The sequence below is a fragment of the Pseudomonas sp. FG43 genome (assembly GCF_057809175.1).
In genome coordinates, this window is sequence record NZ_JBMDJL010000029.1 from 1 (window position 1) to 57,430 (window position 57,430).

The following is a 57,430-nucleotide window of genomic DNA, read 5'->3' on the forward strand; positions in this document are numbered from 1 at the left end:
CCTGTTACCGCCGTGAAAGGGCGGTGTCCTAGGCCACTAGACGAAGGGGACACACGTGCAACATTCACTACTTATTGCGCTTCGCTGTGTGCTTTACGCTGTAAGTGGCGCGCATTCTATGGATGGTTTGGCAGGTCGTCAACCCCATTCTGAAAATTTATTTAAATCAACGACTTCGCCCCTCTTTAAGGTGAAGACCGTTGGCCGGAAAACCCTTGTCTAAAGAGAACATTTAGTTGCAATGTCCGACGGAGGCATCTATGCGCAATAGTGCTTAGCCACTACACTCGCACAATATTTACGGAAAAAATGAGGTTTGCGCAGTGACACCACTCATGATCACGCTGATGGTAGTAGCTGGTATCGCGCTGCTTATAGCGATTGGCTACCTGAACCATGTCGCTGAAAACAGCAAACTGGACAAGGCTCGCGCAAAGGTAGAACTCAGCGACCGACTGCGGCGTTGCAGTGAAATCAGCGAAACCTTCCCTGGCCAGCTAATGTCGCCAGCCCTCAAGTTGTTGCTGACCCGTCTTGAGCTCAATGTCGTGCAGCGCATGCTTGCGCTGGAAAAAAGCAACACGCAGCTCAAGACCCGCGTCACCGAACTGGAAGAACTGGTAGCCCAAGGCGACCGCATTCAGGTTACCAATCAGGTCAGCCCGATCCAGACCGAAGCCAAGGCCAAGGACATTCGCTTTCTATTGGAAGCGCTTCATGGCCAGGTCACTCGCGCCGCCCATGACGGCTTTCTGCCGACCAGCGAAGCCAAACACTGGATTCGTGAAATCCGCGTCATCCTGGTGAACCTGCATATCGAGTTCTTCAATAACCTGGGCCAGCTTGCACTCTCTCAAGAGCAGCCGGGTCAGGCTCGCCTGGCATTCGAGCGCGGCGTGCAATACCTGCGCAACCAGCCGGACCCTGTGACCTATCAACAACAATTGCAGGCCATGGAAAAACAACTGGCCCGCGCCAACTCGATGGTGCTGACCAATACTGCTCCTACCGATGACGATGACAACGCCCTGACTGAAGGCCTGAAGGCCGACGAAGTCGAATCGGAATGGAAGAAGAAGGTTATCTACGATTGATAACCGCACCGCCGTTGCGCTGCACTGCGCAACGGCGGAAAGGCTCCCGACTCAACAGTCGGTGGACGCCAGAAAGATAGCCGCCATACGCTCGATCCCCTTCTGATCCTCCTCCTTGAATCGCCCCAGCTTCGGGCTATCCAGATCCAGCACACCTATCAGGCGCCCTTCCTTTATCAACGGGATGACCAGTTCACTGTTCGAGGCACTGTCGCAAGCGATGTGCCCGGCAAATGCATGAACATCTTCAACCCGCTGGGTTTGCCGACTTTGTGCCGCAGCACCGCACACACCACGCCCGAATGGAATCCGCACGCAGGCAACCTTGCCCTGGAACGGCCCGAGCACCAGCTCTTCGTTGCGATTCAGATAAAAGCCGGCCCAGTTCAGATCCGTTATCTGGGTATGGAGAAACGCAGAAAACTGCGCGGCATTGGCAATGAAATCACGCTCATCGGCCAACAATGCCTGTAACTGTGCGGCGAGCAGGTCATAACCTTCCTGGCCTGCACCCACATCCTGCAAATCGATCATGCCTGTTGCTCCAACAATTTCAGGCCTACCCAGTAACGCGCAAACTGATAGGCACAACGACCATTACGATTACCCCGCCCTGTCGCCCAACGGACAGCAGCCTTGTCCAGCTCTTCATCACGCTGCCAGGTCAGACCGGCACTCTGTGCCAACTGGCTAATCCAGTGCTCCACCACATTCAGGAAGTGCTCCTGAGTGAACGGATAAAAAGACAGCCACAGGCCAAAGCGATCCGATAACGCGATCTTGTCCTCGACCGCCTCGCTGGGATGCAGTTCGCCATCCACATGCTTCCAGTTTTCGTTATCGCTCTCCTTCTCGGGCACCAGATGGCGGCGATTGGAGGTTGCATACAGAAGCACGTTGTCCGGCGCCTGCTCCAGCGAGCCATCGAGCACGCTCTTGAGTACGCGATAATCACCCTCGCCCGACTCGAAAGAGAGGTCATCGCAAAACAGCACGAAACGCTGCGGCAGTTTCTGCAAGTGCTCGACCAGACGCGGCAGGTCACCCAGATGATCGCGCTCGATTTCGATCAGACGCAAGCCTGCCCCGGCATACTCGGCCAGCAAGGCGCGAATCAACGAAGACTTGCCAGTGCCACGCGAACCCCACAGCAGCGCATGGTTGGCAGGCAGGCCATCGATGAACTGGCGAGTATTGCGCCCCAGTTGATCACGTTGCAGATCGACCCCGATCAGATCGGACAGGCGCATGGTCAGGCTGACTTCAAGCGGCAACAGATAACCGCTGCGCCCCTCGCGCACCCAACGCGCCGCCAGGGTCGCGGACCAGTCGACAGGCTCGCGAACGGCAGGCAACAAGGGCTCAAGACGAGCCAGCACGGCATCGGCGCGCTCCAGAAAAGCCATCAACCGAGAATCCACGAAACCTCCTTATATTTAACTGATTAACGACAATGCATGATCGGCTATGCTAGCCCCGCACCGGGTACCAGAAGCGACTGAACTCCATGGATATATCGTTCACTAACAGGCTGTCGTTCAAGCAGGCCCGGATGGCCGTATTGATCGGTTTCATTCTTGGAACCTTGCTCAGCCTGTTCCAGATTGCCCTCGATTATGCCAGCGAAGATGCCTCCATCGATCGTGAAATTGGCTCTTTGATGGAAATCAGCCACAACCCGGCTTCACGCATGGCGTACAACATCGACGCCGAACTGGCCCAGGAGCTGACTCTCGGCCTGCTGCACTCCCCGGCCGTGGTCAGCGCCCGGCTGACCGATAACAACAATATGGTGCTCTCCAGCGTCGAACGCCCCATGGCGAGCGGGCGCTACCGGATGCTCAGTGACTGGCTGTTCGGCGAAAGCCGGCATTTCGAGGAAGTCCTGCACCTGGACCATATGCCCAGCGAGGTGATCGGGACCCTGAGCCTGACCGTCGATACCTTTGCCTTCGGCAGCCACTTCCTGCAACGGGCAGAGATCACCCTGCTCAACGGCTTCGTCCGCAGCCTCGTACTGGCGGGAATTCTGACCATGCTGTTCTACGCGACCCTGACCAAGCCGCTGGTCAATCTGATCCGCGACTTGAGCCGTCACGATCCGCGCAGCCCGATCCAGAAGAAAATGGCCTGCCCGCCCAATCATGAAAACGATGAAATCGGCGTGCTGGTCAAGACATTCAACCTGCATATCGAAACCATGAGTACCGAGTTCGCCAGACGCCGAGAGGCCGAGGATCGACTCACCAATCACTTGAACGAACTGGAAAACATCGTTTCGGCACGCACCAACGAACTCAAGGCCAGCAACATTCGCCTCAGCCAGTCCAACGAAGAATTGCAGATCGCCCGCAGCACCGCACTGGACATGGCCCACGCCCGCTCGGCCTTCCTGGCGCACATGAGCCACGAGATCCGCACGCCGCTCAACGGACTGCTGGGAATGCTGGCCCTGTCACTGGATGGCCCGCTCAGCGCCGAGCAACGCCAGCAACTGATGATTGCCCACGACTCGGGCAAGGTGCTGGTCGAACTGCTCAACGATATTCTCGACATGTCCAAGTTCAACGCCGGGCACCTGGAAATCGAGCACATCCCTTTCGATCTGGGCACACTGGTCGAAGACACCGCCAACCTGCTCTCGCAGAACGCTGCGCCCAGCGTGGAACTGACCTGCCTGATCGCCCCGGACTTCCCCCCGCTGGTGATCGGCGACCCTACACGGGTCAGGCAGATCGTCAGCAACCTGCTCTCCAACGCCCTCAAGTTCACCCGTTTCGGGCGTGTGGATGTGCGTCTTTCCTGCGCACCGGACCCTGAAACTCGTGAAAACCGGGTGCGGATCGAAGTACGCGACACGGGAATTGGTATCGCCAAGGAAGCTCAGGAACGGATCTTCCAGCCTTTCACCCAGGCCGAAACCGCAATCACCCGGCAATTTGGCGGCACCGGGCTTGGGCTGGCCCTGACTTACAACTTGTGCGAGGCCATGAACGGCAAGCTGAGTATCCAGTCGCAGTCAGGCTTCGGTAGCCTGTTCTGTGCCGAGCTACCGTTGCCGGTCCACCTGACAGCCGTCATGCCGCCAGCGCTCAAGGGGCGCGTGACGGTGATCAGCATGGCGGGCAGCGGCCTGGTGGAACTGCTTGGCACCCTGCTGCCCACCTGGGGAGTCGACTTCACCCGCCGGGGCATCGACGATCAAACCTGCGAGCTGGAACTCGACCCGCATACCGATCTGGTGATTACCGATTGCCCGGAATGCCTGTTCGCGATACGTCCGGCCACACAGGTGCCCATTCTGCTGGTCACCGCCTATGGCAACTTCATGCCCGTCGAGCAGGTCAGCGCCCTGGCGCCCTTGCAGCAGCAGGCTCGACCGCTGGCCCGCAATGCGCTCTACAACACCTTGCGACGCGCCCTGCATATGGAGGAATCGGGGGTAAACGATACATCTCCCGAAGAACTGGCGACCCAGCGCCCGGCACGAATCCTGTTGGTGGAAGACAACCCGGTCAATCAACTGGTCGCCAAGGGCATGCTCAGCAAACTGGGCTGCGAAGTGATTGTCAGTGCCCATGGAGCAGAGGCCATCGAGCAACTGGAGCACAGTTACTTCGATCTGGTCCTGATGGACTGCAACATGCCAGTCATGGACGGTTACGAGGCCAGCCGCCAGATCCGCAGCAGCGGGCGCTGGCCCGACCTGCCTATTGTCGCCCTGACCGCCAACGCCATGCCCGAAGAGCGTGAACGTTGCAGGGCAGCGGGCATGAACGACTATCTGGCCAAACCGTTTCGCCGAGCGGAACTGGTCAGCATGCTGGACCAGTGGATTCCGCTCGTGCAGGACAACCGGGCTATTTGAGCAGGGCTTCGATCTCGCCGGTCAACTCTTCGGGCTTGGTCAGCGGGGCAAAGCGCCTGACCAGTTTCCCCTCCCTGTCGACCAGGAACTTGGTGAAGTTCCACTTGATACGCTCCGAACCCAGAAGGCCCGGCGCTTTCTTCTTCAACTGCACGAACAGCGGATGAGCCTGACTGCCGTTGACGTCGATCTTTTTGAACAACGGGAAGCTGACACCGTAATTCAGCTCGCAGAATTCGGAGATAGCCCCTTCATTGCCCGGTTCCTGCTTGCCAAACTGGTTGCAGGGAAAACCCAACACCACCAGCCCGCGGTCGCGATACTGCTGCCAGAGTTCCTCAAGCCCCTTGTATTGCGGGGTGAAACCACACTTGCTTGCCGTATTGACCACCAGCACCGCTTTACCCGCGAAATCGGCCAGGGTCTTCTGCTCACCCTTGATCGTGGTGCAAGGAATGCTCAACAGGTTTTCGCTCATGACGATGCCTCACAAAAATGAATGATGACGTTAGCCTGCAATCGAATGACGCGCGCATTCAATTTCCCCTGTTGATAGAGGTCGATAAGCCAGACAACGAACATGACAGGGCTACGCCCGTGGCACCAGATCCAGGCACACCGAATTGATGCAATAACGCAGGCCCGTCGGTGGCGGGCCATCGGGGAATACATGCCCCAGATGGGCATCGCATTTCGCGCACACCACCTCGGTACGAATCATCCCGTGGCTGATATCGCGTACTTCTACCACCGCACTGCCTTCTATCGGCGCATGGAAACTCGGCCAGCCACAGCCGGAATCGAACTTGGTGGCAGAATCGAACAACGCCTCGTCACAACACACACAATGGTAGACGCCCGGGGTCTTCGTGCCGTTGTACTTGCCCGTAAAAGGTCGTTCGGTCGCTTTCAGGCGACAGACGTTGTACTGCTCTGGATCGAGCATTTGCTTCCACTCTTCAAGCGTCTTGTGCAACTTGTCCACAGGTACACCTCCGAATCCGAAAAAGCCCGATCTGTGTCTTTTCCACTGATCGGGTGGCACGTATGATTGCGCCTCATCAGATGTCAGTCTGTCACCCGCGTTTGTCGCATACAAACCCATTTTCATCGGGTCATGTCCAGCGACCTTCGTTGCAAGCAAGCAACAACTCGTCCATTTTCGGGATCAATCACATGCAGTTCAGCAAATCGAACAAGCTCGCAAACGTCTGCTATGACATTCGCGGGCCAGTGCTCAAGCACGCCAAACGCCTGGAAGAGGAAGGTCATCGCATCCTCAAGCTGAATATCGGCAACCCGGCACCGTTTGGTTTCGAGGCGCCGGACGAAATCCTCCAGGACGTGATCCGCAATCTGCCGACAGCCCAGGGCTACAGTGACTCCAAGGGCCTGTTCAGCGCTCGCAAGGCCGTGATGCAGTATTACCAGCAGAAACAGGTCGACGGCATCGGCATCGAGGACATCTACCTGGGCAACGGCGTCTCCGAACTGATCGTGATGTCGATGCAGGCGCTGCTCAACAATGGCGACGAAGTCCTGATCCCGGCCCCGGATTACCCACTGTGGACCGCTGCCGTCAGCCTGGCAGGCGGCAACCCGGTGCATTACCTGTGCGATGAGCAGGCCAACTGGTGGCCTGACCTGCAAGACATCAAGGCCAAGATCACGCCGAACACCAAGGCCATGGTCATCATCAACCCGAACAACCCGACCGGCGCCGTGTATTCCAAGGAAGTACTCCTGGGGATGCTGGAGCTGGCTCGCCAGCACAATCTGGTGGTGTTCTCGGACGAGATCTACGACAAGATCCTCTACGACGAAGCTGTACACATCAGCACCGCATCGCTGGCACCGGACCTGCTGTGCCTGACCTTCAACGGCCTGTCCAAGTCTTACCGCGTTGCGGGCTTCCGTTCCGGCTGGGTCGCTATTTCCGGCCCCAAGCACAATGCCCAGAGCTACATCGAAGGCATCGACATCCTGGCCAACATGCGCCTGTGCGCCAACGTACCGAGCCAGCACGCCATTCAAACGGCACTGGGCGGCTACCAGAGCATCAACGACCTGGTTCTGCCGCAAGGACGCCTGCTGGAACAACGCAACCGCACCTGGGAGCTGCTCAACGACATTCCAGGCGTAAGCTGCGTCAAACCCATGGGCGCGCTGTACGCCTTCCCGCGTATCGACCCGAAGGTCTGCCCTATCCACAACGACGAAAAATTCGTCCTCGACCTGCTGCTGTCGGAAAAGCTGCTGGTGGTACAGGGCACCGCATTCAACTGGCCATGGCCTGACCACTTCCGCGTGGTGACGCTGCCACGTGTCGACGACCTTGAACAGGCCATCGGACGCATCGGTAACTTCGTCAAGGGCTACAAGCAGTAAGCCACCTGACCTCCTGCCCCGAACCCGATTCGGGGCAGTTCCTGCAATATCTCCCCGCCCCCGCCGCCCCTCAATCCTCCAACAAAACGCCCGCAGCATTGGCTCAGGTGCCATTCAGGTTGGGAGGATTAACATCGAATACGACAAAACGACACAGTTTGAAATAGTCCCCCTGTTGAATAGCAGCGGGCATCACCTTATATACCCGGCATCACGTTGCATTTATTCCCGAGGAGAACGTTTCGACCATGATGCGCATTTTGCTGTTTTTGGCCACTAACCTTGCGGTCGTGCTGATTGCCAGCATCACCTTGAGCCTTTTTGGCTTCAATGGGTTCATGGCGGCCAACGGGGTTGATCTCAACCTCAATCAGCTGCTGGTCTTCTGCGCCGTGTTCGGTTTCGCCGGCTCTCTGTTCTCGCTGCTCATCTCCAAATGGTCGGCAAAAATGAGCACCGGCACGCAGATCATTACCCAGCCTCGCACTCGCCATGAGCAATGGTTGCTGCAGACCGTTGAACAACTGTCCAGGGAAGCGGGCATCAAAATGCCGGAAGTCGGTATTTTCCCTGCCTACGAGGCCAATGCCTTCGCCACAGGCTGGAACAAGAACGACGCGCTGGTTGCGGTCAGCCAGGGTTTGCTGGAGCGCTTTTCGCCCGACGAAGTAAAAGCCGTGCTGGCCCACGAAATCGGTCACGTAGCCAATGGCGACATGGTGACGCTGGCGCTGGTACAGGGCGTTGTGAACACCTTCGTGATGTTCTTTGCGAGGATCATCGGCAACTTCGTCGACAAGGTGATCTTCAAGACTGAAAACGGCCAGGGTATCGCCTACTACATCACCACGATCTTTGCCGAACTGGTACTGGGCTTCCTGGCCAGCGCCATCGTGATGTGGTTCTCGCGCAAACGCGAATACCGGGCTGACGAAGCTGGTGCGCGACTGGCTGGCACCAGCGCAATGATTGGCGCTCTGCAACGCCTGCGCTCCGAACAGGGCGTACCGGTCAACATGCCTAGCACCATGAGCGCTTTCGGTATCAATGGCGGCCTGAAACACGGTCTGGCTGGCCTGTTCATGAGCCACCCGCCACTGGAAGAACGTATCGAGGCGCTGCGTCGTCGCGGTTGATCCAGAGCTGCAAAATCCAGAAAGGGCGACGCGAGTCGCCCTTTTTTGTGCCTGTCTTGCAGGCCTCTAATTGCCGCACCGCCAACACTTCAGAAATTTCGATCAGAACGCCTAAGAACTTATATTGGATTCCGATCAATGCTCTGCCCCAAGATAGGCGCATCTCAAAGACTCAGGACTTCATCATGTTCCCCAGCCTGTTTATCTCCCACGGTTCTCCCATGCTGGCGCTTGAACCCGGCGAGAGCGGTCCGGCGCTGGCTCGTCTGGCGAGCGAAATGCCCAGACCCAAGGCCATCGTGATTGTTTCCGCGCACTGGGAAAGCAACGAGCTGATCGTCAACGGCAATCCGCAACCGGAAACCTGGCATGACTTCGGTGGCTTCCCGGCCGCTCTGTTCGCTGTTCAGTACCCGGCCAAAGGTTTGCCGACACTGACCGCTGAGCTGGTCGAACTGCTGGCTGCAAGCGGTCTGCCAGCCCGTACAGACAGCCGACGTCCCTTTGACCATGGTGTATGGGTACCGCTGTCGTTGATGTATCCGCAAGCCGACATCCCGATAGTGCAGATTTCGCTGCCAAGCCGCCAAGGCCCCGCCTTGCAGACCCGTGTCGGCCAGGCGATCGCCAGCTTGCGCGAACAAGGTGTGCTGATCATAGGCTCCGGCAGCATTACCCATAACCTGCGCGAACTGGATTGGAATGCCGGACCGGAAAGCATCGAGCCCTGGGCAAAAGAGTTTCGTGACTGGATGACCGAACGACTGGAAAGCAACGACGAGCCGGCACTGCACAACTACCGCACACTCGCGCCACATGCAGTACGCAACCATCCGAGCGATGAGCACCTGTTACCGCTGTATTTCGCACGCGGGGCTGGCGGCAGATTCAGCATTGCCTATAAGGGCTTCACCATGGGAGCACTGGGTATGGATATCTACCGGTTTGACTGACTGAATCCAGGGCAAAAAAAATCCCCGAACCAGTCGGGGATTTTTTCATCTGACGATCAACTCAGGTGTCGATCAGTCTTCGCGATAGCGACGCAGCTTCAACTGCTTGCCAGCAACGCGGGTGTCCTTGAGCTTGGTCAGCAGACGCTCAAGGCCATCTTCCGGCAGCTCGACCAGGCTGAAGCTGTCACGAACCTGGATACGGCCGATCGCTTCGCGGGCCAGGCCGCCTTCGTTGAGGATTGCACCCAGCAGGTTCTTGGCAGCGATACCATCACGCGCGCCCAGCGCGGTACGGCAACGAGCACGGCCTTCGGCAAGAGGCAACGGAGCACGACGCTCGCGCTCAGGACGATCACCACGGTCGCTACGCTCACCACGATCAGCACGCGGCGCGTTGTTCGGCACCAGTGGACGCTCACGCTCGATAGCGGACAGCGTCAGAGCCTGACCGTTGGTAGCCTTGCGCAGCAGGGCAGCAGCCAGAGCACGTGGCGTGCAGCCGATGTCGGCAGTCAGGCGATCCAGCAGGTCACCGTGGCTGGCTTCTGCATCAGCCACCAACGGCGACAGGCTGTTGGTCAGTTTCTTGATGCGGGCATCCAGAACTGCCTGGGAATCCGGCAGGCGGACTTCCACGACTTTCTGGCCAGTCACACGCTCGATCACTTGCAGCATGCGGCGCTCACGTGGAGTCACCAGCAGCAGCGCACGACCTTCGCGACCGGCACGGCCGGTACGGCCGATACGGTGAACGTAGGACTCAGGATCGTAAGGCATGTCCACGTTGAACACGTGAGTGATACGCGGAACGTCGAGACCACGGGCAGCAACGTCGGTCGCCACAACGATGTCCAGACGGCCATCCTTGAGGGAATCGATAACGCGCTCACGCTGGTTCTGGGCGATGTCGCCGTTCAGCGCAGCGGCCTTGTAGCCTTTGGCTTCCAGAGCGCTGGCCAGATCCAGGGTCGCCTGCTTGGTGCGGACGAACATGATCAGGGCGTCGAAGTCCTCGACTTCCAGCAGGCTCAGTACGGCAGAGGTCTTCTGGTCAGCGTGAACCAGCAGGTGAGCCTGCTCGATCGCGGTAACGGTCTGGGTCTTGGTCTGGATCTTGACGTGCTTCGGATCGCGCAGATGGCGTTCGGCGATGGCACGGATCGACTGCGGCAGGGTAGCCGAGAACAGAACGGTCTGGCGGCTTTCCGGCATGGCCTTGAAGATGACTTCCAGGTCGTCCATGAAGCCCAGCTTCAGCATTTCGTCCGCTTCGTCGAGAACCAGATGGTTCACGGTAGCGAGGACTTTCTCGTCACGACGCAGGTGATCGCACAGGCGACCTGGAGTGGCGACAACGATCTGCGCGCCATTGCGGATAGCCTTGAGCTGCGGGCCCATTGGCGCACCGCCGTATACGGCAACAACAGTCACGCCCGGCATCTGCTTGGCGTAGGTTTCAAACGCGGTGGCGACTTGCAGTGCCAGCTCGCGGGTCGGAGCAAGGATCAGGGCTTGCGGCTCACGCTTGCTCGGATCGATACGATGCAGGATAGGCAGGGCGAACGCGGCGGTTTTACCGGTACCGGTCTGCGCCTGGCCGATCATGTCGTGGCCGGCAAGAATAATCGGGATGGATTGCTGCTGAATGGCCGAAGGCTCTTCGTAGCCGGTCGCGATGACGGCTGCAACAATACTCGGATGAAGGTCGAGAGCGGCGAAGCCGCCGATTTCCTGGGTCATGGGTCTGCCTCTGGTGCATCCGCAAAGACCCATGCTTCAAAGCTGCGCGTGCCGTGTACGACCTTGAGGTCACCCTGGCTGCTTTGTCGGCGGGGATTTGCGAAAACGTTTGATGAATGGATCGTCAAGAATAGTCCTAAACGGACAAGCTACCGAAGCAGGCTTCGGAAAACTGCAATACCTGACGAGGGCCTCTTAAGGCCGGCGCGCACTATACCGGAATTGCGTTTGAAAGTGAGGCTTTTTTTACAAAATATTGGCGGCTGGAGCGCTGCTTGCAGGCATCGCGCAACTGGACAAACAAACCGGAATCCCTTGAGAGCCCGCGATTACGGGCACAATCAATTAAACGTTTCACCCATTCATGCATATGAATGGGATTGCGCATCGCGACATGCGGCGAAATGTCTCACTCCAGCTTCTCGCCGAACCGCTTGATTCCCTGTCAGGTTGCCGAACGAATGTCCTTGATCAAGGGGAGCAACGAGTAGCCCAACTGCGGCGCAAGCACCTCGGCGCGGCGGGTCAGCGACTCGACGTTCAGGGTCTGCTCCAGATCGGTCGGCACGATGAGGATGACATTGCCCTCCTTCACCGGCAGTTCCCAGTAATGGCGGTGATAAAGCCCGCGCAGCAACGCCGCCCCCAAAGGCTTGCCGTCATCGGTAGCCCACTGGTTGATGATCAACCATCCGCCAGGATTGAGGCGCTGCTGGCAACTCTGGAGAAAATTCCACGCCAGATGCCCGGCTCCCGGGCCGACATCGGTATAGAGGTCGACAAAGATCAGGTCGGCAGTTTCCGCACTGTCGAGCAGCTCAAGTGCATCGCCAATACGGATATACAGGCGCGGATCATCATCCAGCCCCATGTACTCGATTGCCAGGCGCGGAACATCCGGGCGCAGCTCGATGACTTCCACATCGTCCAGCGGCAGAAACTTCATGCAGGCTTGAGTGAGGGTGCCGGCGCCCAGCCCGAGAAACAACGCGCTCTCGGGGGCTTCATGGCACAAGGCACCGATCAGCATGGCGCGGGTGTAGTCATACTCAAGCCAGCTAGGGTCGGCAGTGAAGGTACAACTCTGTTCAATGGCATCGCCAAATTCAAGGAAGCGATACTCATCCACCTCCAGCACGCGAATCATGCCGAAATCATCATGTACTTCGGCCAGGATTCGTTCTTCGCGCTCACGCTCTTCAGTCATCACCTCTCCCGGTTGGCAATCGCGCCGAGCGCAAAGGACGAATTGTCAGCCAAGCGAGAGCATTTGTCACAACTATCGAGCCTGCTCGTCCTGCACGCACTGGCAGCCCGACCCTGAACTGTTAACATGCCGATTCGATTGCATATCCCACAAGAGCCAATAATGAGCCAACCCTGGAGCCCCGACAGCTGGCGGGCATTACCTGTTCAGCAACAACCTCAATACCCTGACGCCGCGCACCTGTCAGAAGTCGAACAACGCCTGGCCAGCTATCCTCCTCTGGTGTTCGCCGGAGAAGCCCGAGACCTGCGCCGCCAGTTTGCCGAAGTTTCTCAGGGCCGTGCATTTCTGCTGCAAGGCGGCGATTGTGCTGAAAGCTTCATGGAGTTTTCGGCAGCGAAGATTCGCGACACGTTCAAAGTGTTGCTGCAAATGGCCGTGGTAATGACCTTTGCCGCTGGCTGCCCTGTGGTCAAGGTCGGGCGCATGGCCGGGCAATTTGCCAAGCCTCGCTCGGCCAACGACGAAACCATCGACGGCGTGACGCTCCCGGCCTATCGCGGCGACATCATCAACGCTATCGGTTTCGACGAGAAGAGCCGCGTCCCGGACCCGGAGCGCCTTCTGCAGGCGTATCACCAGTCCACGGCCACCCTGAACCTGCTGCGGGCCTTCGCTCAGGGCGGTTTTGCCGATCTGCATCAGGTCCATCAGTGGAACCTGGACTTCATTGCCAATTCGGCACTGGCGCAGAAGTACAGCCAACTGGCTGACCGCATCGACGAAACCCTGGCATTCATGCGCGCCTGCGGCCTGGACAGTTCGCCACAATTGCGCGAAACCAGTTTCTTCACCGCTCACGAAGCCTTGCTGCTGAACTACGAAGAAGCCTTCGTGCGACGCGACAGCCTGACCAACGACTTTTACGATTGCTCGGCGCACATGCTGTGGATCGGCGACCGCACCCGACAACTGGACGGTGCCCACGTGGAGTTCTTGCGCGGCGTCCATAACCCGATCGGGGTCAAGGTCGGCCCGAGCATGAACACCGACGACCTCATTCGCCTGATCGACACCCTCAACCCCGACAACGATCCGGGCCGCCTGAACCTGATCGCCCGCATGGGCGCCAACAAGGTCGGCGATCACTTGCCGCAACTGATTCGCGCCGTGGAACGTGAAGGCCGCAAGGTGCTGTGGAGTTCGGATCCGATGCATGGCAACACCATCAAGGCCAGCAGCGGCTACAAGACCCGTGACTTCGCGCAGATCCTCGGGGAAGTGAAACAGTTCTTCCAGGTGCATCAGGCCGAAGGCACTTACGCAGGCGGTATCCACATAGAAATGACCGGCCAGAACGTCACAGAATGCATCGGCGGCGCACGCCCGATTACCGAAGATGGATTGTCGGATCGTTACCACACCCATTGCGACCCACGGATGAATGCCGATCAGTCGCTGGAACTGGCGTTTTTGATTGCAGAGACATTGAAGCAAGTGAAACGCTGAAAAACCGTGGGGGCGACTTCATTCGCGAAGGCCGATATTCGCGACTGAAGTCGCTCCTGCGCAGACCGTGTGAAAACGTAGCGAGCGAAGGTCAGGCAAGGCGAAAACAGGCGAGGAACGGTCGGAGTCGCGCTCGACTTTACGTGTTGTAAATGAGCATTGCGATGGGGGCGCCCAGCCCGGACTCGCGCACGAGCCTGTTTTCAACGCAGCATGGCCGAGCGCAGTAGTTTTCACACGGTCTGTACGATTCGTATATCTGGCAGCCCCAGCCAGTCGGCCAACTGGCGCAGGTTGCGGGTCAACGCCTCTCTGCCCTCCTCGCCCAACCCGCGCGCCTCTTCATGCACGGCATACACCGCCAGACAGCCTGCCGCCCGTTCGGAACGAAGGTCGACCCGCGCGGCGATACGCTCGTTGTGCAGGAACGGCAAGACGTAATAGCCGTAAACCCGCTTGTGCTGTGGCGTGTAGATCTCCAGTCGATAGCGGAAATCGAACAGCCGCTCGGTGCGCGCACGCTCCCAGATCAGTGAGTCGAACGGCGACAGCAAGGCGCTGGCCGACACTTTTCGAGGCTCCGGGATATCCGGCAGACAGAAAGCAGGCTGTTTCCAGCCTTCGACCCGAACCCTTTGCAACTCGCCCGTTTCGACCAGCTCGGCAAGAGCCAGACGGCTGGGGAGCGGATCCTGTCGAAAATAATCCCGCAGGTCCTTTTCCGTACCGACGCCCAAGGCCTTTGCCGCATGCAGCAACAGACCACGCTGGGCCTGGGCCTCGTTGATTTCCGGCTGATCGAGGATGGTAGCCGGCAACACTCGCTCCGGCAGGTCATACAGACGCTCGAAACCTCGACGCCCGGCCACCGTGACTTCACCCGCAGCAAACAACCATTCCAGCGCAAGCTTCTCGGCACTCCAGTCCCACCAGGGGCCTGCGCGCTCCTGTCGGGAACTGAGGCTGCCAGCCCCCAGCGCACCCCGCTCATGAACAGCCTGCAAGACTCTCTCGATAACCGGCTGCTGCTCACGACCAAAGCGGGCCAGTTGCTGATAAATGCCTTCGCCCTGGCCTGCACGCTTCATCCGCCAGCGCATCAGCGGATAAAGCTCGACGGGGAGCAGCGATGCCTCGTGCCCCCAATACTCGAACAACGTGCGATGCCGCCCCTGACTCCAGGCAGCCTGATCCAGCAACGTCTGCGAATAGTTGCCCAATCGTGAATACAACGGCAGGTAGTGTGAACGAACCAGCGCATTGACCGAGTCGATCTGCACCACACCGAGTCGCCGGATCAACTGCGCGACGTGGCTGGCCTTGATGGTGGCTGGCGGCTGGCGCCCACTGAAACCCTGAGCAGCCAGTGCCAGGCGACGTGCTTGCTTGAGGGATAGCTCTACAGACATTCAAGACTCCCGACTGAGCCTGCAACGCTAGCCGATTATGCGACGCTCTGTCAGGGCTTTAAGCGTAGAAAGACCTCAGAGCTTGAACATCAGGATCACGGCACAGAACACCAGAAACAGGCAGAACAGGTACCGCAGCAGCCGCTCTGGCATCGAGTGCGCCAGCTTCACGCCCCAACTGACGCTGGCCAGGCCACCAATTGCCAAAGGAATCCCCATGGACCAATTGACATGGTCATGCAGCGCATAGGTGAACAAGGTAATCGCCGTGCTAGGCACCGCCAGCGTCAAGGCAAGCCCCTGCGCAACAACCTGAGTCGCACCGAATACGCTGGTGAGAATCGGCGTGGCAACCACCCCGCCGCCAACCCCGAACAACCCACCGGTGACGCCGGAGCCGACCCCCAGAAGCCACAGCCAGTTGACGTGACGCAACTGCGTACTGGCCTGCCCCTTGCGCGAGAACATCTGGGCAAGGTTGAAAATCGTCAACAGGATCAGGAAAACCACGAATCCGATACGCATGTGTTGCGCATCGACCCTGACCGCCAGCAGAGAGGTCAACCAGGCCAGGAAGAAACTGGGAATGACAAGCATCAACGCATTGCGTAACAGGACACGATTGCGCTGGTTATAACGCCACAAGGCCAGCAAAACGTTGGGCAACACCATCAGCAATGCCGTGCCTTGCGCCAATTGCTGATCAAGCCCGAACAATACTCCCAGCGCCGGAATTGCGACCAGTCCACCACCAATTCCGAAGAGCCCACCCAGGGTGCCCATCGCGGCCCCCATCAACACGAACATCACAACTTCAATCACACCATGCCCCCAGTCAGACCACGGGAGTGAATGCTACGCAGTCTTGGCTCACAGGCATACGATCAATGCATGAGAATCCATCAAGATATCGTGCATGGACAGGCCTCGATTCGTATCCTGTCCTCAGGGTCGTCCGGATTTATCTGGCGCATTAAAGATTGCAGCACTAAATTAGATACATTTTCACCGCTTACGAGGATTGGCCATGAATGCCGAAGACCGTCTTGACCCCGATACTTCTGCCGATTGCGACTCGTTGCTGCTCGATAACCAACTGTGTTTCGCCCTCTACTCCACTTCGCTGATGATGACCAAGGTCTACAAACCCTTGCTCCAGGCACTGGGGCTGACCTATCCGCAATATCTGGCGATGATGGTGCTGTGGGAAAAAGACGGCTTGACCGTCGGTGATGTCAGCACTCGCCTGCTGACCGATCCCGGCTCATTGACGCCACTGCTCAAGCGTCTCGAAACCGAAGGCTTCATCAGCCGCACCCGCAGCAAGGAAGACGAGCGAGTGGTCTTGCTGCATCTGACAGAACAGGGACGCGCTCTTCAGCAAAAGGCCAGAGACGTTCCCGGCTGTATCCTCTCGTCCAGCGGACTGACTCTGGATAAATTGCGCGTGCTGCAGAGCGAGCTGCTGGAGCTGCGTACCCACCTGCATGACAGCCTTTAAGCGAAGCGCAAGCCATCCCGTGCCTTGCGGCGCCATGCCGACGAACGGTACACGCAATAATAAGCCTTTGTTTTAAATGGATTTAAATCCCTGACTGGATGACATTTCCATCCTTGCGGATGCGTAGGCAGCCCTGATTTTCAAAAATTAACTTGCGCGCTAAATATTTGCGCTATAAATTTACAGCCACTTATTTAGCGCACAATATTTTTGCGAACAATCAAACCAACCTGCGAGGTAATGCCATGAACACTCTCTATACCGCTGTTGCAACTGCTACCGGTGGCCGTGACGGCCGTGCTGTTTCCAGCGACAAGATCCTCGACGTCAAACTGTCGACCCCTAAAGAACTTGGTGGCGCAGGCGGTGAAGCCACCAACCCGGAGCAACTGTTTGCTGCCGGCTATTCGGCCTGCTTCATCGGCGCCCTGAAATTCGTCGCTGGCCAGAGCAAGCGCAGCATTCCGGCAGACGCTTCGATCACTGCTCACGTTGGCATTGGTCAGATTCCAGGCGGCTTCGGTCTGGACATTGATCTGCACATCAGCCTGCCGGGCCTTGAACAAGCCGATGCCCAGCAACTGGTCGATGCCGCTCACCAGGTCTGCCCTTACTCCAACGCTACCCGCGGCAATGTCGACGTACGTTTGCATGTAACCGTCTAAACCCGCCCAGGCACAGGAGTCGAACATGAAAACCTTCAGCAAAGTCTTGACCTGTACTCTTCTGACCCTGTCCGTTGGCAGCGCCTTTGCAGCCGGCAGCACAGACATCGAGCACAACACTCAGGCCTTTCTGGATGCCTTGAACTCAGGTACCGGAAAGCCCATCGAGCAGTTGTCGCCCAAGGATGCCCGTGCGGTATTGGTCGGCGCTCAAGCCGGGGTCAAGCTGACGCTGCCCAAGGCCGAGGTCAGCGAGAAAACCATCAAGGTGGACGGTCAATCCATCAGCCTGAACATCGTGCGACCTGCCGGTGTGAAGGGGACCTTGCCGGTATTCATGTTCTTCCACGGCGGCGGCTGGGTTCTGGGGGACTTCCCGACTCACGAACGTCTGGTTCGTGATCTGGTGGAGGGTTCCGGGGCAGTGGCGGTCTTCGTCAACTACACGCCATCACCGGAGGCGCATTACCCGACGGCAATCAACCAGGCCTATGCCGCGACCAAGTGGGTCGCCGAGCATGGCAAGGAAATCAATGTCGATGGCAAGCGTCTGGCCGTAGCGGGTAACAGTGTCGGCGGCAACATGGCGGCAGTGGTCGCCCTGATGGCCAAGGACAAGGGCACTCCGGCGCTCAGATACCAGGTGCTGCTATGGCCTGTCACGGATGCCAACTTCAATACCGGTTCATATGACCAGTATGCCGAAGGGCACTTCCTGACTCGCAACATGATGAAGTGGTTCTGGGACAACTACACCACTGACGCGGCGCAACGTAACGAGATCTATGCCTCGCCACTGCGCGCCTCCATCGATCAGTTGAAAGGTCTGCCACCTGCGCTGGTGCAGACAGCCAGTGCAGACGTCCTTCGCGACGAGGGTGAAGCCTATGCCCGCAAGCTGGATCAGGCTGGAGTGGCTGTCACGGCCGTACGCTACAACGGCATGATCCACGACTACGGCTTGCTCAACGTGGTCAGTCAGGTGCCCGCTGTTCGTTCCGCGATGCTGCAAGCTTCGCAAGAGCTGAAAGTACATCTGAAGTAAAACCGGCAGAAACAAAAAACCCGCATCGCTGCGGGTTTTTTGCGTATCGGGGTTACAAGACCATGCTTATTTGGCACGGCCTTTGTAGGAACCGCCGTCACGGGTGTCGATCTCGATCATGTCGCCGATTTCGATGAAGTCAGCAACGCTCAGCTCGGTACCGTTTTTCAGTTTGGCAGGCTTCATGACCTTGCCCGAAGTGTCGCCACGAGCGGAACCTTCGGTGTAGTCGATCTGACGCACGATGGTGGTCGGCAGCTCTACGGAAACCAGACGCTCTTCGAAGAACACAGCTTCGCAAACGTCGGTCATGCCTTCTTCGACGAATGGCAGAACGGCTTCGATGTCTTCAGCGTTCAGCTCGTACATGGTGTAGTCAGTGGTGTCCATGAACGTGTATGAGTCACCGCTGATGAAAGACAGGGTGGCTTCTTTACGATCCAGGATCACGTCGTCCAGCTTGTCGTCAGCGCTGTATACGGTTTCAGTCTTGTAACCGGTCAGCAGGTTCTTCAGCTTGGTCTTCATGATCGCGCTGTTACGACCGGACTTGGTGAACTCGGCCTTCTGGACCAGCCAAGGATCGTTGTCGATACGAATCACGGTGCCGGGTTTCAGCTCTTTACCAGTTTTCATTGCATATATCCGAATTTGGATTGAAATAGCCAAAGGCTCTGTACGAGAAATAGCCTGCGCAGGCACTTTTCGTACAGAGCCTGATATCAAGGCCGCGTATCATAGCGAATTTCGACAAAACTGCGCCACTGCCGTGACTCCAGTAAACACTAAGGATTCTCAGGGCATGACCGATACCACAAGGGCTCCATTGTCACAACGGGCGTCACAACGGCTGTTACAAACCGTTTTGGCTAAGCCTTGGCTCTACACACGCAATGGACGCTACTACCTGCGCCTACGGCCTCGCAGGGCCACCACAGACCACTTCACGCTATCCTTACGCACCAATGATCGGATTACTGCAATGCTGACCACGCAAGACATCATGAAGGCCCTCCCCAGAGCGCCTAAAGTCGATGTCTATCACCTCCGAGCAATTTGAGGGAATGAAAGACCTCATCAAGGCTTACGTGAAGAAACAGCCGGATGGGGCCTACAGACTCACCGACAAGGCAGCGTTTCAGCGTGACCCTCGGACGATGGACCTGTGGCGTATGGGTGACAAGGTTGCGGATGAAACCATTCTGCGCCCTCACAAGTTTTCTTCGGCTGACACCGTGGCTACGGGGCAGGTATCAAGGTCGCTATGCAGTTCAAGAACTTCACGATGCGTTCAGTCAACTCCCGTCTCATCCGTGGCTTCCATGATTCCACAAAGAACGGTAGGGCTATCGACCAGACTATGCAGGCAGTCCTTTCTACAGGACTGGCCGTCAGTGCTTACATGGCAATGAAATACAGCCAAGCCTCTTCGATGCCAAAAGACCAGCGGGAGAAGTTCCTACAGCAATCACTTGATCCGAAGATGCTGACTTATGCAGCCCTATCACGAAGCTCGCATATTGGGGCTCCTCTTGGTCTGGCGAACATCGTAGCAGCACCTCTGGGATTCGATCAGGCCGCAATGGTCCGCTCCTCGATTCTCCCAAGAGGCCCTAAGGATCAACAGGAGCCCGGCGCAATGAAGTACAGCGCCACGAAGGACGACAGAATCACCAGTTCCCTTGGGCGTATTGCCGAACAGGTTCCGGCCTATGGGGTTCTCGCAAGCGCCGGACAGGTTGGTTACAACGCCTTCGGTGCCGCTGGGACTGACTCTCGCCGTGCCGATCAGGAATACATGACTGGTGTATTTATGGTCTTCGCGGGCTCGTTCCGAACGACCCTGTAAGTCAGAAGCTCTTGCTCATGATTATGGAGTCGCAGGGCGTAGAGATTCGATAGAACCCAATTATAAGTGGAGGTAATCGCAGTCAGGGTTTTAAATTAAACAGACTGAATGAAATACGCGATGTGCATAAAACTAAATGGGGATCAGATGGGCCTGTGCGTGTGAAGGGCGAGCCCAATCTGATCCCCATTTGAGTTTAGATGGCCAATTTTGAGCGACCCAGCGATAGTCGCTCAGTTACCAAGTAAGGTCGCAGTTTTCTGAGCCGTCGGTAGTACGCAAGCAAAGCTCTGAGCTGATGTAGAGGTCCGACTTGAAGGACGCTAAACTGTTCACGATAGTCTTCCCACAGCATTAGCCGGAAAAAGAAATTAACGAGCTCGTTCAAGCGCTCAGTAATTTCAGGGGCAAGATCAACGGTGCTCCCCTCACTTTCATCATCAAAACCAGAGATCTTGTTCTCTTTGAAATATCTGTAGGTAGTTGTGTAGAACTCTTCCAAGGCATGGAAGGATGTATCGTTTTTTATTTGCCCGCCAGATATTTCTATTTTTTTAGCAAGCTGCGGCAATAGATCCAACTTTATGTGGCCGGGAGAGTTGTAGCGCATCTCAGTAACCTGCGCTCGATGAATTGATGGTGTCACATGATTTAGACCAGTAAAGAGATGTACGGCGCTAAAGCCCCCAGTCCAATTGTTGGCGAGGCGATCTAAGGTTGCCTTTACAGCTGGCCTGTAGAGATGTTCGAGCCCGTAGTGAAACGAGTATAGCTGCTGATAAATCTTTGGTATCGCGGCGATATCGTCAATATACATATCTCCATCAAGCCCCAGTGGGTACTCTTCACAAGCCTCCGTCGCAAGACGTCGAGCAGCCTCTGTTGATATTTCTGGAACTAAATATGAATCCTCATCGGGTAAGTATTCGAGTAGATTTCTCCATGTAGTGCGCAGCGGCGAATTTCTGCGATTGGAACTGGAGCCCGTATGAAATATAGCAATCCATGGAGATTCTTTAAATACGGTTTGGAGTGTGACCGAGCTATCCAGATACTCACGGAGATTGTTGCGCGAAACAGGCACTACTCCCCACCGATTTTTCGTCGCGTTACAGTCCAACCAAATGTACAGAAGATCTTCGTCATACTCTCCCTTGTACAAACTCAATAATGGGCCATCAAAATCTATCAGGTCAGCATTCCACGAATGCTTTGCAAAAAACTTCGGCTCTATTTTCTCTCCGACGATTAAAGGAAGGCTCATGGAATTGGGCTCATTACTAAGATGGTTTGATGAACCACACTGGTAGAGTATTGGTGCAGATCGAAGTGTCCAGACCCATCCGGCGTTGTGCACACTCCATCAGTCTGCGTGATCATGACATGAGCTACGTGATCACCTAACGCTTTTCGAGCGTTCTTTATGTTTTTCTCCAAAGCTTTGAAGGCTTTAATACTTTGGGATTGGCTCGTGTACATCGAAAGCGCCCAAGACGAACACGCCTTCTGGGGATCCTTGAGCAGCCTGTTGGGATTCCTGACGGCGGGCGGCTCAAAACACTGACTGGTAAGTGGGTTGGCGACCCATCTCCATGCAGGTAGATTTTTTGGAGTTGCTCCATATGGGGGACACTGCATACCGTGGTTCTGAAACGACGATAACTGCGTGATGAATTTGTAAGGTACTGATGACATAGAATCCCTTCGTCACGGGGCCTTTTGGCCTATCCAATATTTTTTCATGATGGCACGAAGGTGGCATCGCATGGAAGATTGGGGCGACGAGCGCGCATCATTGCGTACAGCTTTGATGTGGAGCGACCGCCTTGAGGATCTGGCAATCGGCGTGCAGTTCCTCACTGAGGCGCTGGAAAGGGGACTTAGAGATTCTGGGGGGGAACTCTTAATGGACCAGATGGAGTACCCATTGGTGGGCTTTGACGATCACCGTCAGATGCTCATGGGCGACGTGATGCTTAGCTTTGAGGCTGACGGCACGACGACCAACTATATGGGCTGGTGAAAGCATGACTGAACAAGGGCGTTCGGTCATTTCCAGCACCCAGTTAAAACCACTCACTATAAGCAGAGGGGGACTTAAGGTTACTCATGCCCCCTCTTAAAGACCCCTCTCAGGCGATGAATATCAATGACCACAAATAACCAACTCACATAAAGGAGGCTTAGCGATGACTACTCGGTGGAAGACCGTTGTGGCAGTAACGCGCACTCTGGCCACCCACCGGGTCACCTACCGATTTCTTGGTTTACTCCTTGTCACTCTTGGAGTTAGCCAAGGTGGTCCTCTGGTCGAAGCCTTTGGGGATGTCGTCTGCGTTCTACTTGGTGGCTGTGTCGAGTGATCTTGCAATTATCCTGACAGAGCCTTAGGGCCTAAAAGGGTCTCCTTGCCCCTCGCACCGTTGCAACCGGGCAATAACGTCAGGGTCTGTTTTAGCGGTGTCGACCCTACCGTTTCCATCAAGGTAAATATCCAGCGTGCCCCACCGTTTGGGCGTGATGTTGATGCATCGAGGTGTCGTGTTATCGGCCCACCAATCAAACATCATAAAGAAATCATCATCAGGGAAAATATGACCGACGTCACCGGTTGTCTCACCGGGCAGTAAGTCCCGTCGATAGATTGAATGCTGGGTATTGAATACGTAATGGAGACCTTTTGAGCCGTCGTTTGAGTAGTAAATGGCGACTCTTGGTAAAGCTAAATACCAGATTGCAATCAGGACAGAAACGAAGCCTGTAACCCATCGTCCTAAGTAGAGCTTTTTCTCACGGACAGACATGTGGTCGGACCCCTGTTGCCCAGTCGCTTATAGGCACTGCCAGCACTTTATCCATAATGACCTTCCCAGTAAGGCCACCATTTGGATATTCCTTATACAGGTTCATTCCGATAATGATCGAAACCCTGTCGGGGATATCGTCCCACGCACGCATACCTTCAACTCCCTCAGTCCTTCGCGGGCCATCAAATCTCTTAGGGTCTTTGATGAAACGCCAAGTGTCTGACCCAATCTGCTCAACCCCCGCACCGTCCAGTAGGACGCTCTCAGAAAGCCCACCGGCCACGCCCACATATCCGTAGTGGACGTTCGACCAGATATCATAGAAATAGTCGTACTCTCCTTGCTTGTGCCATATTCCCCCGAAGCGCTTCGACAATATCGGCTTATGGTCCCAAGGTCTGTTCTGACCAACGCGCTCAGTCCAAATAGCGAACGCTTTGGCCTGTTTCCCCAATGCCATACTGTAAAAGTCTGGCCCTTTACCGAGGCGCAGGTAAAACGGGAGCGCATTGTATTTACGGGTTTCCTCATCAGGATCAAAGCTGTTTAGTTCTTTCATCTGCCGCACAGAAGAGCTATTGATGTTGGTGTTCATCTCACCAGCAATGTAAGCCGCCAGCTCCTCCATCCTGTCAGGATCTTTGCATACGACAGATTCCGCTTTTGGTTCCGGCTCCTTACCGTCTGCCTTAGGATCTACCAAAGCCTTTGCAGCGGTAGCCTTCTCGACCAACCTCGGGTCGGCCAGTAAGGTCGCCATCTTCTCGTCGTCTATAGAGCCATCCGGGCGGAATACTCCCAGCACTGCAAAATTAATGATTGCAGCATCTGGAGCCGCGCCCATGACGAAGCCGCCAAAGGTATCACTTGAGCCCGTGATGATTGTCCCCCCGTGACTGGTAGGACTCCCTAAGTGAGCCATGGGACGGTGATTAACCAGAATAGAAGGGAACCCAGTAGTGATAACAGCACCACACCCACAAACGTCCCCAACACGGGCTGCACCGGCGAAGCTGATATTCACATCAGCCGATGCACTGGCGATAGGAGTAGTACCGTGACCGGGCAGTGGACATACGTGCTTATCACCCAGTCGAGCAGAAGCAAGCATTGAACATCATCCTTGTGTGTCGTCCATGGACATAAAGCCAGTCTCATTCCAGCGCTCGGGAGGCTACCGGAAACTCAAGAGCGGGTCTGTAGGAAAAAACAGACAACGCCAAGCGGCTTAAAGATCCTTGAGACTCTGACAGAAAAATCTGAATGACCACCTCACTACGGGTCCGTGCGCGCATCCCCCCATGGGTGCCCTCGCGTGGTCCTTAACGCGCCTGCGTGGGTCATTATCGTGCGCCTGTGCGCCTCTGGATGAGGGCCTTGCAGTTGTCACAACGACTGTCACATATGCTGTGATGGCCATCGCAAAGCCCTTCTACACTGGTGTCTCACGGCTGCACTTCCCAATTTCGACAAAACTGTACTAGCGCCGCAGCAAGATCGGTTTGCGAGGCCTGTTCCAGACACCAGCGCTCGGCATGCTTTTCGAGTTCGGCCCAGTGAACGCCCAGCGCCAGCCAGCTTGCCCCAAGATCCCGGCCGGCACTCCAGGCCTGCCACAACTCATTCAGCGCTTGCCCGGCAGCAGGCGAAAGCCCGGCGAGGTAAAGCTCCAGAAAGGCATCGAGCTTGGGCAAATGGGCATCGCCTTCCTGCTGATAGATATGCCATAGCATCGGACGCCCCGCCCATTGGGCACGCACGAAAGAGTCCTCGCCCCGCACGACATTGAAATCACAGCACCAGAGAAGCCGGTCATAGTCTTGCTGCCGGACAAATGGCAACACCTGAATGCCGAGAGCGCCACGTTGCTTGAAAGCTCCGGCCTGCAAGGCATCGGTCCCCAGCCAGCGCTGCACATCACCCAGCACACGGCCTTCGGGCACCAGTAAATGGGTGGGACGTTCATCATTGGCCAGCAGATCCAGCCAACTGCCAATGCCGGGGTTTTCGTAGGCAAACACGGAAATCAGGCGAGCACCGGCACACGGCTCGACGCCCAACTGCTGAAGGAAATCTTGCTGTGCCGACGTGTCATGCTGAAAAGCCTGACGCTGCGCAATGAGCCCCTGCTCACGCAACAGACCGCCGGTCGTCTCGCGAAAGCCGGGAAAGAAAAAGAACTTCTTCAAGCCACTCGACTGCAACGAAGGCAGGCCATGGCATCCGGTGACCCATTCTTCAGCGCTCAGATAATCCAGGTTCAGCCACAAGGGCCTGGGCGAACGCTGCAACATCGAGTCGGTGTACACGGGTGGCAGGCGGCAGGCAAAAGCCTCGATCACGACATCCGGCACCTGCGTATCCACCCAGGACTCGGGCCAGTGACAGACGCTCACGCCCTCCTGCCACTGCTGAGCCGCCTCGGCACTGGCCTGAGGATACAGGCGCACAAACGCCGACAGATCGTCGATCCACAGGCGTACGCCTATCCCATGCTCGGCCACCAACTGGCGGGCCAGACGCCAGGTCACGCCGACGTCGCCATAGTTATCGACGACGCTGCAAAAAATGTCCCAAGAGGCTTTCATCCCGGCTCCCTGAGGCTGGATTGAGAAAAACGCTGATTGTCCTTCAGAACAACAGGTTTCCACCAGCGTAAGGCATGGCACAATTGCCACTGTCGCCCACGTCTGGAGTCCAGCCATGCCGTCCTACCCAAACCGTCGCGAACTGTATGTCTCCCTGAAGCTGATCCTCTGTATAGCACTAGGCATCTGGCTGGGAGCAATGGCGGTCGCGCTGACGGGCATGCTGTATTACAAGAATCTGCCACCGGCCCAGATACAGGCGCTGGAAAAAGCCGCCGCTCAACTGCGGGCACCTGCTGCGCCGCCGGTCGAGCCGGAAAACACCATGTTCCAGAAATACGAGCAGAGCCTTCGGGAAAGCGAAGCCCGTCAGGCGCGTGAGCAGGCCCAGGAGCAACAGCAGAAAAACTTCAGTCGCTCGAAATGCGACTTCTGGATGCAGCAGGACCGCACGGCCCCCAGCGATAAAAGCCGGGCGGGTATCAATCAATACTGCGGATAGACCATGAACAAGGCAGACGTTCTACAACAGATTATCGACAGGCTGAAAATCGATCTGGATATCGCTCTGCGTGCAGCGCAGACCGCTTATGAAACCGCGACCCACGAAGAAAACATCGCCGAGAACAAATATGACACGCTAGGGCTGGAAGCTTCCTACCTGGCAGCGGGTCAAGCTCGTCGTGTAGAAGAAATTCGTCAGTCGCTGGCGCTTTACCAGGGCTGGACCCTCAAGCCATTCGATGACGCGCGCGGCATTCAGACAGGTGATCTGGTCGCCCTTGAGGCCAGCAGCGATCAACCGCAATACCTGTTCATTGGCCCGGATGCGGCCGGGCTGAAGATCAATTCAGACAATCAGCCGATTACTGTCATCACCGCACGCGCCCCTCTGGGCCAGAATCTGCTGGGCAAATCTGAAGGCGATACTGTAGAAATCACCATCAATGGCAACCGCCAATCCTTTGAAGTCACTCAAGCTCTGTGACACGCCCGTCATTTTCAGGGTTCCCGCACAGAGTTTTTGTGGGTAATGTAAACCGCTGTTAAACAGGGGCTACACCGCAGCAAGCAAGGACTCAATCAAGGAGATATTTCATGACGAACGTCATCGCCTTTCCTGACGCCCATGAACGTGATCGCCTGAAGTCCAGCGAAGAACCGGCGTTAAGATACTTGAACAAGAAAGAGCGGCTGCTGATCGATCAACTGCGTTCGACCAGCCATGCAGGACGCCAGTATGTGTATGACTATGCGAGCATCATGCACCTGTCAAAACCTCTGTACCCGGAGCCGGTGGATTAAAACACTAGCTCATCCATAGCACTGCCTGACTGAACGGGCAGTACGGCAATCCGCAACTTGGGGCATTCACGCCCCAATGATGCATTCCTGTACCCGCGCTTTATAAACAGCCCTCCTCCCTCGCCACTGCCTTCGCGTACCTGCTGCGCTCGAACGGCGGCACGCCATCCTTTTTTGCGCTTTACATTGCTGCAACAATCAAATAAATATTATGAGCATAATTTTTCTGACAATCCCTGTTCCGCTCAGGAGTAAGGCGCCATGCAAAACCTTTCGCGCGATGAAAAACTTGCTTTATGGCATGAGGAAGAAAGATACATGCGGGCGCGTCTGGGGCCGGTGGGTACTACCAGCCTTGCTGAAGTGGCCGCACTGGAACCTGTCGATTTTCTGGAAGGCATCGGCCGGGGTGAATTCCCCTCCCCTCCGATTGGCGATCTGATGGACTTCATCCCGTTGCAGTGGCTGCCTGGCCTGTTCATTTTCCAAGGCACACCCGACAAGCGTCACTACAACCCGCTTGGAAGCGTGCATGGTGGATATGCCGCAACATTGCTGGACTCATGCATGGGATGCGCTATCCATACCCAACTCAAGAAAGGCCAGGGCTACACAACCCTCGATCTGCGGATCAGCTATGTTCGAGCACTGAGCGACAAGGTCGGACCGGTAAGGGCCGAAGGCAAAGTCATTCATCTTGGACGTTCGACGGCGCTGGCCGAAGGCCGTCTGTATGACGTGGATGATCGTTTGTACGCCACCGCCAGCACGACCTGCATGATTCTGGACATGAACCGGTAAGTTGGGCGTAGCGCAAGGATCTGGCAGGAAGGGAATCTGAAACCAGGTAAACCTTCCACAGAGTCAGAGCAGACTCTGTGGAAGATCAATGGCTTACTGCAACAGCGAATAAACCAGCGCGGTAATCGCCACGATGCCAGCCGTTACCACGAAGATGTTGGAGAGCTTGCCAGCGTATTGACGCATGGCAGGAACCTTGTGGATGGCATACATCGGCATCAGGAACAGCAACGCCGAGATAATCGGACCACCCAGGGTTTCAATCATGCCCAGGATGCTCGGATTGAGTGTCGCGACCAGCCAGCACACCAGCAGCATGAAACCGGCAGTCACTCGGTCCAGGGTACGAGGCGCAGGACGACGACCGGTTTTCACGATCAGACCTTTCAAGCCTTCGCTGGCACCGATGTAGTGACCCAGGAAGGACTTGGCGATGGCCACGAACGCAATCAGCGGTGCGACAAAAGCGATGGTCGGGTTGCTGAAGTGGTTGGCCAGATACGAGAGGATCGAAATGTTCTGCGCCTTGGCTTCAGCCAGTTGTGCGGGCGACAGGGTCAGCACGCAACTGAACACGAAGAACAGCACCATCACCACCATCAAACCGTGGGCGCGGGCCAGAATCTGCGAACTGCGCACATCTGCGTTCTTGCCGTACAGGCGCTTCTGATCCACGGCAAAGGCTGAAATGATCGGCGTGTGGTTGAAGGAGAACACCATCACCGGAATCGCCAGCCACAGCGCCGGCAGGAACGCCGATGGCTCAGGCAAGGTGGTCGCGGTGCTCAGGATGCCGCCGGTCCAGTGCGGAATCAGGTACACCGACAGAAACACAAGCGCCACGATGAACGGATACACCATCAGGCTCATGGCCTTGACGATCAGTCTCTCGCCACAACGCACGACAGACAGCAGGCCAAGAATCAGCAGAAAGGCAAGCAACGCCCGCGGCGGAGCCTGTACGTGCAACTGGTGTTCGAGAAAACTGGTGACCGTGTTGGTCAGCGCCACGCTATAGATCAGCAGGATCGGGAAGATCGCAAAGAAGTACAGCAGCGTGATCATTGCACCGGCGCTCTTGCCGAAATGTTGCTCGACCACTTCGGTGATGTCGGCCCCGTCACGTCCGGAAAGAACGAAGCGAGTCAGACCGCGGTGTGCATAAAACGTCATGGGAAAAGCCAGCAACGCCAGCGCCAGCAACGGCCAGAAACCACCGATACCTGCGTTGATCGGCAGAAACAGGGTGCCGGCACCGATAGCGGTACCGAACAGTCCCAGCATCCAGGTTGTATCGTGACGACTCCACGCGGCTATGCTCGCGGGTTCTGCATCCAGGCGTTCTACGACGCCATTGGCCTGATCATTCATCCGGTCTAGTCTCCGTGGCCGGTTATTCAAATCGGGTGGGACATATCGAAACTTGGCAGTCAAAGGTCCCACCCAAAACAGGGGGCCGCGATTGTCAGGGATCACGGACAGAAATCAAAGAGTTATCAGACCGAAAGCCCGATCGTGAGGAGGAAATGAACGGGGATGTGCGAAGGCGTCCTGGCTTGTCCCGGATATCTGTTACAGGCCGGGTAAAGACAGAACATTCCCTACCCGACCTGACGATTGCGGATTACATCCAGCCAAGCCACTTCCAGTACGTCATGCCGAATACCAGCATCAGTACATAACCAATGATGGTCATGGGAATACCGACCCTGGCGAACTGACGGGCATTGAAGGTTTCCGTCCCCAGGCAGACCATATTCTGCGGCGCATTGATCGGCAGGATAAAACCGTAGCTGACCGCAAACCCCAGCAACATGGTCATACCCAGCCGGTTGAAATCCCCTGGCAAGGTTTGCAGCACTGCAATCAGGATCGGCAATAACGCCGAGGTCAAGGCCGTGGCGCTGGCAAACCCCAGATGAATCAAGATCAGAAACGCGCCCAGAATGGCGAAGATCCCCAGCGGCCCGACCTGATCGAGCCCGGTTCTGCCGACCACCTGGCCTCCCAGCCATTGACCGGCCTGGGTCGTCAGCAAAGCCGTCCCCAGACTGATACCGACACCGAACACGATCACTGTGCCCCAGGGAATACGTGACTGCACATCCTTCCAGGTCATGACACCCCAGCGCGGCAGAAGCAGAATCACCAAGCCTGCATAAGTCGTGGAGGTCGTATCGAAACTGTGCAACTTGCCCTCGGTCGACCAGAACAGCAGCAACAGTACAGAGACACTCAATAAGCGCTTCTGCGCGCCGGTCATCGGGCCGATGTCAGCCAGCGATTGCGCAACCGCTTCCTTGCCGCCGGGAATGCTGTCGCTTTCCGGCGGCAAGAGCTTGAGGACCAGCAGAATCAGTACACCCGACATGATCAAGGCCCAGGGTGCGCCGGCGATCAGCCAGTCGATCCAGGAAACCCGATGCCCGAGCATCTTGTCCATGAAACCTGCCGTCAGCAGGTTCTGCGCGGCTGCCGTCTGGATACCGATGTTCCAGACGCTGGTGCCCTGGGCCACGATAATCATGATCGCCACCGCGATATTCGAGCGTTTGTCGACACCAAATGCCGCAATCACCCCCATCATGATGGGCACGACACAGGCACTGCGCGCCGTTGCGCTGGGCACCACAAGACTGAGCAGGATCGTCACGGCAATCGCGCCGATCATGATCCTGCGGGTGCTGGTGCCGATTCGCGACAAGGTCACCAGCGCGATACGCCGATCCAGCCCGGTATGGGTCATGGCGGCGGCAAGAAAGAGCGCACCTGTCACCAGCGCCAGTGCCGAATTGGAAAATCCGCTCAGGGCCATGGTGATCGCTGCGGACGATCCATAAACCACTGACGGGTCTTGCAAGGTAGGAGCCGAGCCGACCAGGAACGCCATGAGCGAGGTGATCATGATTGCGCTGGCTTCGTAGGAAACGGCCTCGGTAATCCATACCACTACGGCAAAAGCCAGAATCGCCAGCATCCGCTGACCGGCAACTGGCAAGCCTGCGGGCATGGGCAAGAACAACACCCCGATCATGGCCAGTACACCGATCACCAGACCGACCGGAATCCTTACCTTGTCCGGCGGTGCTTCAGGCGTATCTACAGAGGCGTTCATGCTGATTCCTGTATCCCATTCCATCGAAATTCACGCCCGCAAAAACGGGCACTACGGTCCCGGCCATTCTGGGCCCGTGTCGGCTTCATGCCTTTGATATCAGTCAAGCCAGGATCAGATGCCCCATCCGTGAGGAAAGAGCCCCGGATATCTGAAATTAGTTACTAACTACAATTGACAATGATTATCATCCACACTAATTTGTTGCGCGATATGTCGGGGCCTCCCTGCAAACCTCTGCTGCCATTGCTGTCAGGTGATTTCCATGCCGGAACGACTAACCACAAGTACGTGTGATACTCCTCTGCTACAGGCTTTCGTCGAAAACCGTACGATCCTGGTCAAGGTCGCAACCCGTATCACCGGCTGCACGTCCCGTGGAGAAGATGTCGTGCAAGATGCTTTCTTCCGTCTGCAATCGGCCCCTGAAATCACCTCGTCGATCAAGGCCCAGCTCAGCTACCTGTTTCAGATCGTGCGCAATCTGGCCATTGACCACTATCGCAAGCAGGCGCTTGAGCAGAAGTACTCCGGCAGCGAAGAAGAGGGGCTGAACGTGGTCGTGCATGGTGCATCCCCCGAAACCTCACACATCAACTTTGCAACGCTGGAGCACATTGCCGACGCATTGGCTGAGTTGCCCAGCCGCACTCGATACGCCTTCGAGATGTACCGCCTGCATGGTGTGCCGCAAAAAGAGATCGCCCGGGAACTGGGGGTGTCACCGACGCTGGTCAACTTCATGATTCGCGATGCGCTGGTCCATTGCCGCAAGGTTTCGCGCCAGGATGCGTCGACCCCGTCACCCTGATCCCCCTCTGACGAGCGGTATCATCCTTTCGTAGTATGCCGATCGGCAGGTTCTGCCTTGCGTAAAAACACGTAACATGAGCCCATCTTGAACTTGCATTGCCAAATGTGTCTAACACCCGGATGCTGTAAATGCGATTTAAGAAATCATCGCTGCATCGATTAACCTATCCATGTGAAAATACGCAGTAACAATTTAAGAGCCATAGTCGGGAGGCTCATCACATGCGTTATGCCCTGGATCACAAAGCTCAAACCCATGAGCGCATCATCAAGGAAGCGTCGGCACGCTTTCGCCGTGACGGTATTGGTGCCACAGGCCTGCAGCCGTTGATGAAAGCGCTGGGTCTGACCCATGGCGGCTTTTATGCCCACTTCAAATCCAAGGATGACCTGGTAGAGCAGGCCCTGCGTAGCGCCGCGAAAGAAGCGGAGGAAACCATCGGCAAGTTCTTCGCCATGGAAGACCCGCTGTCTGGCCTCATCGACCTGTACCTCTCGACCGAGCACCGCGACTCTCCCGAATCAGGCTGTCCGCTGCCAAACATTTGTGCAGAACTGGGGCAGACAGGCAAACCCAGCATAACCACCGATGAAATCATCCTTCATCTGCAATCGTCATTTGCCAAGGTATTGCCAGGGGAAAACATCGAGGAAAGAAGCATCAGCATCCTGTCGACACTGGTTGGAGCCCTGGTACTGTCGCGCAGTACTCAGGACGCCAAACTGTCGGAGCAGATTCTGAACAACACACGCGACAGGCTCAAACAGGAAATAAAAGAGGTTCGTTGAGCGTCCAACCCGCGAGGCTGGAGCTGCACGAGCGTCATTCCCGTGCAGAGGATGAAAGCTCGGCGATTGACCGGACTTTCAAGGCGCTATCATTCAACCGCCAACTTGTCGCGATTCTTGTCCAGAAGAGCCTTGCCAATGCCCTTTACTTCAATCAGTTCTTCGACGGATGCAAACTCACCGTTGGCTTCCCGATAAGCAACTATCGCACTGGCTTTATTTTTACCGATACCCACAAGTTCCTTTTGAAGTGTGTCGGCATCGGCCTTATTGATATTGACAGTTCCGGTTTGCTGTTGCTGGGCAACAGAATGAGGGGCAACGGTATCAGTCATCATCTGGCCAGCAGGTGCCGCCGTAACGGCAACCGAGAAGCTGGCAAGCAAGGCAAATAACAACGAGGACAAAAAATCAGTTCGCATAGATAACGCTCCATAGGATTCAAAGGCAGCACTCCAAATGCCGCCCTCATAATCTAGACCACTCGTTATCAGTATCAAAGGAACGGAAAGTGTCTACTTGTTTCCGCGCTCAATTTAAAACAGCGAAACATTTTAATTATTCTAATATATATTCAAGATATTAATGCGCACCCGATTACTTCAAGTCAGTCCCCCGGCGACGCTCCTGATATATCCAGTCAACAATTTCCCCTTCAGGGCTGTAGCCACTGACCGTTTCGCGCAGCAATTGGCGAACACTGTTGTAATCATCTTGATCAACGGCTTCAAGTAATGCCGTCAGTTGCCCTTTCAACACATCCCATTGCAGATGATCTTCGTTGGCGCTCATGATCATCGGATGCTCGGTGGCCACGACGTTTTCACCAATGAGCAATTCCTCGTAAAGCTTTTCCCCGGGGCGCAAACCTGTGAACTCGATGGAAATATCGCCTTGGGGGTTCTTCTCCGAGCGAATGCTCAGGCCTGACAGATGAATCATCTTTTCGGCCAGTTCGGTGATCCTGACGGGCTCGCCCATGTCCAGAACAAAGACATCACCTCCCTGCCCCATCGAGCCCGCCTGAATGACCAGTTGCGCCGCTTCGGGAATGGTCATGAAGTAACGGGTGATCTTCGGATGAGTGACTGTTACCGGCCCGCCAGACTGGATCTGCTTGTGGAACAGCGGAATCACCGACCCCGAAGAACCCAGCACATTGCCAAAGCGAACCATGATGAAACGGGTCTTGTTGACCTGATGGACATTGGCCACGTCACCAAAGATCACCGGTGCGGTTTCACGGCTCAATGCCTGCAGGATCAGTTCGGCAAGCCGTTTGGTACTGCCCATGATGTTGGTAGGCCTGACAGCCTTGTCGGTAGAGATCAGGACGAAGTTGGAAACTCCGGCCTGCAAAGCCGCCTGAGCCGTATGAAGGGTGCCCATGACGTTATTGGCAACCCCTTCTGCAATGTTGTGCTCGACCATTGGCACATGCTTGTAGGCGGCAGCGTGATAGACCGTATCGACCTTCCAGGTCTTCATGATGTCCAGCAGCTTTGGAGGGTTGCGTACAGACGCCAGAATAGGCAGCAACTTGACCCGCAAGGATTCACGCGCCACACGCTGCTCAAGCTCGGACAAGATGGAGTAAAGATTGAACTCGCCATGATCCAGCAACAGCAGCTTCGTAGGCCCCAGTTCCAGTATCTGCCGGCATAACTCCGAACCAATCGAACCACCCGCCCCTGTCACCAGAACCGTCTGCCCCTTGATGCAATGCTCAAGCAGGTTTTCCCTGGCGGGCACGGGGTCGCGCCCCAGAAGGTCAGCGATGTCGACCTCTTGAAGGTCATCGACCTTGACGCGCCCCGAAGCCAGATCCATGAACCCCGGAACACTTCGCACGTGCAGAGGAAACCCCTCCAGAAACCCGAGAATCTCTCGACGGCGCCCACGTGATGAAGACGGAATCGCCAACAGAATTTCCTGCGCACCCGTGACTTCGATCATGCGCTGGATATGTTTGGGCCTGTAAACGTGCAACCCGGAAATAACGCGATTGGAGATCGACCTGTCATCATCGATGAAAGCAACGGGGCGCATGAGCCTGCCCATTCGCAGGGCTGCTACCAGTTGATTGCCTGCGGCACCAGCGCCATAGATAGCGACCTTTGGCAGGCCATCGTCGCGATTGGCAAAAGGCATGTGTTGTGCGGCCACGAACCAGTCGCCGAGAAAATACTGCCGCATGGCCAGGCGCAGGCCGCCGATCATGATCATGCTCAGCCACCAGTAGTTGAACATGATCGAACGGGGAACCACATGCTGGTGGTTGCTGTACAGATAGACCACGCACCCAAGGACGAGCGCAGACAGCGTTACGGCCTTGATAATCGCTATCAGAGCATCGTTACCGAAATAACGCATGACCGCGCGATACATCCCGAACCGGATAAACAGCGGGATGGCAATGATCGGCGCACTGACGAAAAGCCAGGTATGTTTTTCAAGAGGGTTGATCAGGTCCTCAACGCCCAGACGAACGACAAATGCCATCCACAGAGCAAACCAGACCAGAAAGAGGTCAGCAACGACTTGAACTATTCGCTTTCTCCGCCGCGGCAAGGCCAGCAGCAAAGCTCGTAATCTGTTCATGCCTCCACGACCTCTCGATCCTCTACAAAACGTTACACCCGATATCCGAAGCAAATGCAGACATGCAATGTCTCAATTTAGATGAAAAAGCGCTAATACTTAAACTCAATTGGATTCCAGGCGGCCCGCATCGAATTTAAGGGCCAATATGACGAGCGGCACATAGGCAATCAGCAAGCCCGTCAAACCGTCGCCATCGAATAGCGAAACCCACAACGCCACAGGCAGAAGCCAGAAGACATTGATAAAGCCGACAGCCAGGGTCACCGGAAGGTGCCTGCCATAACGACGCGAGGCGAACTGATACGCATGGCTTCGATGGGCTTCGTATACCTTGTCTCCACGCAACAGACGGCGGGCAAGCGTCACAGTGGCATCGACGATAAATACCCCCAGCAAAATCAGCCAGGCCCAGAACAACTGAGGTGAAGCCCATGCAGCCTGCAGGGAAAGCACGCCCAGCGCGATGCCCAGAAACCCGCTGCCTGCATCGCCCATGAATATCCGTGCAGGAGGAAAATTCCAGTAGAGAAACCCCATCACCGCAGCAGCCAGCAGTACAGGCCCCCACAGCAACTCGCCAAAGCCGCCCAGTACATAAATGAGGCTGACACCGCCACAGACCGTTACCGCCTCGATGCTCGCGATGCCGTCGATGCCGTCCATGAAGTTATAGAGGTTCAGCATCCAGACCAGGTAAAAAGCGGCAAGAACATGGCCGACAATCCCGAGGTCGAGGGTGAAACCAAAGAAATCGAGTGGCGCCAATCCTCCCAGCCAGGCAAGCGCCCATGCCGCCGCACTGAAATGCCCCAGCAAACGCCAGCGTGCGGCGATGTGCCCATGATCGTCCATGAAACCGATCACGGCGACCAGTCCGCCCGCACCAAGGATGGCCATCAGAGCCGAAAACGGAATCCGGTCTCCAAGCCCCAACAGCAGAATGGCAAGCAAAAAGGCTACAACAATGGAAACCCCGCCGCCTCGCGGTGTGGGAATCTTGTGTGAGCTACGAGCATTTGGGATATCCATCAGGCTTCTGGACAGGGCGTACCTGCGAAGCACTGCCGTCAACCCTAAAGATAAAACCGCTACAGCGACTACCGAAAACCACTCAACCATTTTTTGCGTTCCAGAAAAGACCGTACTGTTTCTTCCATCGTGTCATTCACCCCCAGCAGTGATGCCCACTTGAACATCGTACAGGTTTTGGAAATATCGACCTGCAAAGAATCACAAAGCTTTTGTGAAAAACATGCCTTGCCCTGTATTACGCGCCCTGAAAACCAGAATGACTTTCAGCGTACGGGCTCAAGGTATGACCAACTCCAGACGCCGGTTTGCCAGTGAGTACTTTCGATTTAAAACATTGCCCAGCGCCTTCTTGGCACTCGCCTCGCCATGTACCAGCCTTATCTGCACTGGCCACTCGGCCATGTCCGTTACAAATCTGACCAGTTCTTCCTGATCCGCATGCGCGGAATAGCCCGCCACGGTAGAGATACCGGCACGAATCTCGAAGCGTTCTCGATCAAGCTCGACATACCCGCCCACAGGGCCATGCTTCTGAATCGCAGCCCCTGGCGTGCCCTTGGCCTGATAACCGACAAAAACCACGTTATGCCGCCTGTCTCCCAGCATGGCTTTCAGATAGTTCACGATCCGCCCGCCGGCACACATGCCATTGCCTGCGATAACAATAGCGGGTCGTGCAGTACTGGCCAGATAGTTGACCGTCTGCAAATGCCGGGCATGGCTATCGATGGTAATCAATTGAGAAAACCCCAAAGGCCGTCTTCCGCTCTTCAAGCGCTCTTGAGCATCCTCATCCCAATAGTCCTGAAATGCCTGATAGACCCCGGTGAAGCGGCTGGCCAGAGGGGAGTCGAGAATGATCGGGAGCTGCGGCCAGTCCATCGGCAAGACAGACGTGTCAGCAGGCCCGACATCCTGATCGGACAGCCTGCCCGGCAGTGTCTTGCGACGCAGGATATCTTCCAGCTCGTACAGCAACTCCTGAGTGCGACCAATGCTGAATGCGGGAATCAAGACCGTGCCATGATCCTCCAGAGCCTGGTCAATCACCTGCTCAAGACGCAATTGCCGCGTGCTGCGGTCTGCATGAAGGCGATCGCCATAAGTGCTCTCCAGCACCAGGATGTCAGCCCGCTCGGGTGACTTCGGGGAGGGAAGCATCGGTGCATGAGCCGCGCCCAGATCGCCCGAAAACACGACACGTTCCGTACGCCCTTCCAACGGATAGTGCAGATCGCACTCGATATACGCAGAGCCCAGAATATGCCCGGCACGTTGCAAACGAACCTTGCAGATCAGCGAATCAGTGTTGGCCAGAACAAACCAGTGATCGAAGGGCAAGGCAATCACGCGCTTTTCAATCAGCGCCAGATAGCGGTCAATCTGCTTGCGGTCATGGTGAAACTCAATCTTGAGGAGATCTTCCATTACCAGAGGCAGCAAATGCGCAGAAGGCTCGCTGCACAGAATAGGACCTTGATAACCCGCAGCCAGTAACCCGGGAATTCGTCCTACATGGTCGGCGTGTACATGAGTGACAATGAAAGCCTTGATGTCAGTTGGCGAAAAACCGAACTTGCCTGTGTCCGGCACCACTCTTTCATGTTGAATCGCCCCACAGTCGATCAGCAGGCTACTGGCAGACTCCATGAACAACTGGTGACAAGAACCCGTGACATTATTAGTTGAGCCGTGATGAATGATTTCAGGGAAAGACATGCAGCCACCTGTTCTATAAGCCAGCCCCTGTGAATAACGTCAGGGCGTGACATCGAATGATTGAAAGATGGACTATTCTGCGCTGCAAAGACTTATCTTCAAGTCTTGACAGGCGGGCACAAGAACAACAGAAAAAAGCGCCTGACATGGATAAACGACACTAAACACCCCGTAAATCGGGGCAAACTAAAAACAGTCTAAAAAAGACTACTATCAAGAATTAACTTTCTCTAAGAACAATAAGAAAATTCCCACAAATGAAATCAGCACATAACTTATCAGGCAAAAGACGGGCCTGGCAGCCCCGTCAAGTAAAACTCAAGGAATGCGCAGAATCGGGACAGAAGACAAAAACTGCCAGGCTCTCATAAGCTTTTCGCACGGCAGCAGGCTCCGGGATGCCTGCTTTAAATTGAACGAGCCGAGCGCGTACGCTTTTTACGCAGACTTACCAGCCAGGCAAGTACAGGCCCGACCAGCATACCCAGCAGGAGCGCCAGAACGACAGGGATGGCCTGGGAAAGCCGAGGGGCAGACCAGCCGAAAAAAACCAACGTGACAGGCTGCTGATTCTCAAGCATGAATACCGTCGTTGCCAGAACGACAAGCAACACAACGACGATCAAGATGATTCGTTTGAAGATGTGCATCCGCTGGTCCTTTGGTTATCGGCCTCAGAGGCCCTCTTCTTCATCCTCGTTGACTCGATCCCGCAACTCCTTGCCTGGCTTGAAGTGAGGAACGAATTTTCCGTCAAGACTGACAGACTGGCCCGTTTTAGGATTGCGCCCTACCCGCGGTGCGCGGTAATGCAGGGAAAAGCTGCCAAACCCGCGTATTTCGATGCGGTCGCCTGTTGCCAGGCACTGAGACATTTGTTCAAGCATGGTCTTGATGGCCAACTCGACATCCTTTGATGAGAGCAGCCCTTGATGGGTGACAATTCGTTCGATCAACTCCGACTTCGTCATATTTTTCCCTTCTTTTTCAAGCAGCTAGATCAGCGCTCCGAAGGTTTTAGCATGACCGGATGATTTTGAACAGCCCATGTATTGACTTATGTGAACTCATATCAACCAGGCATGAATCCATGACAGGAGCATGACTGCAAAGGCGGGAATGGAGGACAGGGACAGTGACGCGAGGCAGGATGCGGCCTGCAAGGCATCTGGAGGCGTTTAAAACGTTTAAAGCACCCAGACAGCGGCTACAGAAACCCAGCGTTATAACCCCCAAATAGCGCCCACAAAAAAGGGCGACCGAAGTCGCCCTTTTTCATGGTCAAGCAGAACTTAGTTCTGTTTTTCCATTTGCGCGCGCAGCAGGTCACCAATAGTGGTTGGACCAGTGCTTTCAGCAGCTTCAGGCTTGCTACGCAGGCTCTGGATAGCTTCTTTCTCGTCTTCAACGTCTTTCGACTTGATGGACAGGCTGATTACGCGGCTCTTGCGGTCAACGCTGATGATCTTGGCTTCGATCTCTTCGCCTTCTTTCAGAACGTTACGCGCGTCTTCAACGCGGTCACGGCTGATTTCGGAGGCTTTGAGGGTAGCTTCGATGTCGTCGGCCAGAGTGATGATGGCGCCTTTGGCGTCAACTTCTTTAACGGTACCGCGAACGATAGCGCCTTTGTCATTGACAGTGACGTACTCGGAGAACGGATCGCTTTCCAGTTGCTTGATACCCAGGGAGATACGCTCACGCTCTGGATCAACAGACAGGATTACGGTGTCGAGCTCGTCGCCCTTCTTGAAGCGACGTACGGCTTCTTCGCCCACTTCGTTCCAGGAGATGTCGGACAGGTGAACCAGGCCGTCGATGCCGCCGTCCAGACCAATGAAGATACCGAAATCGGTGATCGACTTGATGGTGCCGGAGATTTTATCGCCCTTGTTGAACTGGCCAGAGAAATCTTCCCACGGGTTCGATTTGCACTGCTTGATGCCCAGGGAGATACGACGACGCTCTTCGTCGATGTCCAGAACCATGACTTCCACTTCGTCGCCAACCTGAACGACTTTGGACGGGTGGATGTTCTTGTTGGTCCAGTCCATTTCGGAAACGTGTACCAGGCCTTCCACGCCTTCTTCCAGCTCTGCGAAGCAGCCGTAGTCGGTCAGGTTGGTTACACGCGCGGTAACGCGGGTGCTTTCCGGGTAACGAGCCTTGATAGCAACCCATGGGTCTTCGCCCAGTTGCTTCAGACCCAGGGAAACACGATTGCGCTCGCGATCGTACTTCAGGACTTTTACATCGATCTCATCGCCAACATTGACGATTTCCGATGGATGCTTGATACGCTTCCAGGCCATGTCGGTGATGTGCAGCAGGCCATCGACGCCACCCAGATCGACGAATGCGCCGTAATCGGTGAGGTTCTTGACGATACCTTTGACTTGCTGACCTTCCTGCAAGGACTCGAGCAGTGCTTCGCGCTCTGCACTGTTCTCGGCTTCCAGGACGCTGCGACGGGAAACGACAACGTTGTTGCGCTTCTGGTCCAGCTTGATGACCTTGAACTCGAGCTCTTTGCCTTCCAGGTGCGTGGTGTCGCGCACTGGACGGACGTCAACCAGAGAACCTGGCAGGAACGCACGGATGCCGTTAACGTCGACAGTGAAGCCGCCTTTAACCTTACCGTTGATAACGCCCTTGACCACTTCTTCAGCTGCGAAAGCCGCTTCCAGAACAATCCAGCACTCGGCGCGCTTGGCTTTTTCGCGGGACAGCTTGGTTTCGCCAAAGCCGTCTTCTACCGCGTCCAGCGCAACGTGAACTTCGTCACCGACCTTGATGGTCAGCTCGCCAGCGTCGTTGTAGAACTGCTCGAGCGGGATGACGCCTTCGGACTTCAGACCAGCGTGTACAGTTACCCAGTCGCCGTCGATGTCGACAACGATACCGGTAATGATTGCGCCCGGCTGAAGGTTCAGGGTTTTTAGGCTTTCTTCAAAAAGTTCTGCAAAGCTTTCGCTCATTTTAATTCCTGTTGATCAAGGGCGAAGAATACGCCCATCTGCCACGTCCCAGACAACGTGGGTTTCGTTCATGTAAAAGGAAGCTGGCAGGACTAAATCTGGTCGCCTGTGCAGCTCCTTGATCACCCGGCGATATCGCGTAGCGCGACCTCACTCAGAATGCGTTCCAGCACCTGCTCGATGGATAACTCGGTGGAATCCAGCTGTATGGCGTCATGCGCCGGCTTTAGCGGAGCTACCGCTCGCTGGGTGTCGCGCTCATCGCGCGCACATATCTCATCTAGCAGACTCGACAGACTAACATCATCACCCTTGGCCTTCAACTGCAAGTAACGACGACGTGCACGCTCCTCGGCACTGGCAGTGAGAAAAATCTTCAGGGGCGCGTCGGGAAACACCACCGTCCCCATGTCGCGGCCATCGGCAACGAGCCCCGGCTCTTCCTGAAACGCACGCTGGCGCTGCAACAACGCATCACGCACTGCGGGCAAGGAAGCCACCTGGGAAGCGCCGCTGCCGATCTGCTCGTTACGGATGGCATGGGTAACATCCTCACCCTCAAGGATGATGCGCTGCCCCTGACCACCGGAAGTCGTCTCGAACTGCACATCAAGATGTGCCGCCAGCAGCTTCAGCGCCTCTTCATTGGTCAGATCGACACCGTGGTTGCGTGCCGCAAAGGCCAGCAAACGGTAAAGAGCGCCGGAATCGAGCAGACACCAGCCCAGATGCTTGGCAAGCAAACCGGCAACAGTGCCCTTCCCCGAGCCGCTAGGGCCGTCGATGGTTATAACGGGTGCTTTGATTTTCACTTTTGATCCTCTTGCGCGACACGCATACCGACTTGAGCGCACAGCGCCAGAAAATTGGGAAACGATGTGGCGACGTTCGCACAATCGTGGATACGGATCGGTGCCGATGCCCGCAATGATGCAACACTGAATGCCATTGCAATGCGGTGATCGCCATGAGCATCGATCTCGGCACCGCCCATGGAACCGCCTTCAATAATAATGCCATCCGGCGTCGGCTCAACCTTGATACCCAACGCCAGCAGACCGTCGGCCATGGCCTGAATCCGGTCAGACTCCTTGACTCGCAACTCCTGGGCACCGCGCAGGACAGTGCGCCCCTGGGCACAGGCCGCTGCAATGAACAGCACCGGAAACTCGTCGATGGCCAACGGCACCAGCGCTTCCGGGATATCTACACCTTTCAGGGAAGCAGAGCGCACGCGCAGGTCCGCAACAGGCTCACCTCCCACTTCACGCGGGTTTTCCAGGGTGATATCACCGCCCATCAGGCGAAGAATATCAATAACACCTGAACGTGTCGGATTGACGCCCACATGTTCAAGCAGCAGCTCGGAACCCTCGGTAATCGAGGCCGCCACCATGAAAAACGCTGCCGATGAAATATCCGCCGGCACTTCTATACGGGTCGCGACCAGTTTATGCCCGGACTCGACCGAAACCTTGTTGCCCTCGACCGACAGCGGATAGCCGAAGCCACGCAGCATGCGCTCGGTATGATCGCGTGTGAGTGCCTGCTCGCTGACCACTGTCTCGCCGTGTGCATACAAACCGGCCAGCAACAGGCAGGATTTGACCTGCGCACTGGCCATTGGCGTAGTGTAGGCTCGACCCGAGAGTTTTCCTGCACCATGAATGGTCAGTGGCGGACGGCCATCGGCAGCCGTTTCGATGACAGCACCCATTTCACGCAAAGGATCGACCACACGACTCATGGGGCGCCTGGAGAGCGAGGCATCGCCCGTCAGGGTACTGTCGAAATCCTGCGCGGCCAGCAGCCCCGACAGCAGACGCATGGAGGTTCCGGAATTCCCCAGATAGATCGGGCCGGGCGCAGCTTTCAGGCCGCGCATGCCGACACCATGGATCGTCACGCGACCATGATGCGGGCCTTCGATCACCACGCCCATGTCACGGAAGGCCTGCAAGGTCGCCAGCGCATCCTCGCCTTCAAGAAAACCTTCGACCTCGGTGGTGCCTTCAGCCAGAGAACCCAGCATGATCGAGCGGTGGGAGATGGATTTGTCACCCGGCACTCGAACATTGCCGCTGACACGGCCTCCGGGGCTGGCAACAAAGACCAGATCATCCGTGCTGGTAGGCTCTACATAGGCGCGACGGGCGAGAATCTTGCCGAAGTGCTCCCGGGCAACACGGGCACGGGTAAACACGCCCAGCAACTGATGCCCATCGCCTGTATCCACAGCTTCACGCAAGGCATCGAGGTCGCTGCGGAATGTATCCAGCGTTCGCAGCACCGCCTCGCGGTTGGCCAGAAAGATATCGTGCCACATCACCGGATCACTGCCTGCGATGCGGGTGAAATCACGAAAGCCGCCTGCTGCGTACCTGAATATCTCCAGATTCTCGTTACGCTTGGCCAGAGAATCCACCAGACCGAATGCCAGCAAATGCGGCAAGTGACTGGTCGCAGCCAGCACCTCATCGTGACGCTCGACCTGCATGTGCTCGACATCGGCACCCAGTACCGACCAGAGGCGATCAACCAGCGCCACGGCATCGGGATCGGTCTCGGCCAACGGCGTCAGGATCACCTTATGCCGCCGGAACAGCTCGGAATTCGACGCCTCGACACCACTCTGCTCGGAACCCGCAATCGGGTGCCCCGGCACGAAACGGGTCGGCATATGGCCGAACGCAAGCCGCGCAGCCCTGACCACATTGCCCTTGGCACTGCCGACATCCGTCAGGATGGCATTGCCAAGATCAAGGGGAGCCAGCAGCGCAAGCAGCTTTTCCATCGCCAGGATAGGAACTGCAAGCTGAATGACATCAGCGCCACGACAAGCGGCAGCCAGATCATCCTCGCAACGATCCACAACCCCCAACTCAACGGCCAGCTTGCGTGAGCGCGGGTCAAGATCGACCCCCACCACCTCACGGCACAGACCGCTTTCGCGAACACCTTTGGCAAAGGAGCCGCCGATCAAACCCAGACCGACGACCACAAGCCGACCAATAACAGGTCGAACGGACTGCACCGACGTGAAATCAACCACGCGCAGAAACCTTGTGACTGACACCCGCGCAAGGCGAACGTGTTTGCACACCCGGCAACGCCGGAGTGAAGAAATCGCTGCTCATGTATCGTCTCTTCAAAGAACCGCTTTCGGGTAGGAACCCAGCACCTTCAGTGCAACGGCTTCATGACTGATCTTCTCCAGCACCGCCTTGACCAGCGGATCCTGGTGGTGCCCCACGAAATCGATGAAGAACACATAAGTCCACTTGCCACTGCGCGAAGGACGAGTTTCGATGCGGGTCAGGTCCAGCCCGTTCTCATGGAACGGCACCAGCAGCTCATGCAAGGCACCCGGCTTGTTGCTCATCGACACAATGATCGAGGTCTTGTCGTCACCGGTCGGCGGCACTTCCTGATTACCGATGATCAGGAACCGCGTGGAGTTGTCGGGACGATCTTCGATCTTCTCGGCCAGACGTGTCAGACCATACAGGCTGGCTGCCATGTCTCCGGCAATGGCGGCGGAATTCCACTCGCTCTTGACCCGCTTGGCCGCTTCGGCGTTGCTGGCAACAGCGACACGCTCGACATTCGGGTAATGGGCATCCAGCCACTTGCGGCATTGCGCCAGCGACTGGGCATGGGAATAGATGCGGGTAATGCTTTGAGTCTTGGTGCTCTCACCGACCAGCAAATGGTGGTGAATACGCAACTCGACCTCGCCACAGATGACCATGTCGTGTTCGAGGAAGCTGTCGAGGGTGTGATTGACCGCGCCCTCGGTGGAGTTTTCCACCGGCACTACGCCGAAATTCACTGCACCGGCAACCACTTCGCGGAACACTTCATCAATAGCTGCCATGGGCAGGCTGATGACGGCATGCCCGAAATGCTTCATGGCCGCGGCCTGGGTAAACGTCCCTTCAGGCCCCAGATAAGCGACCTTCAGCGGCTGCTCCAGCGCCAGGCAGGAAGACATGATTTCGCGGAACAGACGCGCCATCTCTTCGTTACTCAGCGGACCACGGTTGCGATCCATGACACGCTTGAGAACCTGAGCCTCACGCTCCGGGCGATAGAACACAGGCACTTCGCCTTCCGCCAGCGAGGACATTTTCACCCGCGCCACTTCCTGCGCGCAGCGAGCGCGCTCGCTGATCAACTCCAGAACCTTTTCGTCCAGGCTGTCGATGCGGACTCGCAGCGCCTTGAGTTCTTGCTCGGACATCAGCCGTGTTCCTTCTCGAAGTCTTTCATGTAGGTCACCAGCGCATTGACTGCATTGATGTCGACAGCATTGTAGATGGAAGCACGCATGCCGCCGACCGAGCGATGGCCCTTGAGGTTGAGCAGGCCATTGGCATCGGCACCCGCCAGGAACGGCTTGTCCAGGCGATCATCGGCCAGACGGAACGGCACGTTCATCCAGGAGCGATCGGGCTTGTTGATAGGGTTGCTGTACAGCTCGCTGGCATCGATGAAGTCATACAGGGTGCGCTTCTTGACTTCATTGAGCTTGCCGATGGCTTCGACACCACCCTGCTCCTTGAGCCACTCAAAGACCAGACCCGACAGATACCAGGCCAGGGTCGGCGGCGTGTTGTACATCGAACCGTTATCGGCTGCGACCTTGTAGTCGAGCATGGTCGGGCAGAGCGCACGGGCACGACCGAGCAAGTCTTCACGAATGATGACGACGACGATGCCGCTCGGGCCGATGTTCTTCTGGGCGCCGGCGTAGATCATGCCGAAGCGCGAAACGTCCACCGGACGGGAAAGAATGTCGGAGGACATGTCCGCGACCAGCGGAACGTCGCCGGTTTCCGGAATCCAGTCGAACTCCAGGCCACCGATGGTTTCGTTCGGCGCGTAATGAACGTAGGCAGCGTCCCTGGACAGCTTCCACTCGTTCTGGCCAGGAATGGCAAAGTAGTCGTAGGGCTTGGCGCTGGCGGCGACATTGACCGTACCGTAGCGCGAAGCCTCTTCAATTGCCTTCTGCGACCAGATGCCGGTATCGATGTAGTCCGCCTTGCCGTTTTCCGGCAACAGGTTCAGGGCGATCTGGGCAAACTGCTGGCTGGCACCGCCTTGCAGGAACAGCACCTTGTAGTTCGAGGGGATGGTCAGCAGGTCGCGAAGATCCTGCTCGGCCTTGGTGGCGATGGAGACGAACTCATCGCTGCGATGGCTCATCTCCATCACGGACAGGCCCTTGCCGTGCCAGTCCAGAAGCTCCGCCTGGGCACGCAACAGAACCGCTTCAGGAAGCGCAGCAGGGCCTGCGCAAAAGTTAAAGGCTCGCTTGCTCATATCCACTCTCGTCAAATGCGTTGGGTCTTACGCGCTTCTTTGTCGAAGCAGGCCGGACAGCTGTTGGCCACTTCTGCAGGAATACGTATTCGGCCACACGACCGAATGTCGCAAGGGCTGAGTCACCTGTAATGCACATGCATTCACAGACGAGCCAGCCCTTACCGGATTTACGTTACAACTCAGCCTTGAGATTCGTCATCGTCAGTCGCTGCATCGACTTGCAGGTCGTCAGCATCATCCGGCTCGACAACGGTGCCATCCACGATTTCACCGTCAATCTCTTCGCCTTCGACTTCCGATGGCTCCTGGACACGCTCCAGACCCACCAGGGTTTCGTCGCTGGCAAGCTTGATCAAGGTGACGCCCTGAGTGTTGCGATCCAGTCGGGACACTTCGTCGACACGGGTACGAACCAGCGTGCCCTGGTCGGAAATCAGCATGATTTCCTCGCCTTCCTGAACCTGCACAGCGCCGATCAGCTTCCCGTTACGACCCTTGGTGACCATGGCGATAACGCCCTGACCGCCACGACCGCGACGCGGGAACTTGCTCAGCAAGGTCCGCTTGCCGAAACCACGCTCGGAGGCCGTGAGAATCTGTGCGCCCGACTCGGGGATCAGCATGGAAATCAGTCGGCCCTTGCCGATCTTCATCCCGCGCACACCGCGAGCACCACGACCCATCTGACGAACATCGCTCTCGGCGAAGCGGATAACCTTGCCCGCGTCGGAGAACAGCATGACTTCCTTGGCGCCGTCGGTGATCGCAACAGCGATCAGGGTGTCGCCTTCCTTCAGTTTCAGGGCGATCAGGCCGCTGGAACGAGGACGGGAGAACTGTGCCAGAGGCGTCTTCTTGACCGTACCGAAGGCTGTAGCCATGAAGATATAGGCGCCAGTCGGCTCGGCAACCAGCTCAGGAGTGTCACCGTCTTCTTCGTCGACTTCCTCGGCCTCGACAACTTCACCTTCGATCACCGCATCTTCGGCATCTTCCAGCTCGTCATCGGCACCCGAACTCTGTTGCAGCGCCTCAAGATCGATCGGCAGCATGGCGGTGATGTACTCACCTTCGTCCAGCGGCAGCAGGTTGACCAAAGGACGTCCGCGAGCAGCACGGGATGCTTCCGGAATTTCGTAAGTCTTGAGCCAGTAGACCTTGCCCTTGCTGGAGAACATCAGCAGCGTGGTATGGCTGTTGGCGACCAGCAGGTGAGCGATGTAGTCCTCATCCTTGACGCCGGTAGCCGACTTGCCTTTACCGCCACGGCGCTGAGCCTGATAGACCGCCAATGGCTGGGTCTTGGCATAGCCGCCGTGGGAGATGGTGACAACCCGCTCTTCTTCGGTGATCAGGTCACCCAGAGTCAGGTCCAGACGCGCATCGAGAATCTCGGTGCGGCGCACATCGCCATATTCGGAACGAATCAGCTCCAGCTCTTCGCGGATCACTTCCATCAGGCGCGTGGCGCTGCCGAGGATGCGGATCAGCTCGCCGATCTGGCCGAGGATTTCCTGATACTCGGTGAGCAGTTTTTCATGTTCCAGGCCGGTCAGACGGTGCAGACGCAACTCAAGAATCGCCTGTGCCTGTTCTGGCGACAGGAAATACTTGCCATCACGCAGACCGTACTGCGGATCGAGGTTCTCCGGACGGCAGGAATCAGCACCGGCACGCTCGACCATTTCAACCACTGCGCTGGATTCCCAGGGAGTGCTGACCAGTGCTTCCTTGGCTTCAGCCGAAGACGGCGAGGCCTTGATAAGGGCGATGACCGGGTCGATGTTCGACAAGGCAACGGCCTGACCTTCGAGAATGTGCCCGCGCTCACGCGCCTTGCGCAGCTCGAAGACGGTACGGCGGGTAACCACTTCACGACGGTGACGAACGAACGCTTCCAGCAGATCCTTGAGGTTGAGGATTCGCGGGCGGCCGTCGATCAACGCAACGATGTTGATACCGAACACGCTTTGCAACTGGGTCTGGGCGTAGAGGTTGTTGAGGATGACCTCAGGAACCTCGCCACGGCGCAGCTCGATGACCACGCGCATACCGTCCTTGTCGGACTCGTCGCGCAGCTCGGTGATACCTTCGAGTTTCTTCTCTTTTACCAGCTCGGCGATCTTCTCGATCAGGCGGGCCTTGTTCAACTGGTACGGCAGCTCGGTGATGACGATCTGCTGGCGACCGCCCACCTTGTCGATATCCTCGACGATCGAACGGGCACGCATGTAGATGCGGCCACGACCGGTGCGATAGGCCTCGATGATGCCGGCACGGCCGTTGATGATCCCCGCTGTCGGGAAATCCGGGCCGGGAATGTACTGCATCAACTCATCGACAGTGACTTCGGGGTTGTCGATCAGGGCCAGACAGCCATCGATGACTTCACCGAGGTTGTGCGGCGGGATGTTGGTCGCCATGCCCACGGCAATACCGCTGGAACCGTTGACCAGCAGGTTGGGAATACGGGTCGGCATGACCGCCGGGATCTGCTCGGTGCCGTCATAGTTCGGCACCCAGTCCACGGTTTCCTTGTGCAGGTCGGCCAGCAGCTCGTGAGCCAGCTTGGTCATGCGCACTTCGGTGTATCGCATCGCCGCGGCGTTGTCGCCGTCGACCGAACCGAAGTTGCCCTGACCGTCTACCAGCAGGTAGCGAAGCGAAAATGGCTGCGCCATACGAACGATGGTGTCGTAGACAGCGGTATCGCCATGCGGGTGGTACTTACCGATTACGTCACCAACCACACGAGCGGATTTCTTGTACGGTTTGTTCCAGTCGTTACCCAGCTCGCTCATTGCGTACAGCACACGCCGGTGCACGGGCTTCAAGCCATCGCGCGCATCCGGCAGTGCTCGCCCGACGATCACGCTCATCGCGTAGTCGAGGTAGGACTGTTTCAGCTCGTCTTCGATATTGACCGGGAGGATTTCTTTGGCCAGTTCGCCCATGAGAAGCCTGATTCCTTTTTCTGGTGAAACCTCGTACATCCATACGGGATAGACGAAGCTCGCCGCCGCCGGCATTTGCCAGGCAACGACTTACGACAAATCAACGAGTTATGCCATGGATCTGCGCAGTAAGGGCGACTACTGATAGCGCCGTTGGAAACCGCCGGATATTACCACAATCGCTGTCACGCTCCTATCCTTTGAAAGCGCTGAAAACAAGCCGCCCCGAACGAGGGAGCGGCCAGACTGCGAAACGATCAATGCAAGTGCTTGCGGCTCATGAGCTGGGCCATCTTGGCGGTATCAGGACGCTCGACGATGCCCTTTTCGGTCACGATGGCGTCGATCAGATCGGCCGGCGTCACATCGAACACCGGATTGAAGGCCTCGACATCAGCCCCCACGCGATGACCACCCACTTCGAGCAGTTCACGCCCGTCACGCTCTTCAATGACAATGTCTTCGCCGCTGGGCATATCCATATCAATCGTAGAGCTTGGCGCCACGACCATGAAACGCACGCCGTGGTGCATGGCCGCAACGGCCAGCTGATAAGTGCCGATCTTGTTGGCCACATCGCCATTGGCGGTAATGCGGTCGGCACCGACGATGACCCAGGTAATGCCCTTGGTACGCATCAGATGCGCGGCTGCGGAGTCGGCATTGAGGGTGACCGGAATCCCCTCGTTCGCCAATTCCCAGGCCGTCAGACGCGAACCTTGCAGCCAGGGCCGGGTTTCGTCGGCATAAACATGCTCGATCATGCCTTCAAGATGCGCGGCACGGATCACGCCCAGCGCAGTACCAAAGCCACCCGTCGCCAGGGCGCCCGTATTGCAATGGGTCAGGACTGCCTGCAGGTTGCCCTGATGCTTGCGAATGAGATCCGCCCCCAACTGCGCCATGGTCAGATTGGCTTCACGGTCGCTCAGATGGATCGCCACGGCTTCGGCTTCCAGAACAGCCAGAGGGTCATCCCCTTCCTTGAGCCGTTGCAGGCGGTCGCGCATCCGGTTCAGCGCCCAGAAAAGATTGACGGCCGTGGGGCGCGAATCCGCGAGCAGCGAGAAGTCTTCCTCCAGCGCCGCCTGCCAGTCACCACCCGCCGCGAACCTCGCACGCGCACCCAGCACAACGCCATAGGCTGCCGCGATACCGATTGCAGGCGCGCCGCGCACTACCATCGAGCGAATCGCTTCGGCCACTGCCGCAGCACCGTTATAAGCGTGCCAGGTTTCCTCGAACGGCAGCACACGCTGATCCAGGAGATACAGAGTGTCATCTCGCCAATCGATGGCCTTTACCTTCTCCGCAGCCAATAGCCGATCGCGCATTACCACCCACTCCATCTCGAAAATCCAAAGCCCGGAATCAAAAGGGGACGATTATAGCGAGCCGACCGCGAAGGTGCTCGGGTATACTTCGCCATTATTGCAATAAGCTCTGGAAGCCCTGACATGCCGAACGCGACAGCACCGCTCGACCTCCTGCTCCTGCCCAGCTGGCTGGTGCCGGTCGAACCTGCAGGCGTGGTACTCAAGGATCATGGACTCGGCATCCGTGATGGCTGCATCGTTTATATAGGCCCCAGAGCCGAGGCATTGAAACACAACGCCCTGCACGTGCAGGAGTTGCCCGGCATGCTGCTCACGCCAGGGCTGATCAATGCCCACGGCCACGCGGCAATGACCCTTTTCCGCGGTCTGGCCGATGATATGCCGCTGATGACCTGGCTGCAGGACCATATCTGGCCTGCCGAAGGCAAATGGGTCACCGAAGATTTTGTACGCGATGGCACGGACCTGGCCATTGCCGAACAGATCAAGGGCGGCATCACCTGCTTCTCGGACATGTACTTCTACCCCAAGGTTGCCGCAGACCGGGCCCATAGCAGCGGTATCCGCGCCCAGATCACCGTGCCGGTGCTGGACTTCCCGATTCCGGGAGCCAGGACCACCGACGAATCCCTGCACATCGGGGTCGAGCTGTTCAACGACCTGATCCATCACCCGCGCATCAAGATTGCCTTCGGCCCACATGCGCCCTACACCGTCAGCGACGAAAATCTGGAAAAGGTCCGGGTCATCGCCGACGAACTCGACGCCATGATTCAGATGCATGTGCATGAAACAGCCTTCGAGGTCGAGCAATCCCTCGAACAACGCCAGGAACGCCCACTGGCGCGACTGAACCGCCTCGGCATGCTCGGGCCGCGCTTCCAGGCCGTACACATGACGCAAATCAGCGACGACGACCTGGCTTTACTGGTAGAAAGCAACTCCAGCGTACTGCATTGCCCGGAATCCAACCTGAAACTGGCCAGTGGCTTCTGCCCGGTGGAGCGCCTGTGGCAAGCCGGCGTCAACGTTGCGGTGGGAACCGATGGCGCAGCCAGTAACAATGACCTGGACCTGCTCGGCGAAACACGCACTGCGGCCTTGCTGGCCAAGGCTGTCGCGGGCTCGGCAACAGCGCTGGATGCGCATCGGGCATTGCGCATGGCGACCCTGAACGGCGCACGCGCCCTGGGCATCCAGGCCGAGACGGGCTCGCTGGAAATCGGCAAGGCGGCCGATATCGTCGCGTTCGATCTTTCCAGGCTGGAGCAGCAACCGATCTATGATCCAGTGTCACAGCTTATATACGCCACCGGCCGCGACTGCGTGAGCCATGTCTGGGTGGCCGGCAAGCAATTGCTCGACAATCGCCGCCTGACACGAATGGACGAATCGGCGCTACGCGAGACCGCGATTGCCTGGGGCAAACGCATTGGCGGCGCAAACTGAATACATGAAGGCCTGGCCTGTCTGATCGCCGGGCCTCTGAAAACGAATTTCAAGTTCAAGAGGTAACCCCCATGAGCAACGTCGACCGCGCAGAAATCGCCAAATTCGAGGCACTGGCACATCGTTGGTGGGATCGTGAAAGCGAATTCAAGCCGCTGCACGATATCAATCCGCTTCGGGTCAACTGGATCGACGAACGGGTCAATCTGGCGGGCAAGAAAGTGCTCGACGTCGGTTGTGGCGGCGGCATTCTCAGCGAGGCCATGGCCCAGCGCGGTGCTACCGTGACCGGCATCGACATGGGCGAAGCCCCATTGGCCGTGGCCCAGTTGCATCAGCTCGAATCCGGCGTGAACGTCGAGTACCGCCAGATCACCGCCGAAGACCTGGCCGAAGAAATGCCCGAGCAGTTCGATGTGGTGACCTGCCTGGAAATGCTGGAGCACGTACCGGACCCTTCTTCCGTGATTCGCGCCTGCTATCGCATGGTCAAGCCCGGCGGCCAGGTGTTCTTCTCCACCATCAACCGCAACCCCAAGGCTTACCTGTTCGCGATTGTCGGCGCCGAATACATCATGGGCCTGCTGCCACGCGGCACACACGACTTCAAGAAATTCATCCGCCCGTCGGAGCTGGGTGCCTGGAGCCGCGATGCCGGCCTGCAGGTCAAGGACATCATCGGCCTGACCTACAACCCGCTGACCAAGCACTACAAGCTGGCCTCGGATGTAGACGTCAACTACATGATCCAGACACTGCGGGAGGCATAAGGCATGCGCTTGAGAGCGGTTCTATTCGACATGGACGGCACATTGCTCGACACCGCACCGGACTTCATCGCCATTTCCCAGGCGATGCTGGCCGATCGTGGCCTGCCAGCAGTCCCGGACAAGCTGATTCGCGATGAAATCTCGGGCAGCGCCAAGGCCATGGTCGCGGCAACCTTTGCCATGTCCCCGCAGGATCCGGCCTTCGAGGCCCTGCGCCTTGAGTTTCTGGAGCGCTACCAACGTGATTGCGCGGTCCACAGCCGACTCTTCGACGGCATGGCAGAACTGCTGGCCGACATTGAAAAGGCCGGCCTGATCTGGGGTGTTGTAACCAACAAGCCCGTGCGTTTCGCCCAACCGATCATGGAACAGCTCGACCTGGCCCAACGCTCGGCGCTGCTGATCTGCCCCGACCATGTGACCTACAGCAAACCTCACCCGGAGCCACTGATCCTGGCTTGCAGCCAGCTTGATCTGGACCCGGCCAGCGTGCTGTTCGTGGGCGATGATCTGCGCGACATCGAGTCCGGTCGCGATGCCGGTACCCGGACTGCCGCTGTGCGTTACGGCTATATCCACCCCAACGACAACCCCGATCACTGGGGCGCCGATGTGGTTGTGGATCATCCACTGGACCTGCGCAAGGTTCTGGATAACGCGCTGTGCAGTTGCTGACAGCGGCTTGAGCCTTATTTACAGCTACAGAGGTTTCTCATGTTCGATTACTCCGCTCGCCCTGAACTGCTTAAGGACCGGGTAATTCTGGTCACCGGCGCAGGTCGCGGCATTGGCGCAGCGGCAGCAAAGACCTATGCAGCCCATGGCGCTACGGTTTTACTGCTGGGCAAGACCGAAGCCAACCTGACTCAGGTGTATGACGAGATAGAAGCAGCAGGCCATCCTCAGCCTGTGGTCATTCCGTTCAATCTGGAAACCGCCCTGCCCCATCAATACGATGAACTGGCGGCGATGATCGAAACCGAATTCGGCCATCTCGACGGCCTGCTGCACAATGCCTCGATCATCGGCCCGCGCACGCCCGTGGAGCAGTTGTCAGGCGAAAACTTCATGCGCGTCATGCACATCAACGTCAATGCGATGTTCATGCTCACCAGCACCTTGCTGCCACTGCTCAAACTGTCCGCCGATGCTTCAGTGGTATTCACCTCCAGCAGCGTCGGTCGCAAGGGACGCGCCTATTGGGGTGCCTATGGTGTGTCGAAGTTCGCCACCGAAGGGCTGATGCAGACGCTGGCCGACGAACTGGATACCGTCGCGCCGGTCCGCGCCAACAGCATCAACCCCGGAGCAACCCGCACCAGCATGCGTGCGCAGGCCTATCCTGGGGAAAACCCCATGGACAACCCGACACCCGAGGAAATCATGCCGGTCTATCTGTACCTGATGGGTCCAGACAGCACGGGCATCAACGGCCAGGCATTCAACGCGCAATAAAGCCCGGCGCCAAAGAAGCCTGCCTTGGCGGAAATCCGTCACGGCAGGCTTTTTCATGAAGGCGCCAAGTCAAAAAATCGTCAATTCTTTTTCAGAACCTCTTCAAGCTCTTAAATAAACAATAAAATTCAACACGTTATAAACATACCAACAACATGGCACGACTTTCGCTCTAGCCCTCACAAGCCAGCAACGATGTGATAGGAGTGAAGCCATGAGTTCTCCGACCGGCCCCCAGGCAATTGATTTCGATACTGCAAAATTGCAAAGGCAGGGCTTTCGCAATCGACCAGCGGCTTCTCTTCCTCCTGTAGACCTGCCCAGACTCACCCAGCAACTGAGCCTGCAATTACAAAGCAGCCTGGAAGCGGAAAAAATTTTCGGCATGTTCTTCCGCGGGGTTCAGCGTCTTGTGCCGCTATCCGCACTGATCTATGAACACCCCCGCAGCGACCTGCATATGCAACTGGGTGAAGACGCAGAGCACAAGGCTCATTACACGCTGCGTCACAAGAACGAATGCCTGGGCTATCTGGTGTTCCAGCGCTCCAACGCCTTCAGCGAACAGGAACTGAGCGAACTTGAATCACTCATGACCTGCCTGCTCTACCCCATGAAAAATGCCCTGCTTTATCGTATCGCCATGCAAAGCGCGCTACGCGACCCATTGACCAACACCGGCAACCGGATCGCGATGGACCAGAACCTGCTGCGGGAAACCGAAGTGTCGCATCGCAACAAGCAGCCGCTTTCACTGCTGATGCTGGATATCGACCACTTCAAGAACGTCAACGATAACTACGGCCACAAGACCGGCGACGAAGTGCTGCGCATCATCGCCCATACGCTCAAGGCTCAGTTGCGCAACATAGACCGGGTGTTCAGGTATGGCGGAGAGGAATTTGTGATCGTGCTTGCCAACACCGATCGCGATTGTGCGGCAATGGTCGGTGAGCGTCTGCGCCAGGCCGTGCTGGAACTGGAGTTCCACGAGTGCAATACCGCACTCAACATCACCATAAGCCTGGGCTGCTCGACCTTGCTGCCCGCAGAGTCCGCCGACAGCCTGCTGCGCCGCGCCGACAACGCCCTGTATGTCGCCAAGCGCGAAGGCCGTAATCGCCTGACAATGGCAGGCTGATTGCCGATGCATGAGCGCCCCCTCGAAACGAAGGGGGCACAAGGGCAAGTGCAACAGGTTATGCACTCAAACGTGAGATTACGTCATCAAGGCCTGCTGAAAGACCGCGCAAGTCATGACTGGCACTTTGAGTACGTTTGACGTTGTCCTGATTGGTTACGGCGATAGCGGTAATTTCAGTCAGGTTACGCGAGATATCTTCTGCCACTGACGTCTGCTCCTCGGCAGCAGTGGCGATCTGGCGGTTCATGTCACGGATGTTTTCCACTGCCACAGTGATGCGCTGCAAGGTTGCACCGGCATGAGTGACCTGCTCGACACTCTCCTCACTACGGGCCTGACCGCCCTGAATGGCCAGCACCGCATCGGTAGCGCCGGTCTGCACCGAACTGATGATCTGATTGATCTCGGCCGTGGACACAGCGGTACGTTGCGCCAGGGTACGCACTTCGTCGGCCACCACCGCAAAACCACGTCCGGCATCTCCGGCACGCGCGGCTTCGATGGCCGCATTGAGCGCCAGCAGGTTGGTCTGCTCGGCGATGCCACGAATCACTTCCAGCACCTTGCCGATTCGACCGCTGTCTGTTTCCAAGCGCTGAATGACATTGGCGGTGGAGGAAATTTCATTGCGCATGCGGGTTATGGTGGCAATGGTCGACTGCATGACCTTCTCGCCATCCTGCGCGCTGTGATCGGCGTCATCCGCCGCACGCGCCGCGTCCGCAGCATGCCGGGCGACTTCCTGAGCCGTTGCCGACATTTCAGTCATGGCTGTGGCAACCTGATCGGTACGCTCAAATTGCTCATGAGTGCCTTGAGCCATCAGCGCAGCAATGGCATTCAATTCCCCGCCAGCAGCGTCCAGTTCAGTGGTGCTGCGCTTCAGGCGATTGAAGGTGTCGGCCAGAAAATCGCGCAAGGTATTGGCGGCCACAGCCAAACGACCCAGTTCGTCCTGGCGCACCACCTCGACACGCGCACCAAACTTGCCTTCGCTCAACTGAGCCACATACTCGATCAGCATGCGAATCGGCGCGACCAGGTTGCGATTGACCATCCACAGCGCCAGCAATCCGACCAGCAGAGCAGAGGCCAGCATTACCGTAGCACCAACCAATATGGTCTGGTCAGCCTCTTTGCTGATCGCAACCGACTGGGCATCACTGGATTTGTGCAGTTGATCCACCAGACTGGCCATCTGCTCGCTGGTCGGGCGATCCACGCCCTTGACCGCGGCATCGCCGACCGAAGCATCACCACCAGCAGCCACGAATGCATCACGACCCGTGCGATAGGAAGCGCCCAGGGTTCGATGCTCCTGCTGTAGCCTCTGAACCTGATTTTTCAGCGCAGCGTCCGTACCTTTCATATCAACGAGCTGGCCCAGCGTGCCCTGCACCTTGCGCTCCTGCTCTTCAAACTGAGCCCAGAACTTGTCTCGCTCCGCAGGAGTCTTGCCACGCAACAGTACGTTTTTCCACTCCTGAACCTGGACCTTGAACTGAAGGTTGGCTTCGTCGACCAGTTGTGAAGCACGGATCGGGCCTTCAAGCAGGCTGCGATAGGACTGCACGTTATCGGAAAGGAAATTGAAACAAGCCAGCGCGATGACCAGCACCAGCGCAAGGCTGCCGCCGAGCAAGCCAAGAATTTGGAGCCTCAGGGATTTGGACATGATGACGATCTCTGGAGAACACGGATCTGCGAAGGTGTGCAGATAGATGGCAGGCCACATCCCTGTACAACCGTTTTCAATCCGGTGTGTATGCCCTATGAGATCGCCATCGGCGTGCGCCGGTCTTTCTTTAAAAAGAACGACGATTGGAAGGGAGCGCTGAAAAACGTCAAAAATCAACCGCTAAAAAGCCGCCGATTTGAATTGTCGCGGCCAAGGCCCCTCCCGCAAGTGACTGCCAATCAGTCAAAAATCATAAATCACTTTGTGGGAGGCAGCTTGCTGGCGACTTCATGTACAGACGCAGAATATCTGCCGGTTTTCAAGGTCTTTTCGCCAGCAAGCTGCCTCCCACAAGTTTTGTTTGGGCCTTAACTGATCGGCATTACTCCTGCCG

52 protein-coding genes are annotated in these 57,430 nt (G+C 56.9%); 23 read left to right on the forward strand and 29 right to left on the reverse strand.

What is annotated here, in order from left to right; translation table 11 throughout:
• The first annotated feature begins 335 nt into the window (after positions 1-335).
• Positions 336-1,094, forward strand: a complete 759-nt coding sequence (locus ACODS3_RS24990; RefSeq protein ID WP_200999899.1) for a hypothetical protein — start codon at positions 336-338, stop codon at positions 1,092-1,094.
• A gap of 51 nt (positions 1,095-1,145) precedes the next feature.
• Here the strand turns inward: ACODS3_RS24990 and ACODS3_RS24995 are convergent, their stop codons facing one another.
• Together ACODS3_RS24995 and ACODS3_RS25000 are read right to left on the reverse strand one after the other, a co-directional pair.
• Entirely contained in the window at positions 1,146-1,628 is a 483-nt protein-coding gene (locus ACODS3_RS24995; protein WP_200999900.1) for a GAF domain-containing protein, read from the reverse strand.
• Positions 1,625-2,515 carry an ATP-binding protein gene (locus tag ACODS3_RS25000; protein WP_200999901.1) on the reverse strand — a complete coding sequence of 297 codons (891 nt, stop codon included), beginning with the start codon at positions 2,513-2,515 and terminating at the stop codon, positions 1,625-1,627. The genes ACODS3_RS24995 and ACODS3_RS25000 overlap by 4 nt, the downstream gene beginning before the upstream one ends.
• Before the next feature lie 86 nt (positions 2,516-2,601).
• Between ACODS3_RS25000 and ACODS3_RS25005 the strand changes: the two genes are divergently transcribed.
• On the forward strand, positions 2,602-4,962 hold the full coding sequence (locus ACODS3_RS25005; RefSeq protein WP_201019374.1) for a hybrid sensor histidine kinase/response regulator: 2,361 nt from the start codon (positions 2,602-2,604) through the stop codon (positions 4,960-4,962).
• Here ACODS3_RS25005 and ACODS3_RS25010 read toward each other — a convergent pair.
• The gene (locus ACODS3_RS25010) at positions 4,955-5,440 is read right to left on the reverse strand and encodes a glutathione peroxidase (RefSeq protein WP_489036734.1); all 486 of its coding nucleotides are present in this window, start codon (positions 5,438-5,440) and stop codon (positions 4,955-4,957) included. The genes ACODS3_RS25005 and ACODS3_RS25010 overlap by 8 nt on opposite strands.
• A 111-nt stretch (positions 5,441-5,551) precedes the next feature.
• Entirely contained in the window at positions 5,552-5,947 is a 396-nt protein-coding gene (msrB, locus tag ACODS3_RS25015; protein ID WP_236123884.1) for a peptide-methionine (R)-S-oxide reductase MsrB, read from the reverse strand.
• Positions 5,948-6,138: 191 nt separating this feature from the next.
• Between msrB and ACODS3_RS25020 the strand changes: the two genes are divergently transcribed.
• From ACODS3_RS25020 to ACODS3_RS25030, 3 genes are all read left to right on the forward strand, one after another.
• A complete protein-coding gene (locus tag ACODS3_RS25020) occupies positions 6,139-7,350 on the forward strand; it encodes a pyridoxal phosphate-dependent aminotransferase (protein WP_025261262.1) in 1,212 nt (403 codons plus the stop codon).
• A gap of 248 nt (positions 7,351-7,598) precedes the next feature.
• Complete coding sequence (htpX, locus tag ACODS3_RS25025) at positions 7,599-8,486, forward strand: protease HtpX (protein ID WP_025261263.1); 888 nt, start codon at positions 7,599-7,601, stop codon at positions 8,484-8,486.
• Between the two features lie 185 nt (positions 8,487-8,671).
• Positions 8,672-9,439, forward strand: coding sequence for a DODA-type extradiol aromatic ring-opening family dioxygenase (locus ACODS3_RS25030; protein WP_489036737.1), 768 nt, complete (start codon positions 8,672-8,674; stop codon positions 9,437-9,439).
• Positions 9,440-9,511: 72 nt separating this feature from the next.
• Here the strand turns inward: ACODS3_RS25030 and ACODS3_RS25035 are convergent, their stop codons facing one another.
• Positions 9,512-11,182 carry a DEAD/DEAH box helicase gene (locus tag ACODS3_RS25035; protein ID WP_489036739.1) on the reverse strand — a complete coding sequence of 557 codons (1,671 nt, stop codon included), beginning with the start codon at positions 11,180-11,182 and terminating at the stop codon, positions 9,512-9,514.
• 445 nt (positions 11,183-11,627) lie between these two features.
• A complete protein-coding gene (locus ACODS3_RS25040) occupies positions 11,628-12,389 on the reverse strand; it encodes a spermidine synthase (protein ID WP_489036741.1) in 762 nt (253 codons plus the stop codon).
• 162 nt (positions 12,390-12,551) lie between these two features.
• Between ACODS3_RS25040 and ACODS3_RS25045 the strand changes: the two genes are divergently transcribed.
• Positions 12,552-13,898 (forward strand): class II 3-deoxy-7-phosphoheptulonate synthase, encoded by a 1,347-nt coding sequence (locus ACODS3_RS25045; protein ID WP_200999908.1) that lies wholly within the window; start codon positions 12,552-12,554, stop codon positions 13,896-13,898.
• Between the two features lie 233 nt (positions 13,899-14,131).
• Here the strand turns inward: ACODS3_RS25045 and ACODS3_RS25050 are convergent, their stop codons facing one another.
• The gene (locus ACODS3_RS25050; protein WP_489036743.1) at positions 14,132-15,307 is read right to left on the reverse strand and encodes a winged helix-turn-helix domain-containing protein; all 1,176 of its coding nucleotides are present in this window, start codon (positions 15,305-15,307) and stop codon (positions 14,132-14,134) included.
• 75 nt (positions 15,308-15,382) lie between these two features.
• Entirely contained in the window at positions 15,383-16,129 is a 747-nt protein-coding gene (locus ACODS3_RS25055; RefSeq protein ID WP_200999910.1) for a sulfite exporter TauE/SafE family protein, read from the reverse strand.
• Positions 16,130-16,334: 205 nt separating this feature from the next.
• Between ACODS3_RS25055 and ACODS3_RS25060 the strand changes: the two genes are divergently transcribed.
• From ACODS3_RS25060 to ACODS3_RS25070, 3 genes are all read left to right on the forward strand, one after another.
• Positions 16,335-16,808 carry a MarR family winged helix-turn-helix transcriptional regulator gene (locus tag ACODS3_RS25060; protein WP_201019378.1) on the forward strand — a complete coding sequence of 158 codons (474 nt, stop codon included), beginning with the start codon at positions 16,335-16,337 and terminating at the stop codon, positions 16,806-16,808.
• Between the two features lie 245 nt (positions 16,809-17,053).
• Positions 17,054-17,473 carry an organic hydroperoxide resistance protein gene (locus tag ACODS3_RS25065; protein ID WP_201019379.1) on the forward strand — a complete coding sequence of 140 codons (420 nt, stop codon included), beginning with the start codon at positions 17,054-17,056 and terminating at the stop codon, positions 17,471-17,473.
• Between the two features lie 25 nt (positions 17,474-17,498).
• The gene (locus ACODS3_RS25070; RefSeq protein WP_489036746.1) at positions 17,499-18,518 is read left to right on the forward strand and encodes an alpha/beta hydrolase; all 1,020 of its coding nucleotides are present in this window, start codon (positions 17,499-17,501) and stop codon (positions 18,516-18,518) included.
• Between the two features lie 66 nt (positions 18,519-18,584).
• Here the strand turns inward: ACODS3_RS25070 and ACODS3_RS25075 are convergent, their stop codons facing one another.
• The gene (locus ACODS3_RS25075; RefSeq protein WP_025261272.1) at positions 18,585-19,154 is read right to left on the reverse strand and encodes an elongation factor P; all 570 of its coding nucleotides are present in this window, start codon (positions 19,152-19,154) and stop codon (positions 18,585-18,587) included.
• Between the two features lie 628 nt (positions 19,155-19,782).
• Between ACODS3_RS25075 and ACODS3_RS25080 the strand changes: the two genes are divergently transcribed.
• Complete coding sequence (locus ACODS3_RS25080) at positions 19,783-20,367, forward strand: hypothetical protein (protein WP_489036748.1); 585 nt, start codon at positions 19,783-19,785, stop codon at positions 20,365-20,367.
• 196 nt (positions 20,368-20,563) lie between these two features.
• Here the strand turns inward: ACODS3_RS25080 and ACODS3_RS25085 are convergent, their stop codons facing one another.
• A complete protein-coding gene (locus ACODS3_RS25085; RefSeq protein WP_489036750.1) occupies positions 20,564-21,631 on the reverse strand; it encodes a hypothetical protein in 1,068 nt (355 codons plus the stop codon).
• Positions 21,632-22,132: 501 nt separating this feature from the next.
• Here ACODS3_RS25085 and ACODS3_RS25090 point away from each other — a divergent pair.
• A complete protein-coding gene (locus tag ACODS3_RS25090; protein ID WP_489036752.1) occupies positions 22,133-22,390 on the forward strand; it encodes a hypothetical protein in 258 nt (85 codons plus the stop codon).
• Positions 22,391-22,556: 166 nt separating this feature from the next.
• Positions 22,557-22,730, forward strand: coding sequence for a gp19.5 family protein (locus ACODS3_RS25095; protein ID WP_221560658.1), 174 nt, complete (start codon positions 22,557-22,559; stop codon positions 22,728-22,730).
• Positions 22,731-22,754: 24 nt separating this feature from the next.
• Here the strand turns inward: ACODS3_RS25095 and ACODS3_RS25100 are convergent, their stop codons facing one another.
• From ACODS3_RS25100 to earP, 3 genes are all read right to left on the reverse strand, one after another.
• Positions 22,755-23,171 (reverse strand): hypothetical protein, encoded by a 417-nt coding sequence (locus ACODS3_RS25100; protein ID WP_489036753.1) that lies wholly within the window; start codon positions 23,169-23,171, stop codon positions 22,755-22,757.
• Positions 23,158-24,285 (reverse strand): polymorphic toxin type 44 domain-containing protein, encoded by a 1,128-nt coding sequence (locus ACODS3_RS25105; protein ID WP_489036755.1) that lies wholly within the window; start codon positions 24,283-24,285, stop codon positions 23,158-23,160. The genes ACODS3_RS25100 and ACODS3_RS25105 overlap by 14 nt, the downstream gene beginning before the upstream one ends.
• 334 nt (positions 24,286-24,619) lie before the next feature.
• Entirely contained in the window at positions 24,620-25,762 is a 1,143-nt protein-coding gene (earP, locus tag ACODS3_RS25110; RefSeq protein WP_489036757.1) for an elongation factor P maturation arginine rhamnosyltransferase EarP, read from the reverse strand.
• 115 nt (positions 25,763-25,877) lie between these two features.
• Between earP and ACODS3_RS25115 the strand changes: the two genes are divergently transcribed.
• The 4 genes from ACODS3_RS25115 to ACODS3_RS25130 all read left to right on the forward strand — a co-directional run bounded on the left by ACODS3_RS25115 (position 25,878) and on the right by ACODS3_RS25130 (position 27,868).
• On the forward strand, positions 25,878-26,264 hold the full coding sequence (locus ACODS3_RS25115; RefSeq protein ID WP_201019382.1) for a hypothetical protein: 387 nt from the start codon (positions 25,878-25,880) through the stop codon (positions 26,262-26,264).
• A gap of 3 nt (positions 26,265-26,267) precedes the next feature.
• Positions 26,268-26,750: a GreA/GreB family elongation factor gene (locus ACODS3_RS25120; protein WP_304574424.1), complete on the forward strand. Its 483-nt coding sequence runs from the start codon at positions 26,268-26,270 to the stop codon at positions 26,748-26,750.
• A gap of 110 nt (positions 26,751-26,860) precedes the next feature.
• Positions 26,861-27,067 carry a hypothetical protein gene (locus tag ACODS3_RS25125; protein WP_200999917.1) on the forward strand — a complete coding sequence of 69 codons (207 nt, stop codon included), beginning with the start codon at positions 26,861-26,863 and terminating at the stop codon, positions 27,065-27,067.
• 261 nt (positions 27,068-27,328) lie between these two features.
• Entirely contained in the window at positions 27,329-27,868 is a 540-nt protein-coding gene (locus ACODS3_RS25130) for a PaaI family thioesterase (protein WP_201019384.1), read from the forward strand.
• A 93-nt stretch (positions 27,869-27,961) separates the two neighbouring features.
• On the opposite strand, the gene ACODS3_RS25135 is transcribed toward ACODS3_RS25130, so the two are convergent.
• Together ACODS3_RS25135 and ACODS3_RS25140 are read right to left on the reverse strand one after the other, a co-directional pair.
• Complete coding sequence (locus ACODS3_RS25135) at positions 27,962-29,239, reverse strand: HAAAP family serine/threonine permease (protein ID WP_200999919.1); 1,278 nt, start codon at positions 29,237-29,239, stop codon at positions 27,962-27,964.
• Between the two features lie 253 nt (positions 29,240-29,492).
• On the reverse strand, positions 29,493-30,983 hold the full coding sequence (locus ACODS3_RS25140) for a DASS family sodium-coupled anion symporter (protein ID WP_489036761.1): 1,491 nt from the start codon (positions 30,981-30,983) through the stop codon (positions 29,493-29,495).
• Between the two features lie 265 nt (positions 30,984-31,248).
• Here ACODS3_RS25140 and ACODS3_RS25145 point away from each other — a divergent pair, with 265 nt between their 5' ends.
• Both ACODS3_RS25145 and ACODS3_RS25150 read left to right on the forward strand, forming a co-directional pair.
• Complete coding sequence (locus ACODS3_RS25145) at positions 31,249-31,794, forward strand: RNA polymerase factor sigma-70 (RefSeq protein WP_489036763.1); 546 nt, start codon at positions 31,249-31,251, stop codon at positions 31,792-31,794.
• 224 nt (positions 31,795-32,018) lie between these two features.
• On the forward strand, positions 32,019-32,585 hold the full coding sequence (locus tag ACODS3_RS25150) for a TetR/AcrR family transcriptional regulator (RefSeq protein ID WP_201019387.1): 567 nt from the start codon (positions 32,019-32,021) through the stop codon (positions 32,583-32,585).
• An 89-nt stretch (positions 32,586-32,674) separates the two neighbouring features.
• Here ACODS3_RS25150 and ACODS3_RS25155 read toward each other — a convergent pair whose 3' ends face one another.
• The 13 genes from ACODS3_RS25155 to mtnA all read right to left on the reverse strand — a co-directional run bounded on the left by ACODS3_RS25155 (position 32,675) and on the right by mtnA (position 50,537).
• Positions 32,675-33,007, reverse strand: a complete 333-nt coding sequence (locus tag ACODS3_RS25155; protein WP_201019388.1) for a ComEA family DNA-binding protein — start codon at positions 33,005-33,007, stop codon at positions 32,675-32,677.
• Positions 33,008-33,182: 175 nt separating this feature from the next.
• The gene (locus ACODS3_RS25160) at positions 33,183-35,186 is read right to left on the reverse strand and encodes a polysaccharide biosynthesis protein (RefSeq protein WP_489036765.1); all 2,004 of its coding nucleotides are present in this window, start codon (positions 35,184-35,186) and stop codon (positions 33,183-33,185) included.
• A gap of 105 nt (positions 35,187-35,291) precedes the next feature.
• The gene (locus tag ACODS3_RS25165; protein WP_201019390.1) at positions 35,292-36,308 is read right to left on the reverse strand and encodes an MraY family glycosyltransferase; all 1,017 of its coding nucleotides are present in this window, start codon (positions 36,306-36,308) and stop codon (positions 35,292-35,294) included.
• Positions 36,309-36,497: 189 nt separating this feature from the next.
• On the reverse strand, positions 36,498-37,940 hold the full coding sequence (locus ACODS3_RS25170; protein ID WP_201019391.1) for an MBL fold metallo-hydrolase RNA specificity domain-containing protein: 1,443 nt from the start codon (positions 37,938-37,940) through the stop codon (positions 36,498-36,500).
• 407 nt (positions 37,941-38,347) lie between these two features.
• The gene (locus ACODS3_RS25175; RefSeq protein ID WP_200999927.1) at positions 38,348-38,590 is read right to left on the reverse strand and encodes a lipopolysaccharide assembly protein LapA domain-containing protein; all 243 of its coding nucleotides are present in this window, start codon (positions 38,588-38,590) and stop codon (positions 38,348-38,350) included.
• 24 nt (positions 38,591-38,614) lie between these two features.
• On the reverse strand, positions 38,615-38,911 hold the full coding sequence (gene ihfB, locus ACODS3_RS25180) for an integration host factor subunit beta (protein ID WP_003369729.1): 297 nt from the start codon (positions 38,909-38,911) through the stop codon (positions 38,615-38,617).
• A 321-nt stretch (positions 38,912-39,232) separates the two neighbouring features.
• Positions 39,233-40,918 carry a 30S ribosomal protein S1 gene (rpsA, locus tag ACODS3_RS25185; protein ID WP_025261287.1) on the reverse strand — a complete coding sequence of 562 codons (1,686 nt, stop codon included), beginning with the start codon at positions 40,916-40,918 and terminating at the stop codon, positions 39,233-39,235.
• Positions 40,919-41,040: 122 nt separating this feature from the next.
• Complete coding sequence (gene cmk, locus ACODS3_RS25190; RefSeq protein WP_200999928.1) at positions 41,041-41,730, reverse strand: (d)CMP kinase; 690 nt, start codon at positions 41,728-41,730, stop codon at positions 41,041-41,043.
• Positions 41,727-43,970 carry a bifunctional prephenate dehydrogenase/3-phosphoshikimate 1-carboxyvinyltransferase gene (locus ACODS3_RS25195; RefSeq protein WP_489036769.1) on the reverse strand — a complete coding sequence of 748 codons (2,244 nt, stop codon included), beginning with the start codon at positions 43,968-43,970 and terminating at the stop codon, positions 41,727-41,729. The genes cmk and ACODS3_RS25195 overlap by 4 nt, the downstream gene beginning before the upstream one ends.
• Before the next feature lie 96 nt (positions 43,971-44,066).
• On the reverse strand, positions 44,067-45,161 hold the full coding sequence (pheA, locus tag ACODS3_RS25200; RefSeq protein WP_200999930.1) for a prephenate dehydratase: 1,095 nt from the start codon (positions 45,159-45,161) through the stop codon (positions 44,067-44,069).
• Positions 45,161-46,246, reverse strand: coding sequence for a 3-phosphoserine/phosphohydroxythreonine transaminase (serC, locus tag ACODS3_RS25205; protein WP_221577502.1), 1,086 nt, complete (start codon positions 46,244-46,246; stop codon positions 45,161-45,163). The genes pheA and serC overlap by 1 nt, the downstream gene beginning before the upstream one ends.
• 182 nt (positions 46,247-46,428) lie before the next feature.
• Positions 46,429-49,203, reverse strand: a complete 2,775-nt coding sequence (gene gyrA, locus ACODS3_RS25210) for a DNA gyrase subunit A (protein ID WP_200999932.1) — start codon at positions 49,201-49,203, stop codon at positions 46,429-46,431.
• Positions 49,204-49,460: 257 nt separating this feature from the next.
• Positions 49,461-50,537: an S-methyl-5-thioribose-1-phosphate isomerase gene (gene mtnA / locus ACODS3_RS25215; protein ID WP_201017227.1), complete on the reverse strand. Its 1,077-nt coding sequence runs from the start codon at positions 50,535-50,537 to the stop codon at positions 49,461-49,463.
• 123 nt (positions 50,538-50,660) lie between these two features.
• On the opposite strand from mtnA, the gene ACODS3_RS25220 reads away from it, so the two are divergent.
• The 5 genes from ACODS3_RS25220 to ACODS3_RS25240 all read left to right on the forward strand — a co-directional run bounded on the left by ACODS3_RS25220 (position 50,661) and on the right by ACODS3_RS25240 (position 55,355).
• A complete protein-coding gene (locus tag ACODS3_RS25220) occupies positions 50,661-51,989 on the forward strand; it encodes a TRZ/ATZ family hydrolase (RefSeq protein WP_489036772.1) in 1,329 nt (442 codons plus the stop codon).
• 71 nt (positions 51,990-52,060) lie between these two features.
• Positions 52,061-52,759, forward strand: coding sequence for a bifunctional 2-polyprenyl-6-hydroxyphenol methylase/3-demethylubiquinol 3-O-methyltransferase UbiG (gene ubiG, locus ACODS3_RS25225; protein ID WP_200999935.1), 699 nt, complete (start codon positions 52,061-52,063; stop codon positions 52,757-52,759).
• A gap of 3 nt (positions 52,760-52,762) precedes the next feature.
• Positions 52,763-53,434, forward strand: coding sequence for an N-acetylmuramic acid 6-phosphate phosphatase MupP (gene mupP / locus ACODS3_RS25230; protein ID WP_489036774.1), 672 nt, complete (start codon positions 52,763-52,765; stop codon positions 53,432-53,434).
• Positions 53,435-53,473: 39 nt separating this feature from the next.
• Positions 53,474-54,214, forward strand: coding sequence for a YciK family oxidoreductase (locus ACODS3_RS25235; RefSeq protein WP_201017228.1), 741 nt, complete (start codon positions 53,474-53,476; stop codon positions 54,212-54,214).
• A 214-nt stretch (positions 54,215-54,428) separates the two neighbouring features.
• Positions 54,429-55,355: a GGDEF domain-containing protein gene (locus ACODS3_RS25240; protein ID WP_200999938.1), complete on the forward strand. Its 927-nt coding sequence runs from the start codon at positions 54,429-54,431 to the stop codon at positions 55,353-55,355.
• A gap of 58 nt (positions 55,356-55,413) precedes the next feature.
• On the opposite strand, the gene ACODS3_RS25245 is transcribed toward ACODS3_RS25240, so the two are convergent.
• Entirely contained in the window at positions 55,414-57,033 is a 1,620-nt protein-coding gene (locus tag ACODS3_RS25245) for a methyl-accepting chemotaxis protein (protein ID WP_201017229.1), read from the reverse strand.
• Positions 57,034-57,430 lie beyond the last annotated feature (397 nt).

Excerpts from the sequence above, each read along its gene's own strand:
- ACODS3_RS25035 (WP_489036739.1), bottom strand. The coding sequence starts at position 11,182 with ATGACCCAGGAAATCGGCGGCTTCGCCGCTCTCGACCTTCATCCGAGT.
- mupP (WP_489036774.1), top strand. The coding sequence starts at position 52,763 with ATGCGCTTGAGAGCGGTTCTATTCGACATGGACGGCACATTGCTCGAC.
- ACODS3_RS25090 (WP_489036752.1), top strand. The coding sequence starts at position 22,133 with ATGGAAGATTGGGGCGACGAGCGCGCATCATTGCGTACAGCTTTGATG.
- ACODS3_RS25175 (WP_200999927.1), bottom strand. The coding sequence starts at position 38,590 with ATGCACATCTTCAAACGAATCATCTTGATCGTCGTTGTGTTGCTTGTC.
- ACODS3_RS25165 (WP_201019390.1), bottom strand. The coding sequence starts at position 36,308 with ATGGTTGAGTGGTTTTCGGTAGTCGCTGTAGCGGTTTTATCTTTAGGG.
- ACODS3_RS25170 (WP_201019391.1), bottom strand. The coding sequence starts at position 37,940 with ATGTCTTTCCCTGAAATCATTCATCACGGCTCAACTAATAATGTCACG.
- ACODS3_RS25050 (WP_489036743.1), bottom strand. The coding sequence starts at position 15,307 with ATGTCTGTAGAGCTATCCCTCAAGCAAGCACGTCGCCTGGCACTGGCT.
- ACODS3_RS25105 (WP_489036755.1), bottom strand. The coding sequence starts at position 24,285 with ATGCTTGCTTCTGCTCGACTGGGTGATAAGCACGTATGTCCACTGCCC.
- serC (WP_221577502.1), bottom strand. The coding sequence starts at position 46,246 with ATGAGCAAGCGAGCCTTTAACTTTTGCGCAGGCCCTGCTGCGCTTCCT.
- ACODS3_RS25240 (WP_200999938.1), top strand. The coding sequence starts at position 54,429 with ATGAGTTCTCCGACCGGCCCCCAGGCAATTGATTTCGATACTGCAAAA.
- ACODS3_RS25005 (WP_201019374.1), top strand. The coding sequence starts at position 2,602 with ATGGATATATCGTTCACTAACAGGCTGTCGTTCAAGCAGGCCCGGATG.
- ACODS3_RS25060 (WP_201019378.1), top strand. The coding sequence starts at position 16,335 with ATGAATGCCGAAGACCGTCTTGACCCCGATACTTCTGCCGATTGCGAC.
- ACODS3_RS25030 (WP_489036737.1), top strand. The coding sequence starts at position 8,672 with ATGTTCCCCAGCCTGTTTATCTCCCACGGTTCTCCCATGCTGGCGCTT.
- ACODS3_RS25135 (WP_200999919.1), bottom strand. The coding sequence starts at position 29,239 with ATGAATGATCAGGCCAATGGCGTCGTAGAACGCCTGGATGCAGAACCC.
- ACODS3_RS25085 (WP_489036750.1), bottom strand. The coding sequence starts at position 21,631 with ATGAGCCTTCCTTTAATCGTCGGAGAGAAAATAGAGCCGAAGTTTTTT.
- ACODS3_RS25010 (WP_489036734.1), bottom strand. The coding sequence starts at position 5,440 with ATGAGCGAAAACCTGTTGAGCATTCCTTGCACCACGATCAAGGGTGAG.
- ihfB (WP_003369729.1), bottom strand. The coding sequence starts at position 38,911 with ATGACGAAGTCGGAGTTGATCGAACGAATTGTCACCCATCAAGGGCTG.
- ACODS3_RS25095 (WP_221560658.1), top strand. The coding sequence starts at position 22,557 with ATGACTACTCGGTGGAAGACCGTTGTGGCAGTAACGCGCACTCTGGCC.
- htpX (WP_025261263.1), top strand. The coding sequence starts at position 7,599 with ATGATGCGCATTTTGCTGTTTTTGGCCACTAACCTTGCGGTCGTGCTG.
- ACODS3_RS25120 (WP_304574424.1), top strand. The coding sequence starts at position 26,268 with ATGAACAAGGCAGACGTTCTACAACAGATTATCGACAGGCTGAAAATC.
- ACODS3_RS25245 (WP_201017229.1), bottom strand. The coding sequence starts at position 57,033 with ATGTCCAAATCCCTGAGGCTCCAAATTCTTGGCTTGCTCGGCGGCAGC.
- ACODS3_RS25140 (WP_489036761.1), bottom strand. The coding sequence starts at position 30,983 with ATGAACGCCTCTGTAGATACGCCTGAAGCACCGCCGGACAAGGTAAGG.
- ACODS3_RS25040 (WP_489036741.1), bottom strand. The coding sequence starts at position 12,389 with ATGACTGAAGAGCGTGAGCGCGAAGAACGAATCCTGGCCGAAGTACAT.
- ACODS3_RS25045 (WP_200999908.1), top strand. The coding sequence starts at position 12,552 with ATGAGCCAACCCTGGAGCCCCGACAGCTGGCGGGCATTACCTGTTCAG.
- pheA (WP_200999930.1), bottom strand. The coding sequence starts at position 45,161 with ATGTCCGAGCAAGAACTCAAGGCGCTGCGAGTCCGCATCGACAGCCTG.
- ubiG (WP_200999935.1), top strand. The coding sequence starts at position 52,061 with ATGAGCAACGTCGACCGCGCAGAAATCGCCAAATTCGAGGCACTGGCA.
- ACODS3_RS25020 (WP_025261262.1), top strand. The coding sequence starts at position 6,139 with ATGCAGTTCAGCAAATCGAACAAGCTCGCAAACGTCTGCTATGACATT.
- ACODS3_RS25065 (WP_201019379.1), top strand. The coding sequence starts at position 17,054 with ATGAACACTCTCTATACCGCTGTTGCAACTGCTACCGGTGGCCGTGAC.
- ACODS3_RS25130 (WP_201019384.1), top strand. The coding sequence starts at position 27,329 with ATGCAAAACCTTTCGCGCGATGAAAAACTTGCTTTATGGCATGAGGAA.
- ACODS3_RS25075 (WP_025261272.1), bottom strand. The coding sequence starts at position 19,154 with ATGAAAACTGGTAAAGAGCTGAAACCCGGCACCGTGATTCGTATCGAC.
- ACODS3_RS25070 (WP_489036746.1), top strand. The coding sequence starts at position 17,499 with ATGAAAACCTTCAGCAAAGTCTTGACCTGTACTCTTCTGACCCTGTCC.
- earP (WP_489036757.1), bottom strand. The coding sequence starts at position 25,762 with ATGAAAGCCTCTTGGGACATTTTTTGCAGCGTCGTCGATAACTATGGC.
- ACODS3_RS24995 (WP_200999900.1), bottom strand. The coding sequence starts at position 1,628 with ATGATCGATTTGCAGGATGTGGGTGCAGGCCAGGAAGGTTATGACCTG.
- ACODS3_RS25160 (WP_489036765.1), bottom strand. The coding sequence starts at position 35,186 with ATGAACAGATTACGAGCTTTGCTGCTGGCCTTGCCGCGGCGGAGAAAG.
- ACODS3_RS25155 (WP_201019388.1), bottom strand. The coding sequence starts at position 33,007 with ATGCGAACTGATTTTTTGTCCTCGTTGTTATTTGCCTTGCTTGCCAGC.
- ACODS3_RS24990 (WP_200999899.1), top strand. The coding sequence starts at position 336 with ATGATCACGCTGATGGTAGTAGCTGGTATCGCGCTGCTTATAGCGATT.
- ACODS3_RS25080 (WP_489036748.1), top strand. The coding sequence starts at position 19,783 with ATGCAGTTCAAGAACTTCACGATGCGTTCAGTCAACTCCCGTCTCATC.
- ACODS3_RS25115 (WP_201019382.1), top strand. The coding sequence starts at position 25,878 with ATGCCGTCCTACCCAAACCGTCGCGAACTGTATGTCTCCCTGAAGCTG.
- ACODS3_RS25125 (WP_200999917.1), top strand. The coding sequence starts at position 26,861 with ATGACGAACGTCATCGCCTTTCCTGACGCCCATGAACGTGATCGCCTG.
- ACODS3_RS25150 (WP_201019387.1), top strand. The coding sequence starts at position 32,019 with ATGCGTTATGCCCTGGATCACAAAGCTCAAACCCATGAGCGCATCATC.
- mtnA (WP_201017227.1), bottom strand. The coding sequence starts at position 50,537 with ATGCGCGATCGGCTATTGGCTGCGGAGAAGGTAAAGGCCATCGATTGG.
- ACODS3_RS25145 (WP_489036763.1), top strand. The coding sequence starts at position 31,249 with ATGCCGGAACGACTAACCACAAGTACGTGTGATACTCCTCTGCTACAG.
- ACODS3_RS25220 (WP_489036772.1), top strand. The coding sequence starts at position 50,661 with ATGCCGAACGCGACAGCACCGCTCGACCTCCTGCTCCTGCCCAGCTGG.
- ACODS3_RS25235 (WP_201017228.1), top strand. The coding sequence starts at position 53,474 with ATGTTCGATTACTCCGCTCGCCCTGAACTGCTTAAGGACCGGGTAATT.
- rpsA (WP_025261287.1), bottom strand. The coding sequence starts at position 40,918 with ATGAGCGAAAGCTTTGCAGAACTTTTTGAAGAAAGCCTAAAAACCCTG.
- gyrA (WP_200999932.1), bottom strand. The coding sequence starts at position 49,203 with ATGGGCGAACTGGCCAAAGAAATCCTCCCGGTCAATATCGAAGACGAG.
- ACODS3_RS25100 (WP_489036753.1), bottom strand. The coding sequence starts at position 23,171 with ATGTCTGTCCGTGAGAAAAAGCTCTACTTAGGACGATGGGTTACAGGC.